Below are 48419 nucleotides of genomic sequence, written 5' to 3' on the forward strand. Positions count from 1 at the left end.
GTTGGGATCGACGAGCACCACCACCCGGGCCTCGCCGAGGGCGTCGACGCCCGCGACCTCCGCCACCGCGTGCCCGGCCCGCGCCCAGGCGGCGGCGTGCTCGGCGTAGGTCGGCCCGACCACCGCGACCTCGGTCGGGGCCAGGAGCCGGGGCAGGGTCTCGATCAGGATCTGGGTGCCGGGCGCGGGCACGACGTGGTCGGCATCCGGCGCGCCGTAGGCCGCGGCGGCGGCCTCCCGGAGGGCGCGGACCTCGGCGGCCTCGGGCAGGCGCGTCCAGGCGCTGGCCTCCAGTGCGGGCACGCGATAGGGGACCGGGTTGATCCCCGTCGAGAGGTCGAGCCAGGGCTCCGGCGCGTCGGGAAAGGCTTGTCGGAGTCCGCCGAGATCGCCGCCATGCGCGATCGGGGCGACCTCACGCGCGGGAACGCTCCACACCGAATGGTCCATCTGCCCGGTACGTTTGCCGACACGCTCGCCGTCCTCGCCGTCGCCCTCGGGATCGAGGCGGCGGCCGGCTATCCCGACGCGCTCTACAGGGCGGCCGGTCACCCTGTCACCTGGATCGGCCGGCTGATCGCCGCCCTGGAGCGCGGTCTCAACCGCGGCTCGGCGCGCCGGCGGCGGGGCGCCGGCTGCCTCGCGCTGGCGCTGCTCCTCGCCGCGGTCGGCTCGGCCGCCCTCGCCGTCGCGGCGCTGGCGGGGCTCGCCGGCCCCCTCCCCGCCCTGCTCCTCCTCGGCCTGATCTGCGCCAGCCTGCCGGCGCAGCGCAGCCTGCACCAGCACGTCGCCGCCGTGGAGACGGCCCTGCGCGCGGGCGGCCTGGAGGCGGGGCGCCGGGCCGTGGCGATGATCGTCGGGCGCGACCCGGACCGCCTCGACGAGGCAGCGGTCTGCCGGGCCGCGATCGAGAGCCTGGCGGAGAACTTCTCCGACGGGATCGTGGCGCCGGCCTTCTGGATCGGCTGCCTCGGCCTGCCGGGCGGCGCCCTCTACAAGGCGATCAACACCGCCGACAGCATGATCGGCCACCGCAGCCCGCGCTACGAGGCCTTCGGCTGGGCGGCCGCGCGGCTCGACGACGGCGTGAACCTGCCGGCCTCCCGGCTCGCGGGCCTGCTGATCGCCGGGGCGGCGGCCCTGCGGGGCGCCGACGCCCGCGGGGCGCTCCGGGCGATGGCCCGGGACGCGCGCCGGCACCGCTCGCCGAATGCCGGCTGGCCCGAATCCGCCATGGCCGGCGCGCTGGGCCTGCGGCTCGCGGGGCCGCGGGTCTACGACGGCACCCTCGTCCCGGACGCCCATATGGGCGACGGCCGGGACGCGGCCGCGGCCGACGACATCGCCCGGGCCCTGACCCTCTACCGGACGGCCTGCTGGCTCCAGGGCGGGCTCGTGCTGGCGCTCCTCGGGCTCTGCCTGACCCTGGCGGGCTGAGCCGTCTTCGCTCCGCGCGCCGGGACGGCGGCATGCCCCGATCGGGCCTTGGCACGGCCCGCGCACCGGACGCATCGTGGCCGGACGGGGCCGGACGGGGCCGGATGAGGGAGACGCCGATGCGCGCTGTGTTCGTGGACGCCAGCGAGACCCTGGCGGCGGTGGCCCGGCGGCTGCTGCGCCCCGGCGACCCGCCCTTCGCGATCCACGCGGATCCCGGCATCGCGCCGCAGGACCTGCCCGCGATCCTCGACGGCGCCGAGACCGCGGTGATCGACCACACCGCCCTCCCCCTCGACGTGGCCCGGGCCTGCGCGGGCCTGAAGCACGTCGTGTTCCTCGGCACCGGCGCCCGCAGCTACATGGACCCGGAGGCGCTCCGGGACGCCCTCGGCGTCACCGTCCACACCATCAAGGGCTACGGCGACACGGCGGTCGCCGAGTGCGCCTTCGCGCTGATGTGGGCCGCCGCCCGCGGCCTGCCCGAGATGGACCGGGCGATGCGCGCCGGATCCTGGCTGCGCACGGAGGGGATCCAGCTCACCGGCAAGACCGTCGGCCTCGTCGGGTTCGGCGGGATCGCCGCCGAGATGGCGCGCCTCTGCCGGGGCGTGGGCATGCGGGTGCTCGCCTGGAACCGGACACCGAAGGCCCATCCCGGCGTCGACTTCGTCCCCCTCGACCGCCTGCTCGCTGAGAGCGACGTGGTCTCGCTCCACCTGCTCCTCACCGACGCGACGCGCGGCTTCCTGTCGGCCGCGCGGATCGCCGCGATGAAGCCCGGCGCGATGCTGATCAACACCGCCCGCGGGGCGGTGCTCGACGAGGCCGCCCTGGTCGAGGCCCTGCGCACCGGCCAGGTGGCGCGGGCCGGGCTCGACGTGTTCACGGTCGAGCCCCTGCCGGCGGATCACCCGCTGGCGAGCCTGCCGAACGTCACCCTGTCGGCGCACTCGGCGTTCCGCACGCCCGAGGCCAGCGACAACCTGATCGGCGCCGCCCTCGCGCATTGCCGGCGGATCGCCGCCGGCTGAGGGATCGGCCGCGCGATCCTCAGTGCTCGGTGCCCGGCATGTTCGGCCGCGGCGCGCCGCCGTGGTGGTGGATCAGGTTCGAGCGCTCCGGGCTGCCCTTGGCGTCGGCGACCTGCTTCCGGGCCGCGGCGGCCAGGAACCAGATGCCGCCGAGCGTGCCGAAGGCGAGGATCAGTAGCGGGAATCCCTGGCTCATCGCGGTGCCCTCCTCGACGATGGCCCGCGGACGCGCGGGTCGGCATCATCCTGCCGGACAATCCGGCCTGAGGAAGGATAACGCACGAACCCGGCCCGTGTTCAGGCCGGTCGCGCGCCGGCCGGGACCGACCGCCGCGCCGCGTCCCGCCGCAGGGCCGAGAGGACCACGAACATGAGGCCGGCGCCCAGGGCCAGGCAGGCGGCCAGGAACAGCATCGGCACGAGGTCGCTCTTGGTCTGGTCGCGGATGAAGGGCACGGCGTTCTGGGCCACGAAGCCGCCGAGATTGCCCACCGAGTTGATCGCCGCGATCCCGGCGGCCGCCGAGGCGCCGCGCAGGAACGTCCCGGGCATCGACCAGAAGACCGGCTGGGCCGCGAAGGTCCCGGCCGCGGCCACGCACAGGCAGGCGAACTTCACGGCGTTGCCCGGCAGGACGACGCTGAGCGCGAGGCCCGCCGCCCCGACCAGGGCCGGTCCGACCACGTGCCAGGTCAGCGCGTTGCCCTGCGCGCCCGTGCGGGCGGCGTGGCGCGGCACCCACCACAGGGCGAAGGCCGTCGCCATCCACGGGATGATGTTGAGGAAGCCGTTGGTCAGGTTCGAGACGCCGAAGCCCTTGACCACGGTCGGCAGCCAGTAGCCAAGGCCGTAGGCGGCGAGCGGCAGCGAGACGTAGACCCCGGCGAGCATCAGCACCCGCCGGTCGAGGAGCGCCGCGAACGGGTTGCCGTGGTCGACGTGGCCGCCGTCCTCGCGCTCGGCCCGGAGCGTGCGGGCGAGCCAGTCGCGCTGGGCCTGCGACAGCCAGGGCGCGGTCTCGGGGCCGTCCGGCAGGACGAACAGCACCACCGCGGCCATGAGGATTGCCGGCGCGCCGGTGGCCAGGAACACCCATTGCCAGCCCTGGAGGCCGAGCAGCCCGTCGAGGCCGAGCAGCGCCCCGCCGACCGCCGCGCCGACCGCGTTGGCGACGGCGCTCGCGATCATGAACCAGCCGATCATCCGCGCCCGGTGGGTCTGGGGGAACCAGAGCGTGAGGGCGAACAGCACGCCGGGGAAGAAGCCGGCCTCCGCGGCGCCGAGCAGGAAGCGCAGCACGTAGAACATCGCCGTGCCCTGGGTGAAGCCCAGCAGGACGGTGACGATCCCCCAGGTGATCATGATCCGGGCGAACCAGATCCGCGCGCCGACCCGCTCCAGGAAGACGTTGGCCGGCACCTCGAACAGGAAGTAGCCGAGGAAGAACAGCGAGGCCCCGAGGCCGTAGGCGGTCTCGGAGAGGCCGAGGCTGCCGACCATCTCCAGCTTGGCGTAGGAGACGTTCTGCCGGTCGATATAGGCGATCAGGTAGAGCAGGCCGAGGAGCGGCATCAGCCGCAGGGTCACGGTCCGGACGGTGCTCGCGGCGAGATCCTCCCCGGCGGGGGACGGCGTGGGCGGCATGGGGCGTTCCTCCGAGCGCGTGCGGCCCTTCGTGGCGGGGCCGGCATGACACGGAGTAATCCCTGGCTCAGGCCCCGGCTACCGGGCAAGCGCCAGGAGGCGGTCGCAGTCGACATGGGCCGCGATGTGTCGCGCGAGGCCGTCGAGGGCCGCCTCGACCCCGGCCTCGTAGCCGGCGCCCTCCGAGAGGGTGCCGAGGCGCGCGAGCCAGGCCGCCCGCTGGGCGTCGTCGGCGAACAGGCCGTGGACGTAGGTCCCGGCCACGCGCCCGTCCGCCGAGACCGCCCCGTCCCGGCGGCCGTCGGCGAGGCGCAGCAGCGGCCGGGCCGTGTCGGGGCCCGCGGTCGCGCCGATATGCATCTCGTAGCCGGAGAACGGCACGCCGTCGGGCAGGCTCGCGCCGGTGACGGCGGCGAGGCGCTTCTCCGGCGTCATCACGGTGTCGACGTCGAGGAGCCCGAGGCCCGGCACCGTGCGCGGCGCCCCCTCGATCCCGTGCGGGTCGGCGAGGCTCTTGCCCAGCATCTGGTAGCCGCCGCACAGGCCGAGCACCCGGCCGCCCCGGCGGACATGGGCGCGCAGGTCGACGTCCCAGCCCTCCTGGCGGAAGGCCTCCAGGTCGTCGATCGTGGTCTTCGAGCCCGGCAGCAGCACGAGGGCGGCCTCGGCGGGGATCGGCGTGCCGGGCCGGACCAGGACCACGGACACGCCCGGCTCCGCCCGCAGCGGGTCGAGATCGTCGAAATTGGCGATGCGCGGCAGCACCGGCACCGCCACCGTGACGGAGCCCGGTCCGCGCGCTTCCGAGCCGGCGAGGCCCAGCACGTCCTCGGCCGGCAGGCGCGCGGCGCCGGGAAAGTGCGGCACGAGGCCGAGCGCCGCCCAGCCGGTCTTCTCGGCGATCAGCCGCATGCCGTCGGCGAACAGGCTCGGATCGCCCCGGAACCGGTTGACGAGGAAGCCGGCGATCAGCGCGGCGTCCTCGGGGTCGATCACCGCCTTCGTGCCGACGAGGCTCGCGATCACCCCGCCCCGGTCGATGTCGCCGACCAGCACCACCGGCGTGTCGGTGGCCCGGGCGAAGCCCATATTGGCGATGTCGCCCGCGCGCAGGTTGACCTCGGAGGCGGAGCCCGCGCCCTCGACGAGGACGAGGTCGGCGTCTTCCGCGAGGCGCGCGAAGCTGTCCAGGACGGCGGACAGGAGCCGGGGTTTCCAGGCCTGGTAGTCGCGCGCCTTCACGGTGGCGACCATCCGGCCCTGCACCACCACCTGGGAGCCGACCTCGCTCTGCGGCTTCAGCAGGACCGGGTTCATGTGCACGGAGGGCGCCACCCGGGCGGCGCGGGCCTGGAGCGCCTGCGCCCGGCCGATCTCGCCGCCGTCGGCGGTGACGGCGGCGTTGTTCGACATGTTCTGCGGCTTGAACGGCCGGACCCTCAGGCCCCGCTCGGTGAAGGCGCGCGCCAGCCCCGCCACGATCAGCGACTTGCCGACATCGGAGCCGGTGCCCTGGATCATCAGGGCCTTCGCGCGCGGCGGGCTCAGAACTCGATCCCTTCCTGCGCCTTCACGCCGGCGGCGAAGTGGTGCTTGACGCTGCCCATCTCGGTGACGAGGTCGGCGGCCTCGATCAGGGCCGGCTTGGCGTTGCGGCCGGTGACCACGACGTGCAGGTCCGGCCGGCGCGCGCGCAGGGCGGCCAGCACCGCGTCGAGGTCGAGATAGTCGTAGCGCAGCGCGATGTTCAGCTCGTCGAGGACGAGCAGGCGGATCGTGGGATCGGCCATCAGCCCCGCGGCGACGTCCCAGGCGTGGCGGCAGGCGGCGATGTCCCGGTCCTTGTCCTGGGTCTCCCAGGTGAACCCCTCCCCGAGGGTGTGCCACGCGACCCGGTCGCCGAAGGCCGCCACGGCGTGGCGCTCGCCCGTGTCCCAGCCGCCCTTGATGAACTGCACCATGCCGACCCGCCAGCCGCGGCCGAGCGCCCGCAGCATCAGCCCCAGAGCCGCCGTGCTCTTGCCCTTGCCGGGGCCGGTATGGACCAGGAGGAGGCCCTTCTCGAGGGTCTTGGCGGCCACCTCGGCGTCCTGGACGGCCTTGCGCTTCTCCATCTTCTCCCGGTGGCGCGCGGCGTCGTCGCTCATGCGGAGGCTCCTGTCGGGCGGACTTGTGTCTGAGGGGGCTGCGGCTTCACGAGCAGCGGCAGGCCGGCCACGGTGAGCACGACCCGGTCGGCCCGCGCGGCGAGCTGCTGGTGGAGGCGGCCGGCGGCGTCGCGGAAGCGCCGGGCGAGGGCGTTGTCGGGGACGATCCCGAGCCCGACCTCGTTGCCGACCAGCACGAGCGGGCCCGGGGCGTCGGCGCAGGCGGCGAGGAGCCGCGCCGTCGCCTGCGCCACGTCGGCCTCCGCCAGGATCAGGTTGGTGAGCCAGAGCGTGAGGCAGTCCACCAGGACCGGTCCCTCGGCCTCGGCGATCGCCTCCGGCAGGGCGAGCGGCACGTCGCGGGTGCGCCAGGCGCCGCCGCGCCGCGCGCGGTGCTGGGCGATGCGGTCGACCATCTCGTCGTCGAAGGCCTGGGCGGTGGCGAGGTAGAGCCACGGGCCGGGACAGGCTTCGATCAGCCCTTCCGCGTAGGCGCTCTTGCCGGACCGCGCCCCGCCGAGGACGAGGGTCATGCGAGGGGTGGGCTGGGGCATGGCTCTCCATCGCCCCAACCCGGCGCGCGGTCAAACTCGGGACCTGTGGCACCTGTGCCGCGCCTGGACGGTTGCCGGGCGTCTCCGGTCCGACTATAGAACCCCGGCCCAGCCAGAGCGCCCTTCGTCTAGCGGTCCAGGACGTCGCCCTTTCACGGCGAAAACACGGGTTCGATTCCCGTAGGGCGCGCCAGCAATATCAAGCACTTAGCATCGAATTGGCTGGCGTGTCGGCAGGGCGTACGGAAAATCTGCCGACATCCGTGACGGTTCGCAGAGATCCGTGGCTGTCCGAGCCTCGGCCTGTCGGCCGTCGACAATCCACGGTGCTCTAACCTCGCCCACGCCCAGCCATCGCTGATCGCCCGGGTTGCTGCCGGCCGCCTGCTGCCCCTGCTGAAGCCGACGTCCTCCTCTCGGCCGGACTTTGATACCGAGTGGCGCAACCTGTCGAAGTCCGGCTCACACCGCCTCGGTCCAACCTCGCGGCACCAAACGACGAGGTTCTCTGTGCCTGCGCACGCTGGGTAAGAGGCAAAGCTGGCATCGGTCGATGTTCGCGTTCTAGCCCTACCGCCACGCGAGCACAGCTGAGATACCGCCCAGCCGCCGTTGGGTCTTCGCCGCCGCTGCGGCGTCGCCGTTCAAGGCGGTCTTCGCGAAGCGTGCGTCGGTCCGCCGCGCCAGAATCACCGTGCAGCTGTAAATTTTCGCGCCCGTCGCGGGAAACCCTTCTATCGGCTCTGCGTGAGCCTCTGAGACCGAGTTCCATGCTCACCGCGATCGCCATCGACGCCATCCCGACGTCAGCTTGGTCCGACCATGGACTGGGCGCGCCATGACCACGGGCGGCACCGCCGGCCCGAGCCGTCAGCATCCGCAAACCGCAAAGCCTCTGCCGAGCGTCGGCATCTTCTGGAGCGTGTCGGAGGGTGACCGCACCGTGCTGGTCACGGACCGCACGGTCTTGGCGGAGGCGGAGCTCTACGGCGACTGCCTCACCCATCCACGTGGCCACCACGAGGTCTGGGAGGCCTGGCGCAGGATCGGCGCCACTGCGTTGCGCCGCCGCGGCCTGCCGCCGGCGATCGCGGGTCACGAGTATGAGACGTTCCCACGCGGGCGAGTGGTCTACATGCGTGGGCCCGCGCTGTTCACGCTCTACGCCGACCGGCGCCTGCAGAGGCCGGAGACGATCACTGAACTCGTGCAGTTGTTCGGCCTCGCCGGGGAGCGCCACGCGGTGCGCTCGGACGCGCATTACCGCAGCCTCATCTGATCCGGAGGTTCCACAGCATGGGCGGCAGCTCGGCCGATATCGAGGCGCTCCTGGTCGACGTCAACGACCTCGCCAACCCGACCCCGGGGATGCTGCCGGCGATCTTCCGCGACATCGTCGGAGGGCTCGAGGCAGAGGGCTATACCTACGCCGTCGTCGGGCCCATCGCGCTGACCCTGCATGAACAGGCGCGGTACGTCGGCGCAATCGAGATCGTCGCCGACCTCAGCGCGGACGGGCGCAGGTGTGCCGCGGGCCTCGTGAAGGCGACGCGCGCGCGGTTCGCGGCGCACATGAACCCGAAGCTGTGTCCGCGGCCCATCGAACTGACGCTGAGGCCCTGCATCTGCGCGACCGAGGCGGGACTTCTGGCGGAGGCGATCACCCGCCCCTGGTTCGATGTGCCAACACGACTGGCCAGCGCGGAGCACCTGCTCTGGCTCTGGTGCCACTCGGACGGCGTCGGTCATCCAGCTGACGCGTGCGCGCTGATCGCGGGGGGGACCGTCGATCTCTATCGCGTGCAAGACCTTCTGCGGGAGACGGACGACGTCGAAGAGGCGGGGCAGAGGCGGCTGCGGCTGGCGATTGGCGATGCAGTCCTGTCAACGACGTCCTCGTTTAGCCGGTACATGGCGGAGCGGCGCGCCCGGCTTGATTCATCATACCTGCCGATTTGGCGTCGAGTCCGCGATCACAACGCCGAGGTGGAGCGGGACTGACCGGGCGGAGAGATCCGGCGGACTCGCGGCGGAGGCCGAGCGACCCGCCGCCTGCGCGCAGCAGGGTCAACCGACTACATTCATCTAAACAGACCCCGGGGGGCGGCAGGACCCATAGGCCTTCCAGTTCCGGCGGTGCTGCGGCCCGTGTCCACCCCAGGGGGAACGGCGCCCGACCCAGCGATAGCGAAGGGCCCCCTCTGGGGCCGCCGGTGACCTCCGGCCGGGCTTGAGCGCGCGCGGCCCCTATCGAGGTCCTTCGTTTGCCCCGTCGTGGCAGTGCCGCGGACCACCTACGCTCACCCGGCGCCCTCCAGGACCGGCTGCGGACCTGGCTGTGGATCGACCCGGTGCCGACCGTCGATCGGCTGATGCGACCGAACGGGGTGACATGACAAGAAGCAGGCGCCGCCTACGGCCGATCCCCGAACCGCTGGCCGGTCCTCGCCGCCGACTGTCTCCGAGGGCCGGGCGATCGCGGTTGCCGTCCGTGCAATGAATGCTCGACCGTTCGTGGCATGCGGCGGCTAAGGCTAACCGGCCTCTGTTAGCCCCGAGGATGTCCGCACGGGTTCGGCCAAACCGCGCTCAACTGCCCCTGGCGTCAAAGCGCGGGCCGCCTTGCGCACGTTGTCGGGCGTCCAAGTCGCACCACCCCCCAACGTCGGCACCTTGCGCGCGTTCAGCAGCTCCGCCACGGCCTTCCAGCGGCCGCGCCCCTCTGGCGTTTCCGCGAGCGCTGCGGTCAACGCCGCCGGCACGCCCTGCCGCCTGCGAGCCCGCTCCTCGGCATCTCGCATCCGCCACATCGAGAAGTGCTCGGCCGGGTCGAAGCGCTGTCCGTCCAACACGATCTCCTCGGCGTCGAGACCTATGGTCGGCACGCCCGACCGCCGCAGCGTCACCAGCGCCTCCGCGAGGATTGCGTGAGGACGCCAGCCGCCGTTCCGGTGGAAATCGACGTGCGCGAGTGTGGCTCCCGTTTCGTGGCAAAGCTGGCCGGCCCGCGCGACGTCGCCCGCGATAGCCGCCGTGCCCCGGTCCGGGCTGACCTCCATCGCCACCACTTCGTGCGCGAGCCTGCCGTTCTCCCAATCGACGAACCGCCGAACCAGCGTGCGCTGATAGGCCACCGTGCGGCTCGCCTGTGCCGCCCGGGCTACGTCGCCCGGCAAGTCGAGGAAGCCCGCCCAGCGCACCGGGAACGTCCAGTAGAAGCCGACGAACGCACCCATACCGCTTCCCTGTCCACCCTACCCGGAAAATTCCGACGCGGTCCGTCCGGCCGCCCGGGCGAGAGTACCGTGACCTCGTCATCAGCCAAACAGGAGCGCGTCATGACGAGCCACCTTGAAACCGCCGCCATCCGTATTGCCGAACTGCCCGCCGGGCCCCTCGGCGGCCTAGTCGGCGTCACCTTCGCCCCCGGCAAGCAGCAGGCGGATGCATTGACGGGACGCCACGACCGCGACCTCGCTGTCGACCTCGACGCCATAGCGGCCTGGGGCGCCGCCGCGGTCGTCACCCTGATGGAGGCCGACGAGCTCGACCGCTACTGCATCCCCGAGATCGGCGCCGAGATACGCGCCCGCTTCATGGAGTGGCACCACCTGCCCGTCCGCGACGTCGATGTCCCGGACGCCGCGTTCGAGGCAACTTGGCCCCATCACTCAGCCCGTCTGCGTTCGCTGGTGATCGCCGGCAATCGCGTCCTCATCCACTGCCGAGGCGGCCTGGGCCGGTCCGGCATGGTCGCTGCTCGGCTCCTCGTCGAGATGGGCGCCGCTCCAGCCGAGACCATCGCCGCTGTCCGCCGCACCCGCGACCCTCGGGCTATCGAGACCCGCGCTCAGGAAGATTGGGTTCGCAAGGGACGCTCGCAGCCGGTCGTCCGTCCCGAGGCGGCCGGCGCCCGCGACCGGGCCGTCGGTGCCATGCTCGGCCTCGCCGTCGGCGACGCCGTCGGCACCACCATCGAGTTTTCGGCCAAGCCCTGCAGGACGGTCCTGTCCGACATGGTCGGCGGCGGCCCGTTTCGCTTGAAGCCGGGACAGTGGACCGACGACACCGCCATGGCGGTCGCTCTCGCCGACAGCCTGCTCGCTCACCCCGACCTGAATTTCGACGATCTCGCCCACCGGTTCGTCTCCTGGTACCGGGAGGGGATCTATTCCTGCACTGGCGCCTGCTTCGACATCGGCACGACCACCGCGGTGGCTCTGCGCCGGTATGAGCGGACCGGCGACCCGGTTGCTGGATCGACCGACCCGGGCACGGCCGGCAACGGCTCGATCATGCGGCTCGCACCGGTCGCTGTCCGGCACTGGCGGGATCGGACGATGATGCGGCGCGTCGCTCGAGACCAGTCCCGCGTCACCCACGCTGCCCCTGAGGCTGTCGAGGGCTGCGAAGTCCTTGCCGACCTCCTCGCGGCGGCTATCGGTGGTGCCACTTTGCCAGATCTCGTCGTCTCGGACGCCGCGCGCCGGATCCGGGGTTTCCGGCCCGGCCAGTCCCGCGGCGAGGTGCGCGGTTCCGGTTACGTCGTCGCCTCGCTCCACGCCGCGCTCTGGGCGGTCTCGCGCACCTCGACCTTCCGGGACGCCGTGCTGCTGGCCGCCAATCTCGGCGAGGACGCCGATACGACTGCGGCAGTCGCTGGACAGATCGCCGGCGCCCTGTACGGCGCTGCAAGTATCCCCGCCGAGTGGCTCGACCGGCTTGCTTGGCGCGGACGGATCGAACGGTTGGGCGGCAACCTGTTCGACGCCGCGCGCTTCGCCGCCTGACACTGACCCGGGTACCGAACGGCGCTTTGACGCACGGCTGCGCGTGTCGAGCGCGTGTCACACCGGCTACATTGCATCCAACCCCGCTCTCGCTGCGCTTGCCCCAGGCGCACCCACCGACCACGCCAGCGCCCCCGCGTCCCTGTCGTCCCCCGTACGCCAGCCACCGCCGTACGATAGCCGGTGCGCTCATGACGGCCTCCGTGGCCGTTCACCCCTCAGTCTGTCTTGAGTGGTCTCGGCCGCACCCCCGCGGTCGCCACGAGGAATCCCGGCCTGATGGACGCCGCCAGCCCCCGTTCCGCTGGCAGGCGCCAGCGACCTTACCTGCGGGATCCCTATCTCGCTTAGGCCTGCTGCCCGCGCATCCTCAACCCCATCGGATTCGGTGCGTCGCCGAACCAGCCTATAACCTGAATTTGACTACTGCCGCCGGTAAGGGTTCGTCTCGGGGCAAGCTCAGGCCGCCGGCCCAAGCTGCGTCTCCTGTTCATCTGCGCGGCCACGCCCGCGCCCAAGACGCCGCCGCACCCACGACCCACCATCGAGCAGTTCTGCCTACTCCGAGCCTATCCCAAGTATTTGAAAATATGAAATTCTTTCAACGGGAGTCCTGCCAACAAGCGGGCTACGGTCAGGCCCGCGAGCTGTAGATCGCCCCCGGCACCACAGCCGCCCTTACAAAGGCAGTTCAACCCGCAGCGGCATCCACACCGCTCGTTCATTCCGGCCTCTTTACGCATCCAGACCTCGCAACGAACGACCGGGTCTGGCCAGAAACGGAACGGCGGCTTTTGGATAGGCAAAAGAAGAACATTCGTAGGACGTTTTCAGGACAAAAGGGCCCGGATCGAGCTCACGTCGTATTGGACCAGAGCAGGACATCCTGCCCGGCCTACGTCCTGTAACTATTCATCGTCTGGAGACCTGCGGACCTGGCCGGTGATATCTGGGGCTCGTCGTCCTGGACGGGGATGGCGCCCAGCCTCTCTGCCAGCTCACGGATCTCGGCGAGGCGGTCTCGTGGGAGCATGCTAAAGGCCATGAGCTCCTCGACTGTCATATCGAGGGCCTCGGCGATCCGTCGGAATTGGTCTCTGCGTTTGGGCACGGGTTGGTCCGGGAGAGCTAACATGGGTTAGCCACTCTGGACCATGTGCACGTTCCAGTTGTGTCCAGAGTCTACCTACACGTATTGGGCTTTAGTCCAACCCGGCCTACACGGCGCCTGCCAGATCCTTGATCAGCCTGATGCAGCGGCGACGAGCTTCGGGATCTTCCACTTGCTCGAAGGCCTTCATCATCTCCACGACCTGATGGCTGCGGGTGAGCCGGTCCTCTGTGGCTTGCTGGTCGAGCAGGAACTCATCGACAGTGGTTCCCAGGGTCTGCGCCACACGAGCGAGGGTCGCGGCCGTGGTCGAGGTCGTGTCCGTCATGCCGTACCGGTAGCAGAACTTGGCCGTGGAATCGCCTTCTGCGCGTGGGAATAGACGCTACCGGGTGCGGAGCCACACGATCCTGGTGTTGAGGTCCTCGGCGTCGGGCGGCCCGTTCACGAGGGCTGGAATCGCGTAGCGGCCCTTAGGGTGCGGTTGGAGCTTCTACTTCTCCAGCTGCTCGGCTGAGCTCCGATCGCTTCGCAACGGCGCTTGGTGTTGACCGGTGGAAACGCGCCGGAACATTCGGGGCGAGCACCCGCGGGCCCAGCGCGGCGGCCAGATCTGCGAGTGACTCCAGCGCCCTAAAGACGCCCAGCTACTGCACCCTGGATGACGACGGCGACATGCGCGCCAAGCAGCGGTCCTTCTTCGTCCAGCCTCGCTTCACCACCGGGCTGATGCGCGAGCACGTCAGAGCGGCGATCACGATACTGACCAGCATCGCTGACCATCACTCAAATCTGTGGCCCTCGATGCTGTGCGAGGACGAGCCCATAGCGATCGCACCCTAGGCGGCGACCGGTGCTGTGGTCCGACGAGCCAACAGGGATTGTCGGGCCTCCTGCGAGACCGTCGCCGCTCTCACGACCACCATGTCCATCAGGGCTATGAGATCGACATCTCCCAGCTCGAAGACGCCGTCGCGCAGCTCCATGGCGCGTAGCAGAATGGCTTCGGCCTTCATCGGAAACACGGCGACTTTCCTGCCGCCCTTGAGAGACTGCTTCGGCACGCGACCCTCCCCAGTCGGTTGCGGATACAACTTCCGGTGAGGTTGTTAACAAAAAGTAAACAGACAAGCTGTGTGGATCTACCGAGTGACCACAGCCGATAGCAGCGCGTCCCCTTTAGACCATGCCCGCTGTGGAACCGGACCCTCGCGATGAAAGCGATGTCACGACCGCGTGCCGAAATCGCTGCTCGTGTTAATTGGCTTTGATGACAAAGGCCTTTCGATCAAACGCGGGTTGCGGAGCGAGAGAATAGCCATTCCGCCGGCAGCAAGGACGAAAGCGACGAGACCCGTCGAGACGGCGAGACCGCCGGTCAGGCTCACGAAAAATCCGAACGCGATTGGCGCCGTCAGGCTTCCGACCTGCCCCATGCTGCTGATGAAAGCGAGACTTCCCACGGCTTCCGCTTCGGTCAGGAAGCGCACCGGTATGGTCCAGAAGAGGGCGGTCGCCGACAGATAGCCGATGGCGAGCAGGGCAAGGCAGGCGATGGCCGCCGCAACGTTCTGTGCGACGATCGAAATGGCGAGGGCGGCCGTCGCGGCCAGCAAGGCGGACAGGGCGAAATGCCATCGCCGCTCGAGCCGCCGGTCCGAACTGCGGCACATCAGGAGCATGCCGACGGCGCCCAGGGAATACGGGATCGCCGACAGAAGCCCGACGCTGAACACGTCGGCCACGCCCGATCGCTGAATGATCGTCGGCGCCCAGAAGTTCAGAACGGTCCCAGCCCAGGTGATGGAGAAATATCCGAAGGTCGCGATCCATAGCTTCGGATTTCGCAGGGCCGACAGGAAGGCCCTGGCGGGCGTGTGTCCCTGTTCAACGGTTTCGGATGAGAGATCGGCCGCCACGATCGCCTTCTCCCGTGGCGTCAGCCAGGCGGCATCCGCGGGTCGATCACTCAGCACAAAGAACGCGCCGAATCCGACGAGTACCGGCAGCGCCCCCTCTACGAGGAACAGCCATTGCCAGCCCTTGAAGCCGGCCGCCCCGGCGAGGTTCTGGATGATCCAACCGGAGGCTGGGCCGCCTACGATGCCCGACACCGCGATGGCGAGGACGAATAGCGACATCACCCGTCCGCGCAGGCGATGGGGGAACCAGAATGTGAGGTAGAGGACGATGCCCGGGAAGAAGCCAGCTTCGGCCGCACCGAGGAGGACCCTGGCCAGGTAGAAGGTCGCCGGGCTCGTCACGAACGCCATCGAGCAGGACACGAGGCCCCACAGACACATGATACGTGTCAGCGTCTTCCGCGCGCCAATGCGGCCAAGGAGAAGATTGCTCGGCACCTCGAAGAGAATATATCCAACGTAGAAGATGCCGACGCCGAAGCCGTAACTCGCGTCAGACAGGCCGATGTCGCTCTGGAACGTCAACTTGGCGAAGCTGACGTTTACACGGTCGATGTAGTTCAAGACATAGCAGAGGAAGATCATCGGGATCAGCCGGAGGCCGATCTTCCGATAAATCCTGGCTCGTTCGTTTTCAGACGCTTGCTCGATAGCAACGCGCGTCTTGGACGCATCGGCCATTCCAAATCCCCCATCGCGAGCTTGGCTTCCGCGGCGCGATCTTGTTCGAATAATTCGCGCCGTCCCGACCGAGCCAAGTCTCGCTACGAAGCATAGCAGGCCATTTTGCAGTGTTGCGATGATATATTTGCATCGTTTCAATCGATGCCATCGATCGATGCTGCCGGCAGATCCGTCGCACGCCTTGCGGGTGTGTGCCGATCAATCGGCCATGAAGTCCGGAGACATCGACACGGTCCGTCCCGCTTCGGTCAAAATCACCGACCTCGGAATCGCCTGCTCGAAGGTCGCTCCAAGATCCGTCAGACGTTGAAGCAGCTCAGGCAACCGGACGAGGCATCCAGCCTCGATGTCATGAATGACCATGACACTCCAGTCCTGCTCCCGCACCTGGGCCATCGCGGTCTCGACCCAGCCGTCCGCGTCCTTCCAGTCACCGGGGACGCTGTTCCAGGTGATCGTCGTGTAGCGTTCGGCGAGGAGGTGATCGAGCGCCGCCCGACTCAACAGATGCCGGCCGATCAGTCCGTCGTTCCCGTAGGGGCGGAAGAGCTTCTCCGGTCGCGTCAGCGAACCGATCCTTTGCTGCGTCTCCTCGATCTCTCGAAGCGCGTAGTCCCGGTCCGTCCGGTCCCCGAGTGCCACCGAATGCGTAAAGGTGTGATTTCCGATCCAATGCCCCGCTGTATGAGCAGCCCGCATGAGATCGGCTGCAGCGGGGTCGTCGAGCCTCTGCCCGATCACGAAGAAGGTGGTCTTGATTCCGGCCCGGTCTAGGATCCCCAGGATCTGATCCGTCACATGTGGTGTGGGGCCGTTGTCGAAGGTCAGGGTGACCTGCTTGGCTGCCATATCTGACTCCAATTCGGGCTCGTTCGCCGTAGCGTTCGCGGACACACTGGCGAGCTCCCGCGACGCCATCCCCGCTACAACCGACGCGTCGAATGAGAAGTCTTATCGCAGGCTCGACGGAGCGTGTGCAGGAAGGATGCGACGTGCGGAGGCAGGACCTCGTTCCGGCGCAGTAGCACGCCAGGGCTCCGCATGGGCGTGGGGGTTTCCAGAGGAACCGACAAAAGCGTCCCATCCTCTGGGACAGCCTGTCTCGACAGGATCGCGACGATGTTCATACGCCGAACCAGACCGAGGATGGGACCGATCGTGTTCATCTCTGCGACGAGGTGCGGGACGGCGCCGCATTGCCGGAAGCAGTCATCCAGCAGCCTGCGGGTGGTGAATTCCGGTGAGAGCAACACGACCGGCTGATGGTGGAGTTCCGCCATCCGGACCCATTTCCGGGCTGCCCACCGGTGTTCAGGCGAAAGCACGAGATCCAGAGGCTCGTCATAGAGGGGTTCGAAGGCGAGATCCTGCTGGTGGTCCGGCCTGTAGGAGATACCGAGATCGAGGGCACCGGCCAGGAGCCGCTCCTCGATCACGCTAGCGGCGAGTTCCTCCACGACGACGCGCATCGAAGGATTGCGGGTGAGGAACTCGGTCAGACAGGCGGGGACGAGATTGACGTTGAAGGTGTGCGTCGCGGCGATCCTGAGCCAACCGGTCAGGACCTGATCCTGGGGGGAGAGCGCCCGAAGGCCCTCATCCAGTTCGCCGAGGGCCCGTAGGACACGGGGCAGCAGGTTCTGCCCGGCTTCAGTGAGGAACACGCGCTTGCCGACGCGGTCGAACAGGCGTTGCCCGACCTGATCCTCCAGTTGCCGGATCTGGTGAGACAGGGTCGATTGGGTGATGTGCGTCTGCCGCGCGGCCCGGGTGAAGCTCAGGTGCTCAGCCAGAGCCACGAAGTAACGCAGGTGACGGAGTTCCATCGGTCTGCCCGTTCGATCGACGGCATCGATCAATTGAATGCATCGATATCATTATATCGATGCAACCCGGCGCGCTATACGATGCTGACGCTGGGCTGACGGCCTCTTGCTTCACGGTCCGCCACTCCGCGCAAACGCCCTGATTGGGAGCTCGAAGTGCCGAGGATTGGGAACGCGAGCCGGGACAGCGTCGGACCAGATCACCAGGGATTGTTCGACCGCCTAGAAGCGTTGCGGGGAAAGCCGGTCGAGAACGTCTTTCTCGCCGTCGCCAACGCGCCTGCGCTGTGTGACGGGGTTCTCGCGATGGCGATGTCGCTGCGCCAGAGCACTCTGCTCGACCGGCAACTTCGCGAACTAGCCGTCCTGACGGTCGGGCTTGAGATGCGGGCTGACTACGAGGTCGCGCATCACTGGAACTCGGCGGTGAAGGCCGGGCTGTCCCAAGCCAAGCTGGAGCGGCTTGCGCAGTTCGAGACGGATGACCGGTTCACCGCTTCCGAACGCGCCGTCATGCGCTTCGCTCGCGACGTGACGCGGACCGGCCGTGTCGATGACGGCCTCTGGGCCGAATTGTGCGGGTTCCTGGACGAGCAGGAGCGACTAGAATTGGTCCTGACGACGGCTTGGTACAACTGCGTCGTTCGCATCCTCCTCCCCCTCAATATCGAACTTGAGGACTGGTTCTCGCGCCTCTGAGGGCGAGCGCGAGAGAACTTGCGCCCGGCGTGCCTTCGAACCGGACGGAAGTTCCGGAACAGAATAGGGAGATCATGAAAATGGACGTGACGCCCGGAGGTGATCCGCCCGTGCTTGGCCTGCCGCCGGCTAAGTCATTCGCGACGGATGATGTGGATAGCGCCGCACTCTATCGAAAATTGCAGTGGCGGCTGCTGCCGTTCCTCTTCGCATGCTACGTGGCTGCCTATCTCGACCGGGTGAACATCGGCTACGCGCAGTTGCACATGCGCGCGGAGCTGGGCTTCAACGACGCGGTCTACGGCCTCGCCGCCGGACTGTTCTTTGTCAGCTACTTTCTGTGCGAAGTCCCGAGCAACTTCGTCCTTCAGCGCGTCGGCGCCCGGCGAACGCTGGCGCGCATCCTAATCCTGTGGGGGCTCGCCTCCTCGGCGACGATGTTCATCACCGGGCCCCATTCGTTCTACGCGCTGAGGCTGATCCTGGGCGCGTTCGAGGCGGGCCTCGCCCCCGGCGTGATGTACTACCTGACGCTCTGGTATCCGAACCGGCGCCGGGCGGAGATGACCGCGATCTTCCTGAGCGGCAGCATGCTCGCCGGTGTGATCGGCGCACCTGTCTCAGGTTTCATCCTCGAAGGCATGCAGGGCGTCCTCGGACTCAGGGGCTGGCAGTGGATGTTCCTTCTGGAGGGCATGCCGGCCGTGCTTCTCGGGCTCGTCGCGCTTCGGATCCTCGTCGACAAGCCTCAGGATGCTCCCTGGCTGACATCATCCGAGAAGGAGCTCCTCCGGGCGGAGATCGACAGGGACGCGAACTTGGCTGCCGGCGGCCATGCATTCGGTGCGGCGTTCCGCGATCCACGAATCTACGTCCTCGCGCTGGCATACTTCACCCTCGTCTGCGGGCTCTATGCGATCACGTTCTGGATGCCCGTGATGATGCAGGCCGCCGGTGTCCAGGGAGCCGCCGCGATCGGCCTATGGTCCGTAATTCCCTATGCGGTCGGCGGCATCGGCATGGTGTGGCTGTCCCGACGCTCGGACCGACGGCAAGAGCGGCGGTGGCATTACGCCGTCTGTGTCGGTGTCGGTGCCTGCGCGCTGATTGGGGCGTCCCTCGCCGGCGCGAACCTTCCAGTCGTCCTGGCACTGCTCTCCGTCGCGACCGCCACGCTCTTCGGCGCGATGCCGATCTTCTACGGCATCCCGATGGCCTATCTCCCCGAGCGTTCGGCCGCGGGCGGGTTGGCGCTGATCAATTGCCTTGGCCTTACGGGTGGCTTCGTGAGCCCCTTCCTGCTCGGCTGGATCCGGAACGCGACGGGGAGCCTGACGCCCGGCCTGTGGTTCATGACAGGCCTGATGCTGACGGGCATCGTGGTGCTACTCCTGGCGACACGCCGCCCGTTCACGCGAGTCACGCCCCACCCCGCCACCTCCGGGCTCGCTTTCAGGTCGGAGGCAGGCCGGTGAGCCTCGATAGCTTGGCCCACCGCTGGTATGCGTCGGAAGGGAGCCGGTCGCCGCTCCTCCTCCTGCACGGCACCGGAGGTGACGAAGACGAGCTTGTGCCCTTTGCCCAGGCAGCGGCCCCCGGCGCGCCGATGCTGGCCGTCCGCGGAGCCGTATCGGAAGGTGGCAAGCTGCGCCACTTCGCCCGCCATCCGGACGGTCGTTTCGATTCATCCGAGGTCGTCCGCCGAGCCGATGAGCTGGCGGCCTTCGTCGCGGCCGCCCGCGACCGTTACGGTTTCGGGCCCCCGCTCGCCCTCGGCTTCTCGAACGGAGCCAACATCGCGGCCGCACTCATGCTTCTGCATCCTGCTCTTCTGACAGGCGCGATCCTGTTGCGCGCCGTTCCACCGCTGACTGGTACCGCCCACGCTGCCCTCGTCGGGCGGCGTGCCGTCGTCGTCTCGGGCGAGACGGATACGATCGCGCCGCCGGCACTCGGGGCCGATCTGGCACTTTGCCTGACCGAGCTGGGCGCCGAAGCGACCCACCATGTCCTACCCTGCGGCCACGACCTGACATCGGCCGATGTGACCCTCGCCCGCAACTGGCTCAGCTCTCTCGCCGAAGGGGCACCCGCTGGACCGGCTTCCTCCCACTTGATTCGCCCTTGATCCGGAGATGATCGATGAAGCTCTGTCGTTACGGTGAGGTTGGGTCCGAGCGGCCTGCTCTGGTCGATGCTGCAGGCGTCCTCCGCGACCTCTCGTCGGTGTGCCGTGATCTTGGTCCGTCCGAACTCGCGCCCGACGGTCTCGCCAGGATCGCACAGACGGATCCGACGCGCCTGCCTCGGGTAGAAGGAAGCCCCCGCCTCGGCGTTCCGTTCACAGGACTCTCGAAGTTCATCTGCATCGGGCTCAACTACTCGGACCACGCGGCCGAGGCCGGCATGGCGATCCCGAGCGAGCCGATTATCTTCCTCAAGGCTCCGAGCGCCGTCTGCGGGCCGAACGACGACACGATCCAGCCCCGCGACTCCACCAAGCTCGACTGGGAAGTGGAGCTCGGTATCGTGATCGGATCGACGGCTCGGTACGTCACCGAGGAGCACGCCCTCGATCATGTCGCCGGGTACTGCGTCGTGAACGACGTCTCCGAGCGGGCCTTCCAGCTTCAGTCCAGCCAATGGGACAAGGGCAAGGGTTGCGACACGTTCGGTCCAATTGGCCCCTGGCTCGTGACGAAGGACGAGATACACGATCCGCAGCGGCTCGACATGTGGCTCGACGTGAATGGAACCCGCCGTCAAACGGGCAATACGCGCACGATGATCTTCGGTGTTCGCGAGATCATCGCTTATTGCAGCCGATACATGACGCTCCTGCCCGGCGACATCATTGCGACGGGCACGCCGCCGGGCGTCGGCATGGGTATCAAGCCCGAGCCCGTCTGGTTGCAGCCGGGCGACACGGTCTCGCTGGGGATAGAGGGCCTCGGGCAGCAAGGCCAGCGCATCCGGCGGGCCGATCACGGCTAGGGCGCGGTCGACCGGATCAGGCTCGGGGAGAATAACCCGTCCTAATCCTCGCCGCCCTTCGATCGGGTTCGGATAGCCGCACGGCCGCACGTGAACGGCTGCGTTTGGCCGAAAGCGGAACAACCGCTTCGGAGAAGGCCGACCAGAGATGCGGACGACCTTCAATCGATCCGGATCGGAAAGGAACCGAGCGAAACGCGTCACTCATAAGCAGACGTCCCGGCCTTGACCGAGAGCCTCCAGTTCCATCCCCGCGGCTCAAGCGGCAAACCGGCATCAAACAAGCGTTAACCCTTAAGACAGATGTGGCGGACCATACCTCAGGTCACTGTCGCGGTGTCTTGCCAGACTGCGCCAAGGAGCCTTCGCGCGCTTGCATAAGCCACCTGCAATCTCCAGCTTGGGCGCGATCAAATGGCCGAGATGTCCGTCGATGAAGCTCTGAACAGAGCCAACGTCGATATCCAAGCGGGACGGCACCAAGAAGCCAGAAATCTCCTGGAGGCGATACTCAAAGTAGAAGACAAGCATCCGCGAGCCTTGATCGGACTTTCGGTCGTCAGCTTTCAACAAGGCGACCTGCCGAACGCGGTCAACTACATTTCGGGAATAGTCCTGGAGAATCCATTCGACAGCGACCTCCTCGGCACGTGCTCGGCCCTTCTGCGGAGCTTTTCCGTCGAGGAATTCGCCGATCGTGTCGAAGCGATAAGGGATGACGCCAAGAAGGATGCGCGGACAATAAGGGCGTGCCTCGACGGCTTCCTCAACATGGCTGATTTCGGATCGTCGGGCGAGGCGATCGTGCGGGTTCCATCCGAGATCGCGAGCGCGATCCACTTCATATCGCTCGACGCTCTGTCTGTAGGCTCCAACAGATCGAAGTTCGGTCGGTACTCCCCTATCAACTGTGTCATCGCTCCTACCGCGGGAGACTATGAATTCCGCGAGAAGCACTTCATCTACGCGTCCTCACTGCTGGAGGACAAGCAGGAGGTCCTCGAGGCGTTCGGCCTCCGGGATCTGGCACGGGTCAAAGCGGTTCACAAGGTCAAAGCCAAGCGCATGTCGGATGCCCTCGATGAAATCGGGGTCTCAGGTCTCGACTATTTCAAGAGCGATCTGGAGGGCATAGACGGCTTGGTCCTGCGCGACGCCCGGCAGCACATCGCCGGGGCCGCCGTCGTACAGGCCGAACTCCGTTTCATGCCGGCCTACGAGGGGGAGCCGCACTTCGACGAGACCGTCGCCTACATGCGCGGACAAGATTTCGAGGTGCTGCATCTGACCAATGAGAATTGGCGGTACGCGACCCGGCACAGGGATCACATGGCCAGAGGTCGGACGGTGTTTGCGGATACCGTGTTCGTGAAGAATATCGACACGTATCTATCGCTTCAAGGACGCTCGACCGAGGCCGTGGTTCGATATTGCCTCGCCTGCGGCGTGTCCGGCAACGCAAACTATGCCGAATTCATACTCGAGAAGCACAAGGAACTCGTCCCTTGTGATCTCGTCGCCGCTCTCGTCAACTACCTGATACCGAAGGCCCGCTTCGGTCAGCCTCAGTTCGCCAAGACCCGGCTCGGTCATGTCGCCATGTCGTGACCGGAATTTCCAGCCTCACGCCCTGGAAGGCTGCGGCGGCGGGCCATCCAGGGCGATCAGATCGACGTTCCGCGCCTTGAGGACGCTGAACAGGCCTTCCAGTTCTCTATCGCAGGGATCGTCCACGATCGCGGCTTCCGGCGTGTCCTCCTCCAGCCACGCCTCCGCATCCTTGTTGGAGGAGAACCCGAGCGGGTCGTAGCCGAGTCTCTCGAGCAAACGGCACGCCCGTCGCCGCCGTGCGGCGCTACGGGAGAGGGCCAGGGCCGGAGGCCGGAGCGGACGAGCGGCCATCACGCGGCCTTCCGCGACTTCGAGGACGTCGCCTTGCCCGCGCCGCGGTTCGAATTTAGCCGCGACCGCTTCGAACCCGCCTTCTTCCGGGCAGCGGCCGGCTGAGCGGAGGATCCACCCTTCTCGGAGTCGATGCTGCGCCTGAGGGCCTCCATCAGGTTCACGACGTTGCTGGAGCTCGGTGCCGCCACCTTCGATCGACCCTTGCCCTTCTCGGGCTTCTTCGCCTTGCCCTTGACCAGCGCGATCAGCGCTTCCTCGTAGCGGTCCTCGAACTTCGACGGATCGAACTTCCTCGTCGACCGGGCGATCAGCTCCTCAGCCAGGGACCGCATCTCGTCGGTCGGATTGCCGTCCGGCATGTCCTCGAAGTAGGCGGTGGGCGACCGGATCTCGTCCTGGTACCGCAGCAGGGTCGCCAGCAGGCCTTTGCCGTAGGGCTCGATCAGGACGATGCGCTCCCGCTTGTAGATGACGATCCGGCCCAGGCCCGCCATCCCCTTCTTCCTCATCGCATCCCGGATGACGGCGAACGCCTCGCGCGAGACCTTGTCCTCGGCCGCGAGGTAGTAGGGCTTGTCGAGGTAGCGCTCGTCGACCTCCTCGCGCTTGCAGAACGCCTCGATGTTGATCGTATGCGTGCTTTCCAGCGCGATCTCGCTGAGCTCCTCGTCCTCGACGGGGACGAGGTCGTCCTTGGCGACCTCGCAGCCCTTCACTTGGTCATCGCGGTTGACACTCTCCCCGGTCACCGAGTCGACCAGCAGCTGCTTCACGCGGTTGCCGGTCTCACGGTTGATCGTGTGGCACTTCAGGTCCCGCGACGAGCTGATCGCCGGATACAGCCCGACGGAGCAGGAGACGAGTGAAAGTCGCAGGTGCCCCTTCCAATTGGCGCGAGATGCCACCGCAGCCTCCAGAATTCGCACAAGTATTCGTCGCCGGCGATGAGTCGATGCGATGCCGACCACGAATTCGGCGACTCAACGAGAGTCGCTCTCGACTCGTTCCTGCACAGTTTGTCCTGTGGATAACTTGCGAGATCTTGCCTGCCCCCGCAGTCGAAGCGGCATCCCGGAACCGGCGATCGGCCGCGCGGTTTGCCGGAAGTCATGTCCGAACTCCTCAAGCCGTACCGCGAGAAGCGGGACTTCGAGTCCTCGCCCGAGCCTCGTGGGCACCGTGGCCGGAAGACCGCCAAGGCGCGCTTCGTCGTCCAGAAGCACGACGCCCGACGCCTGCACTACGATCTGCGGCTGGAGATGGACGGGGTGCTCAAGAGCTGGGCCGTCACCCGCGGGCCGAGCCTATCGCCGGCCGAGAAGCGGCTCTCCGTCCGCACCGAGGACCACCCCCTCGACTACCTGCGCTGGGAAGGGGCGATCCCCAAGGGCCAGTACGGCGGCGGAACCATGATCGTCTGGGACATCGGCTCCTGGGAACCGGTCGGCGATGCGGCCGCCGGTCTCGAGAAGGGCCACCTCGAGTTCGTTCTGCGGGGAGAGCGGCTCGGCGGCCGTTGGCATCTCGTGCGCATGAAGGGTCGCGGCGGCGAGAAGAGGCAGCCGTGGCTGCTGATGAAGGCCGAGGACGAGCATGCCCGCCGCGAGGGCGACATCCTCGGCGAGCACGATGCGTCGGTCCTGTCGGGCCGGACCAACCGCGATCTCGCCGCCGGCGGCGAGATCAGACCCGACCACGCGGCACGTGCGAAAGTTGCCTTGACGCGCGTGACGAAGACCGCCTCGGCCCGGTCCCCGCGCGCCCGCAAGGCCGTGCTGCCGCCCTTCGTCGAGCCGGCCTTGGCGACCCTCGTCGACGCGGCGCCGACCGGAGAGGGCTGGCTGTACGAGATTAAGCACGACGGCTACCGCATGCAGGCGCGCATCGACGGAGGTGCCGTGAAGCTGTCGACGCGATCCGGCCTCGACTGGACGGCGAAGTTCGAGCCGATCGCGAAGGCCCTCCAGAAGCTGAAGCTGCCCTCCGCCCTGATCGACGGCGAGATCGTCGTCGAGAACGCGAGCGGCATCTCGAGCTTCGCGGCGCTTCAGCAGGCCCTCGCTGACGGCGACACGGGCGCGGCGCTCTTCTACGCCTTCGACTTGCTCTACATCGACGGCAAGGACATCCGCGCCCTCCCCCTGACCGAGCGCAAGGCTCTGCTGCTGCAGAGCCTGGACGATGCGGGGTCCGCCGACCGGATCCGGTTCAGCGAGCATCTCATCGACGACGGTGCGGCCATGGCCCGCCATGCCTGCCGCCTCGGGCTCGAAGGCATCGTCGCCAAGCGGGCCGACGCGGCCTACCGCTCCGGACGAAGCGATCTCTGGCGCAAGGTGAAATGCACCGGCTCCCAGGATTTCGTCGTCGCGGGCTTCATGCCCTCAGGCACGGCCCCTAAATCCGTCGGCTCGTTGATCCTGGGAACACACCAGGATGGCACCCTCGTCCACGTGGGACGGGTGGGTACGGGGTTAGGCGACGCGGTCGCGCGCGAGCTCTGGGTGAAGCTGGAGTCCCTGCGGATCCCAGCGCCGCCGTTCGACGCCGAACTGCCGCCCCTGGCGCGCCGCAATGCACGATGGGTGGAGCCTCGTCTCGTCTGCGAGGTGACGTTCCGCGGATGGACCGCCGACGGTCAACTGCGGCATGCGTCTTTCAAGACCATCCGGACCGGCGTGGCGCCCGACGAGGTCGTCCGGAAGGCGGCGCCGGCGCGCTCACGGGCGCCGAAGCGGAGAACCGCGGAGTCGACCGTGACGCTCACGCATCCAGATCGCGTGCTCTGGCCGGACGTCGGCCTGACGAAGGAGGGCTTGGCCGGGTACTATGCCCAGATCGCCGACCGCATCCTGCCGCACGTGATCGACCGGCCTCTGTCGCTCGTCCGGTGCCCGGCTGGCCTCGGCTCGTGCTTCTACCAGAAGCACGGCTGGTCCGGGATCGACGAACGCCTTCTCCGCGTCCTCGAAGGCGGGACCGGGAAGGCGGTCGTGATCGGCGACCCGGATGGCCTGCGCGCCCTGGTCCAGGCGAGCGTCCTGGAGATCCATCCCTGGGGCGCGACGGCCGCGGACCCGGATCGGCCGGACCGCTTGGTCTTCGATCTGGATCCCGGGGACGGCGTGGGCTGGACCGACCTCGTCGCCGGCGCGCTCGAGGTCCGCGAGCGTCTGCGGATCTCGGGGTTCGGCGCCTTCGTCAAGACGACCGGAGGTAAGGGACTGCACGTCGTCGTCCCGGTCGAACCGAAGGCTGGGTGGGATGAGGCGAAGGCGTTCTCGAAGGGGCTCGCCTCCGAGATGGCCAAGAACGCGCCCGACCGCTACGTCGCGACCGTGTCCAAGAAGTCCAGGGACGGCCGCATCTATATCGACTATCTGCGCAACCAGCGTGGTGCGACCGCGGTCGCGACCTTCTCGACCCGCGCCCGCGCGAGAGCGCCGGTCTCGGTGCCGGTCGGCTGGGACGAACTCCCGTTCCTCGGTTCCGGATCGCGCTTCGACGTCGCCACCCTGCCCGGTCGCTTGGCGGCGCTCGGCAAGGATCCCTGGGCCGGCTTCGAGCGTGCCGCGCGGCCTCTGGAGGCGGCCGGCAAGCGCGGGCGTCGACGAATCTGACTGGCCTGTCTGTATGGACTTGCCGTCGGCTCGTGCAAGGTCAGCGTGGGCCGGGCAGGCGAAGAGCGAGATAGCGGACGGTCTTGGCCCCGCCGTGAATGGTGGCTGCGCCGACCTCCTCGAAGCCGAGCCGGGCGTGGATGGCGTCCGAGCTCGGGTTGGGCGGCATCGAGTTGACTTCGCACACGATCAGGTCGTGACCGGCCTCGCGGCCATTCCGAAAGAGATCCTCGTAGAGCCGCCGCGCATGCCCGAGGCCGCGGGCACTCCCGGCGACCACGACCCGATCGACGTACACGAAGCGCAGGTAGCGACTGCGGAACCAGAGGTAGTTCGGGCCCGCATAGGTCGGATGCCGCTCGTCGAGGGCGATCAGGAATGCGTCATCGCGGCCGATCCGAAGCGCGCGGAAGCTCCATGCCACGAGCTTGGAGAGCCCTACCTCGTCGAGCAGGGAGAGTTCGGCCGCGTGCGCGTTGTTGAGGGCCAGGAGCGGACCGGTGTCGGCCGGTGTGATCTCCGGCACGCCATCAGGACCATGCTTGCACCTCGACAGCGGCATTTTTAGCATCTCGATGGCCGATAGCAGCCACAAACTCCTTATTGTCTTCGCGCTTGATATAATCCAAGTGTTGTTTTGCGGCCTCGACAGCGCCGCAGGCTATCTGCACAAATTTGTCAATCTGCCCCTTGTCATGTCGGGCCATCATTTGGATACGCCAACGGCAGGCATTCTTTCTGACCGCGGGATATTCGACGAGATTTGTGATAGCACCTTCGTTATAGGCATAATGATTGGCAAGGCGCGATAAGGCGCTGTCGCCTAGAAGAACGGGGATGATTGCGCTGGGCTGACCAAGAACTGTAAAGTTGGTTTCAGCCATGCGCTGCCGCATGTGCAGCGAATTGCTCATGAGCTTCTCGCGTAAATCCCTCCCCTCATCAGCCTCGATCACATCGAGACAACTCCCAATGATGGCGCATTGAACTGGCGAGATCGCGTTGGTGAATGTGAGCGGGCCGCAGTTGTATCGCAGGGCAAGCTTCAGGCTTGCTGAATTGCTTGCTACGAAGCCGCCGTTCGTCGCAAAAGTCTTAGAGAAGGATCCCATTAGAATGTCGGGGAATCCGATGCAGTCCTGAAGCTCCAGGTACCCCTTACCTTTGTCTCCGATCGCACCTAGATCATGTGCTACGTCGACCAAGAGCGTGGCATCGTACTGATTGCATGCATCTTGCAGTTCTCGAATCTGCGGGACATCGCTGTCCATAGAAAAGACCGTCTCGGTGACGAGAAGGATTCCATCGGCGGGATAAGCGCTCCGAATTTTGGCAAGTAGGGCACAGGCGCGCCTATAGGACAGATGTGGAAAGAAATGAACGTTCTTGGTCGCTCCATAAGCGCCTTCAACTAGACACGCATGTGCGAGGCGATCGATTACGACATGGTCGGTGGGCCTAACCAATGTCTTTATCACTCCATATCCGGCACCCCAGCCGGTAGGGAACAGAGTGCAGTCCGAGTACCCTAAAAATTCGGCTAGACGTCGCTCCAGCTCAACAGAAAGAGATGTATTCCCCATTAAAGCTGCCGAACCAGCGCTATGAAGACCCGCGTTGTCGATGGCAGCCTTTGCTGCAGCTTTCACAGCCGGATGAGAAGATAGGTTGAGATAGTCCTGCGACCCAAAATTCACTCCTTGAGTGCCCCGCCCGTCGCGGGTGTTGACGTGGCATTCCGGCTCGATGCGGGACGAGGTCTGTTTCGAGTATGGATCCAAACCCATAGCAAGTCGTCGATCCAGCCAGCTCTGATGCTCATCCCAGCGAGTTAGAAGGTCGGTCGAGGTCATCGAGCTGTAGTGCGTTACGTTTTTGTACAGGACGTCATCGGCAATGGTTCGGTACATATCAGCCCCGCAGTTTATTCAAGCCACGATTGTCGCTCATGACTGGACCATCAACTCGATCGTGCCTCGCGCTTGAAACCAGATATATAAGCTTGACCAACGGAGCTATTTATCCAAGTCGTCGCATCAGCGTGGGAGCTGAAGCACTCGACCACAATATGAGGGCTCAGTTTTCCATACAGTGGGACAACGACCCGCCATCGGCCGCGCAAAACCATGGCATACGGTGGGGATGATCTGCGACTTGTCATCTCACACCCCAGGAGCCCCGCCCTACTTCCGAACGCCGGTCGGTCGTGCGTGAGTCCCTGCTAAATTCTGTGCCACGGACGTTCATACCTTGAATGTGGTATGGGCGATCGCTTAGACTGAATTCCCGATCGGTACAGGCCTATTCCGTGAGCGATCCGTACTCGTTTATTGATCAATGCTACGCCGCGGTTCTCGAGCCCGACCGATGGCCGGCCGTTCTCAATGCGCTTTCTGAGATCACGGGCGCTTACGGCTGTGGACTGGTATCTCACGACGCGAGTAGAACAGGTTCGACGCTCCACTCGGACAGCCTAAAGGTCGCAGACAACGATTTCAAAACCTACTGGTGGCAGCACGACACAAGGATTCATAGGTCCAAGAAGCTCGTCTTTCAAAACGGTGATATCGCGACAGACTTTGGGGTAGTGTCCGAACGGGACAAAAGCCTGGATCCATTCTTCCAGGAGTTCTGCAAGCCGTATAAAATGGAGGAGATCGCCGCCTATTTCGCCAAGGATCCGCTTGGCGGCATGATGACGGTCAGCATATTCCGCGGCAGCAATAAATCAGCGTTCGATAGCGAGGAGTTGCGCGCGCTTAAAAATTGTCGCTCCGCATGTCGCGCGCGCATACCAACTCACAGTTGCCATGAAAATTGCCAGCATGGCCACCTCCGACGTCCTGGAGGGACTCAGCAGCACCAATGTCGGGGCGATACTACTAGACGACCGAGGATACGTTAGGCAGGCCAACGAGGCCGCGTTGCGCATGTCGAAGGGTCTCTTCGCCATGATCTTGGGCGCTCCGATCAGATTGAATGTAATCGCCGGGGGAAAGCAGCTGGACAACGCAATACGAGAGGCATTGCCCTATAGCTATCAGCCACGCAGTGGCTCGGCCGTAGTGTCGGCATCCCTTGGCGAGCCAACCCATATCTTCACGACGCTTCCGGTGAAGTCAGCGGACAGCTTCCTGCAGCGAATCGGAGTTCGTACAGGTGGTGTCCTCGTGTCATTCAGAGAACTCAAGGCCGAGACGGGTAGATCCGTCAAAGCCAATCTTCGGGATATAGGACTAACCCCGGCGGAAGCAAATGTCGCTGAACTGGTTGGAATGGGACATTCCCCCAGAGAAGTAGCGGAACTCGGCGGTGTGAGCGAGGCAACGGTCCGAGTACAATTAAGATCTATCTATCACAAGCTGTCTATAAGACGCCAAAGCGAGCTAGCTCTGTATATCTCAAGATTACGCATTAACCTATGACAGCCCATATAATGACCAAATAAAGCAGGGCCGGGCAATTCAACGTGAAGATCGTATGCCGGCTTGGTGCATTATCGACCCGATTGATTCAGGGCGGCCTGGATCGCGCTCCTCGTCCGCGGCTGCGCCACGTGCCTGACGGCCGCGAGCAGGGCGGCACGGGAAGCGGCGTCCGAGGCGGCGACCTCGAGAAGCGCGTTCTCCATGGCAGCGCAAAGGCCGTCGTCCGATGCATGCTCCAGGACCTGGACGAGCGTGACGACCGCCGGCGCCCCGAAGCCCGCGAGGACGCCGCCGAGACGCCACCAGACCGGCCGGAACGACGATCGGACGAGCACGTCCACGAGGGTGGTCATGTGCCTTTCGTCGGGCTGGCCCATGCGGACTAGGTCGTCGACGAGCTGCAGACGGAGCCGATCGTTGTCCGCCTTCGACAAGGCGATCACGACGTCGTCGACGGCGGCCTGCGCCGGTTCACCGATCAAACCCAGCGCGTAGAAGATTACGGTCCGGGTGTCCTGGTCCTGTACGTGGTCGAGCGCGCTCAGAAGCGGCTCGGCCGCGGGCTTGCCGATCGAGCCGAGCATCCTGGCGATCTGACGTTTGACCCTCGTGTCCCAGTGCTTGACGAGCGCGGCGACGAGGTCCCGGATCTGGTGTTCGGGCAGCCGCAGGCCCGCATCGAGCGCCTTCTGCATCCCGATGAGACCATCGCTTACCCAGGAGCCTCTCGGCGCATGCTTGAGCGCCGTCACCCTTGCGGTGAAGAGCACGTCTGCGGGGGTGCCGATCTCCGCGAGGGCTTGTACGAGAGTGTCGAGCTCCTCGCGGTCGGTCGAGCCCTCCGCCGCCCGGCCGAGGGTGTCGACGGCAGCTCCCGCCTCCGTACCGAGATCGCCGATCACCTTCGCGATCGGGATCTTGCAGGCAGGGGAACCCGCTTCGAACTCCTCAATGAGGAAGTCCAGGGCGCCTGTTCTGAGGGTGCCGGCTGCAGCGGCCGCGGCTCGTAGAACGCGCTCGTTGCTCGAAGCGCGAAAGACCGTGCGGAGGGCATCGAGGTCGGACGGTGACCGCAGGCCGATCTCGGTCAAGGCATCGATCATCGTAGCCCGTGCGTCGTCGTCGGCGACCTGCCGCAGCCTGTCCAGAAGCAGGTCCAACGCCATGCCGGCATCCGGACCGATCCTGCCGAGAGCGCGGGCATACGCCGATCTCTGCCCATCGTTGGAGGCGGCTGCGAAGGCCGCGTAGAGCGGGAGGACGGTGGCGAGGCCCATCCGGCCGAGGGCGAAGGCGATGTCGTGCGCGAGCTTGGTGCCCTCGGCCGCGGGCAGGCCGGAAATCAGCACGTCGATCATCTGCGGGCCGGCAGGCTCGAGATTGTCCACGAACAGCTCGAGCTGCCGATCCGCCTGCCTGCCGCATCGCGCCAGGACGAGCGGTATCACCGACGGGAAGACGGCTGCAGCGGCCGGTCCGATCCCGGCGATCGCGTACGCCATGGCCCTCGCGACTTCCGCGTCTTCGGTCGAGGCCAGCACATGCATGAGATCGGGGATCGCGGACGCGGCGTCGGGTCCGATCCTGTTCAGCGCGTAGCCGATCCATCGCAGGACGTCGGGGTCCTGGACCGAGGTCAGGGCCGTGATCAGGGTCCCCAGATCGGCCGCGCTCGCATGCCAGAGCAGGCCGGCGAGATGTCGACTGGCGACCGCCCCAACGGGATCGTGCAGAGCCTCCGCGAGCCCTTCCAAGGGCCCGGGCGCGGCCTCCGGCGCGAGCGCGCCACCGCCTTCGATGAACCGATCCAGCAGGGCGGTCGCGGCGTCGAAATCCTCGTCCACCTCCTCGCCAGTGTTCGGAACCGTCGTGTGTGCGACGACCCTCCCGCGCGCGATCCTGAACAGGAGGAATTCCGCAGGGGTGAAATAATCCCAATCGGTGCCGGGGGCGTTGCCTGACGGACAGTAGAGATCGCCGGAGAACCATGTGGCAGGGACCGGGGTGTCGACCTCATGGACGTCGAGCATGCCGATGTGTCGCTCAGGCTGCTCGCTGCAGTCGTCCTTATCGAGATCCTCTCTCGCTACGCCCCAAAATTCTTGAAGGTAGAGATGTCCTCCCGCGATGGCCCACTTGGCCGTATAGCCCCTGTAGTTCGCGGTGCTGGTCCTATAGCTGAATTCGCAGAGATCCCAACGCGGGTGCCCATCCGGCAGCAGAGGAACCATAGGATATAGAAAAAACGGTCCCGACTCCAAGATTATATTGTCAGCGACCTGCCGAGTCATGATCGATGTAGCCGCCTGGCCGTAATCTGAATTGCAGGAGCTTATGTCCTCGGCTGTTTCGGTTGACAATCCCCGAGATACCCGGAACCGAGCTGGCATCGCGCGATCGCTCCCGAATATCGGTGTGCATTCCGCATTCCTACGCACTCCCGCTTCATCTGCCCGTGCTGCGGTAGGCCAGCCCCGCCGGCGAGGTGCTGCCGGCTTCATTCGAAGCCGCCGGTGCCGTATGCCGACGAGCGGAGGCATTCCTCCGAAAGCGGAAGGTTGGGATGATCGGCAGGCGGCTCATCTTCGCGACGCACTCGCTCCTGGCCGTCGGCCTTCCGGTCGCAGCCGACCTCTCCAGGCCGACCTCAGCCTCCGCCGCTCCCTCGGCCACGTACATAGGCGGATGGACCGAGGACGCGCAGGGCTGCAGCCACCCCCTCGCGGAAGGACGTCTTCAGCCCGGCGAATACGTCTTCGGCAAGGATGCGCGGCATCACTTCGAGGGCCGCTGCAGGATCACGCACGCGGAGCAGTCCGGCAGTTTCGGATGGAAGCTCGACGAGGTCTGCGGCAGCGGTCCCTCGACCAGGAAGGCTCGATGGACGCTCTCGGTCGCGGGCGACACGATGATCGCATCGATCACGCGCGGCCCCGCCAAGGCTGGCGAGCCGTTCACCCTCAAGCGATGCGCGACCAGGTAGACCCCGCGCATTGGCGAACCGCACGTCATAGGGAGGGCTGCCCTGACGCTCGAGCTGTCGAACTCGGAGGCGCGCCGCATTGCCCTGACGGCCCAGGGCTTCAGTTCGCGACGACGTCTGCAGTTGGTCGAGTCCGCCTCCATGCGCCGCGAGATCGGCCGGCTGGGCCTGCTTCAGATCGACAGCGTGAACGTCCTCGTCCGCGCCCACTACATGCCGCTGTTCTCGCGCCTGGGGCCCTACGATTGCGGCTCCCTCGACGCCCTGGCTGTCGCCGGCTCGAAGCGCTTCTTCGAGTACTGGGGTCACGAGGCGTCCCTCCTACCGATCGACCTCCAGCCTCTGCTGCGCTGGCGCATGGACCGCGCCCGCCATGGCCACGGCGTATGGAACCAACTCAAGGCGTTCGCGGGCGAGCGGCGCGCGGAGGCGGACGCCATGCTCGCCCGGATCGGGCAGGAGGGCCCGCTGGCTGCCTCCGACGTCTTGGGCCCGAAGGCGTCCAAGGGCATGTGGGTCTGGAGCGATGCCAAGCACGCGCTCGAATGGCTATTCTGGGCGGGCCTGATCGCGTCGACGCATCGACGGGGCAGCTTCGAGCGCGTTTATGACCTGCCCGAGCGGGTGCTGCCCCGGGCCGCCCTCGCACGACCGACCCCGGATCCGGTGGACGCCCGGCGCGAGCTCGTCGCACGGTCCGCGGCGGCGCTCGGCGTGGCGACCGCGAACGACCTGCGCGACTACTACCGCCTCTCGCCGGCCGATGCCCGCCTGCCCATCGAGCAGCTCGTCGAGGCCGGCGTCCTCGTCCCGGTGCACGTCCGCGGCTGGCAGCAGCAGGCCTACCTGCATAAGGATGCCCGGCCCGGACGCCGGCATGCTGGCGCGGCGCTCCTCTCGCCGTTCGACCCGGTCGTCTGGCACCGCCCGAGGACGGAGCGGCTCTTCAGCTTCCGGTATCGATTGGAGATCTACACGCCGGCGCACAAGCGCGAGCATGGCTACTACGTGCTGCCGTTCCTCTTGGACGGCGCGCTCGTCGCCAGGGTCGACCTGAAGGCGGACCGACGGGCCGGGGCGCTGATCGTCCTGCGCGCATCGAGAGCCGGGTGCGCCGGCGGCTACGATGGAGCGGATGCTCGCGGAATTGCGGTTGATGGCCTCGTGGCTCGGCCTGTCCGACGTCGTGATCTCGTCGTCAGCCGGGCTGGAGAGCCGTGATTGCCGGGTCAGTTCCTAGACGAGCGACCGGGCGGCGATGGAATAGCCGGCGGACTCCAGGCTACGCGCCACGCCGGGCCCCGGACACCGCCTCGGCCAATGCCGGGAAGCCGCCGCGCAGATCGGCCGCCGTCATCCAGTACCCGGACCGCCCGAAGACCCGGTTCAGTTTGGCCTTGCGGCGCGCCCCCTTCGTCCAGGGCAGATGCGCGTCGGCCGCCGGGTCGATCTCCAGCACCAGCATGCGCTGCCGCTGGATCTGCATCGGCGTGACGCTGCGGATCGTTTTCCAGGGGATCCAGTCGGTCGACAGCCTGCGATCGTAGATCCCACGCGGCCCGACGGACACCACCGGTTTCGACTGGAACAGCTTGGGGAAGATCAGCACCGTGCAGAGGCCGAAGAACGCGACGCCGGCATAGGCCTCGGACTCGGCGAAGCTTCCGGGCGTCACGGCCGTGCGCCCGATTGTCGGGTGCGCATAGATCAGCCAGCCGGCGAAGGCCGTGAAGCCGACGGAGGCCAGGAAGAGGCCGATGGCCCGCCACGGCGAGCGATGGATCTCGACGACATCCACGTAGGCAAACTCCGCAATGCGATGGGCTGACCTGCGCCACGTTGCCCCTCGGGAGAGCGACTATCGCCCGCCCGAAGGCGATACCGTAGCCGATGGTAGGCGACTTCCTGCATGATCCAGTCCCAGAACGCCTCGGCGCGAACACGTTCAAGGTGGTTTTCTACCTTGTTCAGGCAGGCTCGGACGAAGAAGCCTTCGCCTCGACGGCCTCAGCGCGGATCAGCGGGGCGACATTCCTGACCTGAATCTTCTCGACAATCGAGAGCAGGTGCGCGCGATCCTCGATCTTACGCACGGAGCTGCCGGAGCGTCCGCTTCGGAGAGCACGGCAGTGTGCACCGAATGACCGGGTTGGGCGCACAGCCGAACGTCCGGTTCTGCGCGCGATGGCGATCCGGCGCGGCGTAGTCTGGCCGCTTCGAGACTCGGAATATCGTTAAGCGGACGTCCGGCGCGGTTTAGGAAGGCCTTGAGGTGACCCTAAACGATCATTGGCTCGAATGAATACGAAGGCCTGCTTAACGTGGCGCAGCGAAGCTTCGGGTGACAAAAGACGGACAAGCCGTACTCAAGCTCGCTACGCCCCAGATTTTTCTTATGGTTCGCAACGGTTGGCTAAGGCAGGCCTCGTCATTCAGGCGCGAGAGCGCAAAGGGGCCGGACGCTCCGACGGCTTGAGGCGGGCGCGCCAAACTGACCGCTCGACGAGTTCTCCGATTACTCCCGCTAAGACTTCGGCAACGGCTTCGCTGCCGCGTGCATTCAGGGTTCGTTGGGAGACCACCACCGAGAGCCTCCAGGATGGCGTTGGATCGGCGATCGGTATCGCGACCATCTCGCCGCTCTCGATTTCCGCAGCCAATGCGAAATGCGGCATGACGGTCGCGAAGGCCTGAGCGCGCACGAGCTCCGCGATCGCGGGCAGGCTTTCGCAATCCGTTGCCGTCGGTGTGACATCGTGGCGGGCCGCGAGCTGTTCGATCACGGTGCGCAGCACGTTTGGTCGGCCCGGAAGCACAACCGGGAGCGCTTGGCTAAAGACCTGCCGGAACGAAATCTCGCGGTGGGCGGCGAGCGGATGAGCTGCCGGCACGATGAACATGAGCTCTTCGACCATCATCTCGGTCCAGGCCACGTGCTCGAACGCCTTGTGGTCGTAGAGCAGGGCGACATCGAGTCGCCCCGACTGGATCCACTCGTCGAGCGTGCCGCTCATGGCTTCGACTATGTGCAGGCTGATATTTGGCAGTGCCTCGGAGATTGCCCGGTACAGCGGCAGCGACAGGCCCCGGCAGGCCGAGGTTGGCAACCCGACCGAGATGCGCCCGCTCGGGCTTGTCGCCTGAGAGCGCACGACCTCCTTCGCACGTTCGACCTCCTGCAGGATGCGTCGCGCATGGTCGTAGAATTTCAGTCCGAGCTCGGTCGGAGTCACCCCGCGCGCGTGGCGGAACAGTAGCTCCACTCCCAGCTCGTCTTCGAGGTTGCGCAGCTGCTGGCTGAGGGAAGGCTGGGCGATTCGCAGCACCTCGGCGGCGCGCGACACGTTCCCGCTCTCAGCGATCTGCGCGAAGTAGCGAAGCTGGCGGAGATCCATGGCGATCCTAATGAAGTCTCGCGTGAAGGATCCTCGAAGCTGCACCGCGATGTCAAACTGCTCTGACGCCGAGCAATCTGCGCAAGCTATGTGCACTGCATCGTAAGAAATCTCATCTCTACAGATACTTAACTGCAATGCAGCGAGATCCCGATCGCCTATGATGTATACTCATAGGTTTTTCCAATAGCTCATATCGGAAATTGGTCTTTGATGCCGTCTGTATTCGTTGCGTAGCTTCAAGCCGGCTGAACGAGCATCGGGCAGCAACCGGCGCCGCCATCAGGAAATCGGAGACCATCCCATGGATGCGCAGAAGTATTTGCGCGGCCTCTTCCTGGCCGCGCCCGTGGCTCTAGCGGTTCCCGGCACCGCACTGGCGCAGCAGGAGCCCTGCATCGGCAACTCCGCGGCGATCACGGGGCCGGCGGCGTTCGGCGGGCAGGCGATCAAGATGGGAGCCGAAATCGCCATCGACGAGATCAACGCAAAGGGTGGCGTGCTCGGCAAGCCGCTGCGCTTCGTCCAGTACGACGATGCCGGAGCACCGCCGCGCGGCGTCGACAATACCCGGCGCATCGCGCTGGCCGACAAGTGCGTAGTCATCCTGGGTGGATACCACTCCACCGTTTCCGTAGCGCAAGTGGAGCCGGTACACGCCATCGGTATTCCTTTCGTCGGCGTGCTCGCCGCAAACACGCAAGCGATCGAGAATGGACGTAACCCGAACTACATGTTCCGGGTGTCGGCCAAAGACAAATGGGTCGCCCGGTTCTTGGTCGAGCAGGCCGCGAAGGCCTCGAAGACCGGCAAGATCGCATTCTTCTACGAGAACACAGGTTGGGGTAACGGTGCCGTTCCGGATGTCAAGGCAGCGATAGCCAAGGCCGGCAAGGAGCTGGTCGCTACCGAAACCTTCAACTGGAACGACCAGGACATGACCGCCCAGGCGATCCGGGCTCGGGATTCCGGTGCCGACGTGGCGCTGTTCTGGGCTCTCGACCGCGAAGGCAACCAACTCGTCCGCTCGATGGACAAGGTCGGCTACAAGCCCACGATCATCGGCGCCTGGGGCATCGCCGGCAATCTCGGAGAACTCGCCGGCCCGCTCGCCAACGGCGTCGAGGTCGTGCAGACCTACAGTTTCATGGGCGACCTCGATCCCAAGGGCCAGGCGCTCTGGCATAAGATCCAGGCCAAGTACGGCCTGAAGGACCCGTCGCAGATCAAGATGGGCTCCGGTATCGCCAATACCTACGACGCCGTCCACATCGTGGCGCAGGCGATCGAGAAGGCTGGCGCCTACGACTGGAAGAAGGTCCGCGAGGCGCTCTACCAGGTCAAGTACGACGGCCTCGTCGCCAAGTACGACCCCGCCTTCGACGCCTCCGATCCCGAGCGCCAGGATGCAATCCTGCCGAGCTACTATAAGCTGACCGTCTGGTCCGACGGCAAGCTGCTGCCGATCGCTCAGACCCCATACGGCAAGACGAACTGAAGGCGCGCGCGCCTCTCGCTCCTTCCCCAGCGGGAGGGGCCGGGGCGGTTCGTCCGGAGCCCCCTCACCGGGCCGGACCGCCTCCACTCCGCTGAACGACCCGTCCGCCTCGCATCGGGAGCCTCCGCGGCAGCCATGACGACCGCCCTGCAATACACTCTCTCGGGCCTCGCGATCGGAGGCATCTATGCCCTGGTCGCGCTCGGCTTCCACATCATGTGGTCGGCCGCAAAGGCCGTGAACTTCGCCCATGGCGACACCCTGATGATCGGCGCCGTGCTCGCAGTGATGGGCGTCGATGCCGGCCTGCCGCTGCCGCTCGCCTGCCTGCTGGCAATCCTGGGCGGGGCCCTGTTCGGCGTCGTGCTGGAGCGTTTCGCGGTGCGGCCCTTCATCGGCGCGAACGCCTCGATCGGCTGGATGCTGACCACGATCGCGGTCGGCATCATGGCGGAGTCGCTGGCCACCATGCAGTTCGGCGGCTTCTCCCGCCCGTTGCCTTCACCCGGGGTCGCCAGGGCGATCTCGATCTTCGGCGCAGGCGTCTATCCCCAGGAACTCGTCATCCCGGCGGTCGCCGTGCTGACGATGATTGCGTTGCACGTGATGCAGCGGCACACCCTCGTCGGGCGCGCGATGCAGGCGGTGGCCCACAACCGGCAGGCGGCGGCCCTGATGGGCATCGATGTCGATCGGATCGTGATGTTCTCCTTCGGCCTCGCCGCCCTGTTGGGTGCGGGCGCGGGCGTTCTCGTCGCACCCGTGATCCAGGCTTCTGCCAGCATGGGAGTCCTGCTCGGGCTCAAGGGCTTTGCGGTCGCGATCATCGGCGGCATCACCAGCGGACCCGGCGTCGTGCTGGCTGGGCTCGCCTTCGGCGTCATGGAGAAGTTCGTCGAGGGCTACATCTCGACGGCGGCGCGCGAGATCGTCGGATTCAGCGCGATGATCCTCGTGCTCCTCGCCTTCCCGCAGGGACTGTTCGGCCGCCGGGAGATCTTCAAGGTATGAAGACCCTCCACATCCTCGGCTTCGCACTGCTCGCGGCCATCCTCGTCGCCGTCCCGCTCACCTCCGGCAACGAGTATGAACTGCGCCTGTTCATGCTGTTCCTAATCTACGGCGTGATCGCGGTCGGCCTGAATGTCCTCGTCGGCCTCACCGGCCTTGTCTCTCTGGGCCAGGCGGGTCTGTTCGCGCTCGGCGCCTATACCGGCGCGATCCTGGCGATCCGGTTCGGCCTAGATCTCGTCGTCGCGAGCGTCGGTGCTGCTCTGGTCGCCGGCCTCTTCGGCGCGGCGCTCGCCTATCCGAGCGTGCGGGTGCGGGGCGTCTATCTCGCGGTGGTGACGATCGCCTTCGGCCTCATCGTCGAGAACGTCGCCATCGAGTGGCAGAGCCTTACCGGCGGGACCACGGGGCTAACGGGTATCCCGGGCCCAAACCTCTTCGGGTATCCGCTCTCCGGCTACGCCTTCTACGCGGTGCTCGCGGTCACGCTCTTCTTCGCCACGCTGGCGACGCACAACCTGAAGCACTCGGGCTACGGCCGCGCCATGCTGGCGGTCGCTCAGAGCGAGACGGCCGCACGCAGCCTCGGCATCGGCGCAACGGGGATCCGCACGCTCGCCTTTGCGGTCGCGGCGGTCACGGCGGGGATCGCCGGCAGCTTCTACGCCTTCCTCAACGCCTACATCTCGCCCGACATCTTCACCTTCTCCGATTCTGTCCGCTTCCTGCTGATGGTGATCTTAGGTGGGGCGGCCTCGACCTTCGGGCCGGTGCTTGGGGCCTTCATCCTCACCTACCTGCCGGAGGTGCTGCAGCGCTTCGCCGAGTGGCAAAAGTTCGCCTATGGCGCCCTGCTCCTCGCGGTGATGTTCGGCCTGCCGGGCGGCATCCTCGGCACGCTGGGCCAGCTCTACGCCCGCCTGCGCCCCGGCCCCCGCGGCGTCGATCCAGCCGAGGGGATCCCCGCCGCCGAGACCCTGGCGGGCCGCGAGCCCGCGAGCCTCGAGACCGTCGGCCTCACCGTTCGCTTCGGCGGCCTCACGGCGCTGAGCGCCGCGAGCGTCCGAGTCGCCCCGGGCGAGATCCACGCCCTGATCGGTCCGAACGGGGCTGGCAAGTCGACCTTCGTCAACACGATCTCGGGCTTCTACCGGCCGAGCGAGGGAGGCGTGCAACTCGACGGCACCGATCTCGCCGGCCGCAAGGTCCACGGCATCGCTCGCCTCGGTCTCGCCCGCACGTTCCAGAACACCGAGCTCTTCGGGCAGATGACGGTGCTGGAGAACGTCTTGGTGGGCGGCTTCAGCCACCACAGCTACGGCCTTCCGGGCGCGATCCTGCGTACGCCCGGCTTCCGCCGCGAGGAGGCCGCCTGCCGCGCGGCTGCGATCGGCCTGCTCGACTTCGTCGGCTTGAGCGAGGCGGCCAACGAGCAGGCGCGCTTCCTGCCCTTCGGCCACCAGCGCCGCTTGGAGATCGCTCGGGCTCTCGCCACGCGGCCACGCCTGCTGCTCCTCGACGAACCCGCCGCCGGCCTGACCACCCAGGAGATCGACGAGCTGGAAGGCATGATCCGGAAGATCGCGGGTCTCGGCGTCTCGGTGCTCCTCATTGAACATCACGTCGACCTCATCATGGCGGTCGCCGACACCGTGACGGTACTCGACTACGGCCAGATCATCGCGAGCGACCGCCCGGAGGCGGTGCAGTCCGATCCGCGGGTGATCGAAGCCTATTTCGGCGGCCCGTCCGCCATCCTCGACGAGGAGGCAGCCTGATGGTCGACGAGCCACTTCTCGTGGTCGAGAACCTGGAAGTCCGCTACGGCGCGGCAACAGCCCTCCGCGGTGCAAGCCTGACCGTACGGCGCGGTCAACTGGTCGCCGTGATCGGCAACAACGGGGCTGGGAAGACCTCGCTCATGCGTGGCCTCACCGGGCTCGTGCGCCCGAGTGGAGGTCGCGTCCTGTTCAAGGGTGAGGAGGTCACGCGGCTATCCGCCCATACCAAAGTTGCGCGTGGCCTCGCCATGGTTCCCGAGGGACGCCTGATCTTCCCGGACCAGACGGTCGAGGACAACCTGATCCTCGGTGCCTACAGCCACGGCGGCCTCAGGACCGCGCAGGCGAAGCAGACGCTCGAGCGAGCATTGGCCCTCTTTCCACGTCTGCGCGAGCGGTTGCGTCAGCCCGCCGGCAGCATGTCGGGCGGCGAGCAGCAGATGCTCGCCATCGCCCGGGGTCTGATGGCCGAGCCCGAGCTCCTCGTCATCGACGAACTCTCGCTCGGCCTCGCGCCGCGGGTCGTGGACCAACTGATCGGCGTCCTGCGCGACCTCAACCGCCAGGGCCTCACCATTCTTCTCGTCGAGCAACTCGCATCCTACGCGCTCGCCATCGCCGCCCACGCCTACGTGGTGGCGCAGGGGCGCGTGGTGCGGGACGGCCCGAGCGGGCTTCTCGCCCGCGATCCGGAGGTCATGGAGACCTTTCTCGGCAAGAAGAAAGCCGCCTGAAGGCGGCATCTCCGGAAACCCGATCCGACGCGGCATCCACCGATCCCGCGAACGATCCCCCACGACCTGTAAGGACCCGCCATGCCCCAGCGCGTCGTCGATCTGAGCCTCCTGATTGAAGACAACATGCCGGCCCACAAGCTCTTCCAGCGGCCGGTGCTCACCACCCATCTCAGCCATGAGAGCTCGGCAGCCCTCGGACTCGGCGTCCCGGGCGACGCGATGACCTTCCAGACCAACTTCATCGCGATGCTCGACCACGTCGGCACCCACGTGGACGCGTTCCTACACGTGAACCCGAACGGACAGCCCGTCGACGAGATGCCGCTGGAGATGTTCATGGGCAAGGCGGTCTGCTTCGACCTGCGCCATATCCCCGACCTCGGCGACATCACCGTCGCCGACATGGAGGCGGCGGAGGCCAAGAGTGGCGTGAAGGTCGACGGTCACATCGTCCTGCTCTGCACGGGCTTCCACGCCCGCAACTATCCGAGCATCGACTCGGTGTGGAAGAACCCCCTGCTCACAGCCGAAGCGACGAAGTGGCTGTATGAGCGCGGCTCGAAGATGCAGGGCGTCGAAGGTCCCTCGACCGACAAGCCGAGCGACAACATCTTCGCCCAGCACCGCCTCTGCCGCGACCTCGGCATGAGCCATTGGGAGTGGCTGGTGAACCTGGAAGAGCTTCTGGGTAAGGGCGAGGTGCAGTTCTTCGGCGTTCCGCTCAAGTTCAAAGGCGGCTCTGGCTCGCCGGTCCGCGCCTTCGCCATCGTCAACGACTGACGCACCTGCGGCACCCTGCGGGGTGCCGCACCTCGACTGCGGAGAGCGGAGCGATGACGAACGACCTCGACTTCATGACCGCGCTTGAGTTGAAGCGACTGATCGCGACCCGCGCGGTGTCGCCGGTGGAACTCACGGAGCGGGCCCTTACGCGGGCGGAGGCCAGCCAAAGCACGCTGAACGCCTTTTGCCACCTGATGCCGGAAGAGGCCCGTGCCGCGGCCAAGCGCTCCGAAGAGGCGGTGATGCGCGGCGCCCCACTCGGGCTCCTCCACGGCCTGCCAATCTCGGTGAAGGACCTGATTGCCGTCGCGAACGCACCGTACGCCTTGGGCTCGCGTGCCATGGCGGGGAACATCGCCGCAGCCGACGCCCCTTCGGTCGAAAGACTCCGTGCGGCAGGCGCGATCATCATCGGCAAGACCACGACGAGCGAATTCGGAGCCAAGCCCGTGGGCGACTCGCCGCTCACCGGCATAACCCGGCATCCCTGGGACCTGACGAAGACGCCGGGTGGATCGAGCGCCGGAGCGGCCGCATCGGTGGCGGCCGGAATCACGCCCCTCGCGCTAGGCACCGACGGCGGCGGCTCCCTACGGATCCCAGCCGCGCTCACAGGCCTCGTCGGGCTCAAGGCGCAGTTCGGACGCGTGCCGGTCTGGCCGACCTCTGCGACGCCAACCCTGGCCCATGTCGGCTCTCTCGCGCGCAACGTGGCCGATGCCGCCCTGCTGACGAGTGCGGTCGCCGGCCATGACCCGCGCGATCCGTTCGCGGTGGCCGGGCCCGTCCCCGACCTTCTGGGCGCGGCGAAAGCTTCCGTGGCCGGTCTACGGGTTGCCTGGAGTGCGACCCTCGGCTACGCGCGGCCAAGCCCCGAAGTCGCCGCCATCGCCGGCACCGCGGCGATGGCGCTAGCTGACCAGGGCGCGATCGTAGATGAGGTCGAAGCCGTCTTCGAGTCCGACCCGGCAGATCTTTGGACTGCCGAGTTCTACGCCGGCATCGGCACACGGCTGCGCGGTGTTCTCGAATCCCGCCGCGATCTCTTGGACCCGGCCGTGGCCGACGTGCTCGACGCCGCACTCGCGCAGGAGATGCGCAGCTATTACGAAACCGTATTCGCACGTTATGCGCTACGAGATCGGATGGTCAGCTTTTTCGTCGATTACGATGTGCTTCTGTCGCCAACACTGCCTATTTCGTCCTTGGAAGCAGAGCGGAACATACCGGACGAACTGGAAGATCGAAGCCTCGTTTCCTGGGCCTTCTATACTTATCCCTTCAACCTCACAGGCCAGCCCGCAGCATCAGTTTGCGCAGGGATTGCCTCGGACGGGATGCCCGTCGGCATCCAGATCGCGGGCCCGAGTCTCGGCGAGTTCGACGTGGTTCGGGCGGCTGCGGCGATCGAGCGAACGAGGCCACAGGGCTATAATCTTCGGCCGATTACAAGACCGTGAAAATGCCTCCGTTGGAAATGGCCAGAGGTAGGCCTCGGCTGCAGCTCCGGCGAAATTGTTTTAGGCGGCCTCGCTGTTCCTCCTTCAGACAACGAGAATTTAATCTCCAGCGGCTGGGGTGCATCCTAATCCAGCCAACGCCGAAAGCTAGTCGCGGCACAAGTTGGACCCGTGATTCGGTTCGTAGCAATTTCCACTATGAAGATGGCGGCAATGGCCTACAAAGAACCGAGAGGGGCGCAAAACCGAATGTCAGCCTTCTGACAATCTGGTTCGATCCGGTCGATTACCCGCAGCAGATTGGAACTCCCCGATCTACTGGCGGATTGGCTGGGCGGCAGGCGCGGCGGCGGCATCAGCGCACATTGAGGAGTTCGGTCACCGAGTCGACTGGCCCTGGGACATGGGTTTCCTACGCTCAGGTTGAGGTTGCGAGCCTGAGCATAAACGGTCTTCAGGCCATGGAACTCAAGATCCGCAGGTGAGGTGGCCGCTTCGGCGGATCTCGTCGTCAGCGGGCACAGGTAAAAAAGGACATGCACGACTGGAGCTGAGCGAGGGGCGCTGATGCAAATGAGAAATCTTCCAAAAGAGAGGTCGATATCCGCCATATTCTCGCAGAAAGTCGCGAATATCTCTTGACTATCGTTCGCATTGGCCTCGTTCGTGGCGCCTCCATCGAGGAGTTGCAAATGAACCAGAGCCCTTCAATTTCTGCGCCGGAACAGGCCGATTTTATCGAGCTTACCACCGACATCGTAGCGGCTTATGTGTCGAAGAACTCGGTTCGACCGGCCGACCTTCCGACTCTCCTGGCCGAGGTCCATGGAGCTCTATCCGGGCTCAAGGGTGCCGCTGCTTCCACCGAGTCTAAGGCGGAGAAGGCGACCCCCTCGCAGATCCGGAAATCCATCACACCCGACGCCTTGATCAGCTTCATCGACGGCAAGCCGTACAAAACGCTCAAGCGTCACCTGACCGGCGCCGGCCTGACGTTTGAGGAGTACCGGGAGCGCTTTGGCCTACCGCGGGACTACCCGACCACGGCGGCCAACTACTCAGCTATGCGAGCCGAGTTCGCTCGCAACGCGGGGCTGGGGACTCAGCGCCGGAACGCGGTCCCGAAGGCTGCTGCCGCCGATGAGACCGTTGCGGAGGCTCCCAAGACGCGTGGTCGGAAGAAGGTGGCTGAGCCCGCGCCTGCGCCGGCTGAGAAGCCTGCCCGCGCTCGCAAGAAGGCTGCTGCGGCGTAGCCAAACCGGTAACCCGCTCGCTATTCGTTCATGGCCGGCGTGAGCCCCTTCAGCTCAGGCGCTCGTCTCAACAGCTAACGCCGAGCCAGACGTTCCGGGTTGAAACTTTAGTCTCTGGTGAGAAGCCCGCTCGGTTCGCCGGCGCGGGCTTTTTGCGCTGCCGCGGCACTTAGTTCACGCGGCGCTTAGTTCACCGCCTCGGGCTGATAACCTACGAAGGGACCGATCCCGGCGGCCTCTACTGCCGCGAGGAAGGCTGCATGTGCATCCGCGTCCGATGCGAACGTGTCCTGCCAGCGGGAACAGCCGGACAGGTGCACCACCTCCATCCGCCATCGATCCTGCGTCCCGGCAAGGCGGTAGATCTCGACCTCGACTTCGTGTCCGTCGCGCGTGAAGAGGCCCGACAGCGGGGAGTGCTCGAAGTCGTGTTCCTCGTCATCCATGGCTGCCGTCTCGAGTTACTGAGCCATACGCGGCCGATTGGATCACCAAAACCAGACCAGCCGGCCCGCCTGCATGTAGATCGGCACCCAGATGGCGATCGCGGCGGCGACAGATGCGATGACCAGCGGCAGCGGCGGGCGATCTGTCGTTCTCTCCTGAAAACCCGCAGGACCAATCGTTTTAATCACTTCAGCAAATCCACATTAAAATTCGCGGCAATCCACGGCAGCGGCAAATCTATTGTCCGTCAATCAAAAAATAATGCGGCAGTTGCATTCGCGCCGCACAATTCTGACATTTCTTAAACGATAAATTTGACGTCTATCCTTGCCAATCAGATATTTACGATAATCGAAATCGTCCAATCAATGTAGGTTCTGCTTCAGGCTGATCACGTATCTGTGAGTCGATGCCGGCGTAAAGATTTAGGCACGTAGGTCTGAAAGGTGCGCAAAGCCGTAGGTCAGCTTCCCAGTTGAAGCCAAGGTTCGGTAGTCGCGCATGCCAAACCCAGGAAACCGAACGGCGCTTTGACGCACGGCTGCGCGTGTCGAGCGCGTGTCTCACCGGCTACATTGCATCCAACCCCGCTCTACCTGCGCCTGGACCCCGGACAGGCCCACCGCCGCTCCCGCAGCACCCCCGCTGCCACCGCTGAGCCTCGCTTGCCGTGCAGCTGGCGCCGCTCTCCGCCCAGCCTATCCTACGTCGCTGTCGGTGCCGCGCGGTGGCGGCTGTTCATCCCTCTACCCATCCCGGGAACCCGGTCTCGGCCGCACCCCCGCGGTCACCACGAGGCCACCGACCATGCACGTAACCATCCCCCTGCCACAGCTCGCTGATACCAGCGAGTTCTATGACGCGCGCAGAATCCCGATCGCACTTGCCGACACCGCCCGCGCCGTCCTCGACCCTTCCGGGCTCGGAGCGGTCTCGCCTCACCTGCCGCTCATCCCCGAGGCTGCCCGCCGCCGTCTCCATGTGTTCGTCCCCGCCGACCACCGCTTCAAGGCCGCTGCCCGCTTCCTCCAAGCGCTCTGGCGCGAGGACCGAGACCTGCCGATCGGCACCGATCTAGATCGCGCCAAACCGCACCGGGTCCGCCGCCTCGGCTCGCGCATCTCGATCGCCGCCGGCCGCACGGGCGCCAACTTCATGACCCCCGCCATCGCCGCCGTAGCCACCCGGGCACTTGCCTACCGCGAGCCGGGCGCCGCCTATGACATCAGCCGCCTACGCACCAACCTGCTGTCCTCACAGCCGCTGGTCTTCAACCTGTTCGGCCCACTCGCCAGCGACCCCGCGCTCGCCACCCGCTTCATGGCGGAACTGTTCCCCGGCGCGCTGGCGGATGTCACAGATATCCTGTTCGAGCACAGCCCCGGCCGCGGCGACCCGCGCTTCACTGCCGATCGCACCGCCTTCGACATCATCATTCGTGGCACCGCCCCGACCGGCGCCCGCGCCATCTTCTGCATCGAGATGAAGTACAGTGAAGCCGGCCACGACCCCGCGCCGCCGCCTCATCCGCGGCACCAAGAAATCGGACGCACGACGCCCGGCCTATTCATCGCCCCCGAGGATCCCATGGCTAGCCGGCCCCGCCTGCCAGCAGCTCTACCGCCAACATTGCCTCGCCAGCGCCATGCTCGCCGCCGGCCTCGCGGACACCGCCACGCTGGTCTTCATCGCCCCAGCGCACAACCAACTCGCGCACGCCGCAGCCGCGACTTACAGCCGTCAACTATCGGACCCACACACCGGCCCGATCCCGTTCATCTCGTTGACGCTGGAGCATGCATTTGCTGGGCTAGCCGCCGCCGGCCTGCCTGCACACGCCGCTGCGCTTCACGTACGTTACACCGACTGGTGGCTCCTCGACGGCGAACTCGAACTCGCGATGACGAGCGCAACGGCAGATGCGCCAGTGCCGGACATCGTACCAGTGTCGCACGCGCCGACTGCCGCTCCGTTCGTCACAAGATCCGCCACGCGCAGACGACAGCAGTGCGCCCGACCCCCGGTCCGCACTGGCGCGGCCGCCTGACGCAACTCGCGACGATCGACACGTGACAACTCGGTCCGGCGGCAGGGTACTGCCGCCGGACCGAGCCAATTTTTGGTCCACATCCGCACGGCCGCAGACTCACCCGCGGCACCGACCCACCGGCACCCGCCCATACCAGGGTTCTGCCCGTTTCACGCACCCCGCAAGTGTTTGAAACTAGAGCGTTTTCGGTTTGGGCTGAGTCGGCTTGGTGGGGTTCACGCGGCGCTGGGAGACTGATTCACTCGGCCGGTCGACAGCCGGAGTGAAGCATGGGCCGCCCCTACAGCTTGGACCTGCGCGAGCGGGTGGTGACCGCGGCTGCGGCGACCTCGCGCCGTCAGGCGGCCGCCCGCTTCGGGGTCGGCCAAGCAACCGCAATCCGCTGGATGGCGGCGCTCGCCGCGACTGGGACGGTGGCCGCCCGGCCGCAGGGGCGTGCCCGCCGCTCCAAGCTCGACCCGTACGAGACGTTCCTGCGTACGCTGATCGACGAGAAAGTTGATATCACCCTGGAGGAGATGCGCGCCCGGTTGCAGGACGAGCATGGCCTCACCGTCGGGCTCGGCACGCTGTGGGCCTTCCTCGACGCGCGCGACCTGACGTACAAAAAAAGACGGCCCACGCCGCAGAGCAGGATCGGCCGGACGTGAAGGCCGCCCGGGAAGCGTGGTTCGAGAGCCAGCCCGATCTCGACCCGGACCGGCTGGTGTTCCTCGACGAGACGTGGACCGCCACCAACATGGCCCGCACCCGCGGGCGCTGTCCCCGCGGCCAGCGGCTGCGCTCCCCCGTCCCGCACGGTCATTGGAAGACCACGACCCTGGTGGCGGGCCTGCGCCTGTCCGGGATCGCCGCGCCGTTCGTGCTCGACGGGCCGATCAACCGCGACGCCTTCCAAGTCTACGTCGATCAGGTCCTGGTGCCCGAACTCGCACCCGGGGACATCGTGATCATGGACAATCTCGGCAGCCACAAAGGCCCGGCCGTGCGCGCGGCGATCGAGGCGGCGGGCGCGCGGCTCCTGTTCCTCCCGCCCTACTCGCCGGACTTCAATCCGATCGAGATGGCGTTCTCGAAGTTGAAGGCGGGGCTGCGCAAGGCCGCCGAGCGCACGCGCGAAGGGCTCTGGACCACAATCGGGCGGCTCGTCGATGCCGTCACGCCCGACGAGGCTGCAAACTTCTTCGTCGCGGCAGGATACGACCCCAATTAAACCGAAACCGCTC

45 protein-coding genes, 1 tRNA gene and 2 pseudogenes are annotated in these 48419 nt (G+C 66.4%); 26 read left to right on the top strand and 22 right to left on the bottom strand.

Annotated features, from left to right (window positions below):
• Positions 1 to 450, bottom strand: a 450-nt coding sequence (locus tag ME121_RS21700; protein WP_491892857.1) for an aminotransferase class I/II-fold pyridoxal phosphate-dependent enzyme, incomplete at its 3' end; no start/stop codon positions are given.
• On the opposite strand from ME121_RS21700, the gene cbiB reads away from it, so the two are divergent.
• Positions 442 to 1437 (top strand): adenosylcobinamide-phosphate synthase CbiB, encoded by a 996-nt coding sequence (cbiB, locus tag ME121_RS21705; protein WP_053621573.1) that lies wholly within the window; start codon positions 442 to 444, stop codon positions 1435 to 1437. The genes ME121_RS21700 and cbiB overlap by 9 nt on opposite strands.
• Positions 1438 to 1556: 119 nt before the next feature.
• Complete coding sequence (locus ME121_RS21710) at positions 1557 to 2471, top strand: NAD(P)-dependent oxidoreductase (RefSeq protein WP_059409585.1); 915 nt, start codon at positions 1557 to 1559, stop codon at positions 2469 to 2471.
• A gap of 19 nt (positions 2472 to 2490) precedes the next feature.
• Here ME121_RS21710 and ME121_RS33995 read toward each other — a convergent pair whose 3' ends face one another.
• The 5 genes from ME121_RS33995 to cobU all read right to left on the bottom strand — a co-directional run bounded on the left by ME121_RS33995 (position 2491) and on the right by cobU (position 6816).
• On the bottom strand, positions 2491 to 2667 hold the full coding sequence (locus ME121_RS33995) for a hypothetical protein (protein ID WP_012318457.1): 177 nt from the start codon (positions 2665 to 2667) through the stop codon (positions 2491 to 2493).
• 101 nt (positions 2668 to 2768) lie between these two features.
• Positions 2769 to 4115, bottom strand: a complete 1347-nt coding sequence (locus ME121_RS21715; RefSeq protein ID WP_012318456.1) for an MFS transporter — start codon at positions 4113 to 4115, stop codon at positions 2769 to 2771.
• 78 nt (positions 4116 to 4193) lie between these two features.
• Positions 4194 to 5636, bottom strand: coding sequence for a cobyric acid synthase (locus ME121_RS21720; protein WP_058607393.1), 1443 nt, complete (start codon positions 5634 to 5636; stop codon positions 4194 to 4196).
• Positions 5637 to 5659: 23 nt separating this feature from the next.
• A complete protein-coding gene (cobO, locus tag ME121_RS21725; protein WP_043073493.1) occupies positions 5660 to 6262 on the bottom strand; it encodes a cob(I)yrinic acid a,c-diamide adenosyltransferase in 603 nt (200 codons plus the stop codon).
• The gene (gene cobU, locus ME121_RS21730) at positions 6259 to 6816 is read right to left on the bottom strand and encodes a bifunctional adenosylcobinamide kinase/adenosylcobinamide-phosphate guanylyltransferase (RefSeq protein WP_179240055.1); all 558 of its coding nucleotides are present in this window, start codon (positions 6814 to 6816) and stop codon (positions 6259 to 6261) included. The genes cobO and cobU overlap by 4 nt, the downstream gene beginning before the upstream one ends.
• Positions 6817 to 6933: 117 nt before the next feature.
• Here cobU and ME121_RS21735 point away from each other — a divergent pair.
• From ME121_RS21735 to ME121_RS21745, 3 genes are all read left to right on the top strand, one after another.
• Positions 6934 to 7009, top strand: a tRNA-Glu gene (locus ME121_RS21735).
• Between the two features lie 645 nt (positions 7010 to 7654).
• Positions 7655 to 8095 carry a hypothetical protein gene (locus ME121_RS21740; RefSeq protein ID WP_029359429.1) on the top strand — a complete coding sequence of 147 codons (441 nt, stop codon included), beginning with the start codon at positions 7655 to 7657 and terminating at the stop codon, positions 8093 to 8095.
• A gap of 17 nt (positions 8096 to 8112) precedes the next feature.
• Positions 8113 to 8817 (top strand): hypothetical protein, encoded by a 705-nt coding sequence (locus tag ME121_RS21745; protein ID WP_029359430.1) that lies wholly within the window; start codon positions 8113 to 8115, stop codon positions 8815 to 8817.
• Positions 8818 to 9350: 533 nt separating this feature from the next.
• Here ME121_RS21745 and ME121_RS21750 read toward each other — a convergent pair.
• A complete protein-coding gene (locus tag ME121_RS21750) occupies positions 9351 to 10052 on the bottom strand; it encodes a hypothetical protein (protein WP_029359432.1) in 702 nt (233 codons plus the stop codon).
• A gap of 102 nt (positions 10053 to 10154) precedes the next feature.
• Here ME121_RS21750 and ME121_RS21755 point away from each other — a divergent pair, with 102 nt between their 5' ends.
• The gene (locus tag ME121_RS21755; protein ID WP_029359434.1) at positions 10155 to 11606 is read left to right on the top strand and encodes an ADP-ribosylglycohydrolase family protein; all 1452 of its coding nucleotides are present in this window, start codon (positions 10155 to 10157) and stop codon (positions 11604 to 11606) included.
• Between the two features lie 1217 nt (positions 11607 to 12823).
• Here the strand turns inward: ME121_RS21755 and ME121_RS21760 are convergent.
• Positions 12824 to 13045, bottom strand: a complete 222-nt coding sequence (locus tag ME121_RS21760; protein ID WP_029359435.1) for a hypothetical protein — start codon at positions 13043 to 13045, stop codon at positions 12824 to 12826.
• 347 nt (positions 13046 to 13392) lie between these two features.
• On the opposite strand from ME121_RS21760, the gene ME121_RS34000 reads away from it, so the two are divergent.
• Positions 13393 to 13560: a hypothetical protein gene (locus tag ME121_RS34000; protein ID WP_179240054.1), complete on the top strand. Its 168-nt coding sequence runs from the start codon at positions 13393 to 13395 to the stop codon at positions 13558 to 13560.
• Here ME121_RS34000 and ME121_RS34005 read toward each other — a convergent pair.
• The 4 genes from ME121_RS34005 to ME121_RS21775 all read right to left on the bottom strand — a co-directional run bounded on the left by ME121_RS34005 (position 13557) and on the right by ME121_RS21775 (position 17182).
• Positions 13557 to 13781 carry a hypothetical protein gene (locus tag ME121_RS34005; RefSeq protein WP_143739321.1) on the bottom strand — a complete coding sequence of 75 codons (225 nt, stop codon included), beginning with the start codon at positions 13779 to 13781 and terminating at the stop codon, positions 13557 to 13559. The two genes, ME121_RS34000 and ME121_RS34005, sit on opposite strands and share 4 nt — an antisense overlap.
• Positions 13782 to 13943: 162 nt before the next feature.
• On the bottom strand, positions 13944 to 15320 hold the full coding sequence (locus ME121_RS21765; RefSeq protein WP_059409587.1) for an MFS transporter: 1377 nt from the start codon (positions 15318 to 15320) through the stop codon (positions 13944 to 13946).
• A 201-nt stretch (positions 15321 to 15521) separates the two neighbouring features.
• Entirely contained in the window at positions 15522 to 16172 is a 651-nt protein-coding gene (locus ME121_RS21770; protein ID WP_029359437.1) for a polysaccharide deacetylase family protein, read from the bottom strand.
• Between the two features lie 74 nt (positions 16173 to 16246).
• Positions 16247 to 17182, bottom strand: coding sequence for a LysR substrate-binding domain-containing protein (locus ME121_RS21775; protein WP_128083379.1), 936 nt, complete (start codon positions 17180 to 17182; stop codon positions 16247 to 16249).
• 177 nt (positions 17183 to 17359) lie between these two features.
• On the opposite strand from ME121_RS21775, the gene ME121_RS21780 reads away from it, so the two are divergent.
• The 5 genes from ME121_RS21780 to ME121_RS21800 all read left to right on the top strand — a co-directional run bounded on the left by ME121_RS21780 (position 17360) and on the right by ME121_RS21800 (position 22450).
• Complete coding sequence (locus ME121_RS21780) at positions 17360 to 17848, top strand: carboxymuconolactone decarboxylase family protein (protein ID WP_051252315.1); 489 nt, start codon at positions 17360 to 17362, stop codon at positions 17846 to 17848.
• 80 nt (positions 17849 to 17928) lie between these two features.
• Positions 17929 to 19323: an MFS transporter gene (locus ME121_RS21785; protein ID WP_245337891.1), complete on the top strand. Its 1395-nt coding sequence runs from the start codon at positions 17929 to 17931 to the stop codon at positions 19321 to 19323.
• On the top strand, positions 19320 to 19976 hold the full coding sequence (locus ME121_RS21790) for an alpha/beta hydrolase (protein ID WP_059409588.1): 657 nt from the start codon (positions 19320 to 19322) through the stop codon (positions 19974 to 19976). The genes ME121_RS21785 and ME121_RS21790 overlap by 4 nt, the downstream gene beginning before the upstream one ends.
• A gap of 14 nt (positions 19977 to 19990) precedes the next feature.
• Positions 19991 to 20842 carry a fumarylacetoacetate hydrolase family protein gene (locus ME121_RS21795; RefSeq protein WP_029359442.1) on the top strand — a complete coding sequence of 284 codons (852 nt, stop codon included), beginning with the start codon at positions 19991 to 19993 and terminating at the stop codon, positions 20840 to 20842.
• A 414-nt stretch (positions 20843 to 21256) separates the two neighbouring features.
• Positions 21257 to 22450: a tetratricopeptide repeat protein gene (locus ME121_RS21800; protein WP_107645644.1), complete on the top strand. Its 1194-nt coding sequence runs from the start codon at positions 21257 to 21259 to the stop codon at positions 22448 to 22450.
• A 15-nt stretch (positions 22451 to 22465) separates the two neighbouring features.
• Here the strand turns inward: ME121_RS21800 and ME121_RS21805 are convergent, their stop codons facing one another.
• Both ME121_RS21805 and ku read right to left on the bottom strand, forming a co-directional pair.
• Positions 22466 to 22669, bottom strand: coding sequence for a hypothetical protein (locus tag ME121_RS21805; protein ID WP_020096268.1), 204 nt, complete (start codon positions 22667 to 22669; stop codon positions 22466 to 22468).
• Positions 22670 to 22743: 74 nt separating this feature from the next.
• Complete coding sequence (ku, locus tag ME121_RS21810) at positions 22744 to 23652, bottom strand: non-homologous end joining protein Ku (RefSeq protein WP_029359445.1); 909 nt, start codon at positions 23650 to 23652, stop codon at positions 22744 to 22746.
• Between the two features lie 204 nt (positions 23653 to 23856).
• Between ku and ligD the strand changes: the two genes are divergently transcribed.
• The gene (gene ligD, locus ME121_RS21815) at positions 23857 to 26367 is read left to right on the top strand and encodes a DNA ligase D (protein ID WP_059409589.1); all 2511 of its coding nucleotides are present in this window, start codon (positions 23857 to 23859) and stop codon (positions 26365 to 26367) included.
• 40 nt (positions 26368 to 26407) lie between these two features.
• Here the strand turns inward: ligD and ME121_RS21820 are convergent, their stop codons facing one another.
• Both ME121_RS21820 and ME121_RS34010 read right to left on the bottom strand, forming a co-directional pair.
• Positions 26408 to 26929 carry a GNAT family N-acetyltransferase gene (locus tag ME121_RS21820; protein WP_059409590.1) on the bottom strand — a complete coding sequence of 174 codons (522 nt, stop codon included), beginning with the start codon at positions 26927 to 26929 and terminating at the stop codon, positions 26408 to 26410.
• On the bottom strand, positions 26898 to 28220 hold the full coding sequence (locus tag ME121_RS34010; protein ID WP_179240053.1) for an aminotransferase class I/II-fold pyridoxal phosphate-dependent enzyme: 1323 nt from the start codon (positions 28218 to 28220) through the stop codon (positions 26898 to 26900). Before ME121_RS34010 ends, ME121_RS21820 begins: the two co-directional genes overlap by 32 nt.
• A 972-nt stretch (positions 28221 to 29192) precedes the next feature.
• Here ME121_RS34010 and ME121_RS34015 point away from each other — a divergent pair.
• A complete protein-coding gene (locus tag ME121_RS34015) occupies positions 29193 to 29792 on the top strand; it encodes a helix-turn-helix transcriptional regulator (RefSeq protein WP_491892858.1) in 600 nt (199 codons plus the stop codon).
• 71 nt (positions 29793 to 29863) lie between these two features.
• Here the strand turns inward: ME121_RS34015 and ME121_RS21825 are convergent, their stop codons facing one another.
• On the bottom strand, positions 29864 to 31825 hold the full coding sequence (locus tag ME121_RS21825; protein WP_179240051.1) for a HEAT repeat domain-containing protein: 1962 nt from the start codon (positions 31823 to 31825) through the stop codon (positions 29864 to 29866).
• Between the two features lie 533 nt (positions 31826 to 32358).
• On the opposite strand from ME121_RS21825, the gene ME121_RS21830 reads away from it, so the two are divergent.
• Positions 32359 to 32778 (top strand): hypothetical protein, encoded by a 420-nt coding sequence (locus ME121_RS21830; protein WP_029359451.1) that lies wholly within the window; start codon positions 32359 to 32361, stop codon positions 32776 to 32778.
• Between the two features lie 42 nt (positions 32779 to 32820).
• Positions 32821 to 34018 (top strand): annotated as a pseudogene (locus ME121_RS21835) (winged helix-turn-helix domain-containing protein).
• Between the two features lie 42 nt (positions 34019 to 34060).
• Here the strand turns inward: ME121_RS21835 and ME121_RS21840 are convergent.
• The 3 genes from ME121_RS21840 to ME121_RS21845 form a co-directional block, all read right to left on the bottom strand.
• A complete protein-coding gene (locus ME121_RS21840) occupies positions 34061 to 34576 on the bottom strand; it encodes an STM3941 family protein (protein ID WP_029359453.1) in 516 nt (171 codons plus the stop codon).
• Positions 34577 to 34745: 169 nt separating this feature from the next.
• Positions 34746 to 34871, bottom strand: coding sequence for a hypothetical protein (locus ME121_RS34020; RefSeq protein WP_280951389.1), 126 nt, complete (start codon positions 34869 to 34871; stop codon positions 34746 to 34748).
• Between the two features lie 339 nt (positions 34872 to 35210).
• A complete protein-coding gene (locus ME121_RS21845; protein WP_029359454.1) occupies positions 35211 to 36173 on the bottom strand; it encodes a LysR family transcriptional regulator in 963 nt (320 codons plus the stop codon).
• A gap of 304 nt (positions 36174 to 36477) precedes the next feature.
• Here ME121_RS21845 and ME121_RS21850 point away from each other — a divergent pair, with 304 nt between their 5' ends.
• The 7 genes from ME121_RS21850 (at position 36478) to ME121_RS21880 (ending at position 44696) form a co-directional block, all read left to right on the top strand.
• Positions 36478 to 37671, top strand: coding sequence for an ABC transporter substrate-binding protein (locus ME121_RS21850; RefSeq protein ID WP_029359455.1), 1194 nt, complete (start codon positions 36478 to 36480; stop codon positions 37669 to 37671).
• A gap of 135 nt (positions 37672 to 37806) precedes the next feature.
• Complete coding sequence (locus tag ME121_RS21855) at positions 37807 to 38682, top strand: branched-chain amino acid ABC transporter permease (protein ID WP_029359456.1); 876 nt, start codon at positions 37807 to 37809, stop codon at positions 38680 to 38682.
• Positions 38679 to 40460: a branched-chain amino acid ABC transporter ATP-binding protein/permease gene (locus tag ME121_RS21860; protein WP_029359458.1), complete on the top strand. Its 1782-nt coding sequence runs from the start codon at positions 38679 to 38681 to the stop codon at positions 40458 to 40460. The genes ME121_RS21855 and ME121_RS21860 overlap by 4 nt, the downstream gene beginning before the upstream one ends.
• Positions 40460 to 41197 carry an ABC transporter ATP-binding protein gene (locus tag ME121_RS21865; RefSeq protein ID WP_029359459.1) on the top strand — a complete coding sequence of 246 codons (738 nt, stop codon included), beginning with the start codon at positions 40460 to 40462 and terminating at the stop codon, positions 41195 to 41197. Before ME121_RS21860 ends, ME121_RS21865 begins: the two co-directional genes overlap by 1 nt.
• 81 nt (positions 41198 to 41278) lie before the next feature.
• On the top strand, positions 41279 to 41980 hold the full coding sequence (locus ME121_RS21870; protein ID WP_029359460.1) for a cyclase family protein: 702 nt from the start codon (positions 41279 to 41281) through the stop codon (positions 41978 to 41980).
• A gap of 53 nt (positions 41981 to 42033) precedes the next feature.
• A complete protein-coding gene (locus ME121_RS21875) occupies positions 42034 to 43443 on the top strand; it encodes an amidase family protein (RefSeq protein ID WP_029359461.1) in 1410 nt (469 codons plus the stop codon).
• A gap of 692 nt (positions 43444 to 44135) precedes the next feature.
• Positions 44136 to 44696, top strand: coding sequence for a Ros/MucR family transcriptional regulator (locus ME121_RS21880; RefSeq protein WP_059409592.1), 561 nt, complete (start codon positions 44136 to 44138; stop codon positions 44694 to 44696).
• 185 nt (positions 44697 to 44881) lie between these two features.
• On the opposite strand, the gene ME121_RS21885 is transcribed toward ME121_RS21880, so the two are convergent.
• Positions 44882 to 45142, bottom strand: coding sequence for a hypothetical protein (locus ME121_RS21885; RefSeq protein ID WP_029359464.1), 261 nt, complete (start codon positions 45140 to 45142; stop codon positions 44882 to 44884).
• A 42-nt stretch (positions 45143 to 45184) separates the two neighbouring features.
• Positions 45185 to 45331: a hypothetical protein gene (locus tag ME121_RS34025; protein WP_206406861.1), complete on the bottom strand. Its 147-nt coding sequence runs from the start codon at positions 45329 to 45331 to the stop codon at positions 45185 to 45187.
• A 619-nt stretch (positions 45332 to 45950) separates the two neighbouring features.
• Here ME121_RS34025 and ME121_RS34030 point away from each other — a divergent pair.
• From ME121_RS34030 to ME121_RS34040, 3 genes and pseudogenes are all read left to right on the top strand, one after another.
• A pseudogene (locus ME121_RS34030) lies at positions 45951 to 46655 on the top strand (PGN_0703 family putative restriction endonuclease); the annotation flags it as partial.
• On the top strand, positions 46636 to 47190 hold the full coding sequence (locus ME121_RS34035) for a hypothetical protein (protein ID WP_348648827.1): 555 nt from the start codon (positions 46636 to 46638) through the stop codon (positions 47188 to 47190). The pseudogene ME121_RS34030 and the gene ME121_RS34035, both read left to right, overlap by 20 nt.
• 272 nt (positions 47191 to 47462) lie before the next feature.
• Positions 47463 to 48406 (top strand): IS630 family transposase gene (locus tag ME121_RS34040; RefSeq protein ID WP_206406857.1). Its coding sequence is split into 2 segments (ribosomal slippage): positions 47463 to 47799 and positions 47799 to 48406, totalling 945 coding nucleotides; the frame shifts between segments, so codons are not numbered across the junction.
• Positions 48407 to 48419 lie beyond the last annotated feature (13 nt).

The sequence above is a fragment of the Methylobacterium sp. ME121 genome, assembly GCF_000974725.1.
GTDB classification, from domain to species: Bacteria; Pseudomonadota; Alphaproteobacteria; order Rhizobiales; family Beijerinckiaceae; genus Methylobacterium; species Methylobacterium radiotolerans.

What these genes read in the sequence shown, in the direction of transcription:
- cbiB (WP_053621573.1), top strand. Translation starts at nt 442, where the DNA reads ATGGTCCATCTGCCCGGTACGTTTGCCGACACGCTCGCCGTCCTCGCC.
- ME121_RS21710 (WP_059409585.1), top strand. Translation starts at nt 1,557, where the DNA reads ATGCGCGCTGTGTTCGTGGACGCCAGCGAGACCCTGGCGGCGGTGGCC.
- ME121_RS33995 (WP_012318457.1), bottom strand. Translation starts at nt 2,667, where the DNA reads ATGAGCCAGGGATTCCCGCTACTGATCCTCGCCTTCGGCACGCTCGGC.
- ME121_RS21715 (WP_012318456.1), bottom strand. Translation starts at nt 4,115, where the DNA reads ATGCCGCCCACGCCGTCCCCCGCCGGGGAGGATCTCGCCGCGAGCACC.
- ME121_RS21720 (WP_058607393.1), bottom strand. Translation starts at nt 5,636, where the DNA reads ATGATCCAGGGCACCGGCTCCGATGTCGGCAAGTCGCTGATCGTGGCG.
- cobO (WP_043073493.1), bottom strand. Translation starts at nt 6,262, where the DNA reads ATGAGCGACGACGCCGCGCGCCACCGGGAGAAGATGGAGAAGCGCAAG.
- cobU (WP_179240055.1), bottom strand. Translation starts at nt 6,816, where the DNA reads ATGCCCCAGCCCACCCCTCGCATGACCCTCGTCCTCGGCGGGGCGCGG.
- ME121_RS21740 (WP_029359429.1), top strand. Translation starts at nt 7,655, where the DNA reads ATGACCACGGGCGGCACCGCCGGCCCGAGCCGTCAGCATCCGCAAACC.
- ME121_RS21745 (WP_029359430.1), top strand. Translation starts at nt 8,113, where the DNA reads ATGGGCGGCAGCTCGGCCGATATCGAGGCGCTCCTGGTCGACGTCAAC.
- ME121_RS21750 (WP_029359432.1), bottom strand. Translation starts at nt 10,052, where the DNA reads ATGGGTGCGTTCGTCGGCTTCTACTGGACGTTCCCGGTGCGCTGGGCG.
- ME121_RS21755 (WP_029359434.1), top strand. Translation starts at nt 10,155, where the DNA reads ATGACGAGCCACCTTGAAACCGCCGCCATCCGTATTGCCGAACTGCCC.
- ME121_RS21760 (WP_029359435.1), bottom strand. Translation starts at nt 13,045, where the DNA reads ATGACGGACACGACCTCGACCACGGCCGCGACCCTCGCTCGTGTGGCG.
- ME121_RS34000 (WP_179240054.1), top strand. Translation starts at nt 13,393, where the DNA reads ATGCGCGCCAAGCAGCGGTCCTTCTTCGTCCAGCCTCGCTTCACCACC.
- ME121_RS21765 (WP_059409587.1), bottom strand. Translation starts at nt 15,320, where the DNA reads ATGGCCGATGCGTCCAAGACGCGCGTTGCTATCGAGCAAGCGTCTGAA.
- ME121_RS21770 (WP_029359437.1), bottom strand. Translation starts at nt 16,172, where the DNA reads ATGGCAGCCAAGCAGGTCACCCTGACCTTCGACAACGGCCCCACACCA.
- ME121_RS21785 (WP_245337891.1), top strand. Translation starts at nt 17,929, where the DNA reads ATGGACGTGACGCCCGGAGGTGATCCGCCCGTGCTTGGCCTGCCGCCG.
- ME121_RS21795 (WP_029359442.1), top strand. Translation starts at nt 19,991, where the DNA reads ATGAAGCTCTGTCGTTACGGTGAGGTTGGGTCCGAGCGGCCTGCTCTG.
- ME121_RS21800 (WP_107645644.1), top strand. Translation starts at nt 21,257, where the DNA reads ATGGCCGAGATGTCCGTCGATGAAGCTCTGAACAGAGCCAACGTCGAT.
- ligD (WP_059409589.1), top strand. Translation starts at nt 23,857, where the DNA reads ATGTCCGAACTCCTCAAGCCGTACCGCGAGAAGCGGGACTTCGAGTCC.
- ME121_RS21820 (WP_059409590.1), bottom strand. Translation starts at nt 26,929, where the DNA reads ATGCCGCTGTCGAGGTGCAAGCATGGTCCTGATGGCGTGCCGGAGATC.
- ME121_RS34010 (WP_179240053.1), bottom strand. Translation starts at nt 28,220, where the DNA reads ATGACCTCGACCGACCTTCTAACTCGCTGGGATGAGCATCAGAGCTGG.
- ME121_RS34015 (WP_491892858.1), top strand. Translation starts at nt 29,193, where the DNA reads ATGGCCACCTCCGACGTCCTGGAGGGACTCAGCAGCACCAATGTCGGG.
- ME121_RS21825 (WP_179240051.1), bottom strand. Translation starts at nt 31,825, where the DNA reads ATGCTCGACGTCCATGAGGTCGACACCCCGGTCCCTGCCACATGGTTC.
- ME121_RS21830 (WP_029359451.1), top strand. Translation starts at nt 32,359, where the DNA reads ATGATCGGCAGGCGGCTCATCTTCGCGACGCACTCGCTCCTGGCCGTC.
- ME121_RS21845 (WP_029359454.1), bottom strand. Translation starts at nt 36,173, where the DNA reads ATGGATCTCCGCCAGCTTCGCTACTTCGCGCAGATCGCTGAGAGCGGG.
- ME121_RS21850 (WP_029359455.1), top strand. Translation starts at nt 36,478, where the DNA reads ATGGATGCGCAGAAGTATTTGCGCGGCCTCTTCCTGGCCGCGCCCGTG.
- ME121_RS21855 (WP_029359456.1), top strand. Translation starts at nt 37,807, where the DNA reads ATGACGACCGCCCTGCAATACACTCTCTCGGGCCTCGCGATCGGAGGC.
- ME121_RS21860 (WP_029359458.1), top strand. Translation starts at nt 38,679, where the DNA reads ATGAAGACCCTCCACATCCTCGGCTTCGCACTGCTCGCGGCCATCCTC.
- ME121_RS21865 (WP_029359459.1), top strand. Translation starts at nt 40,460, where the DNA reads ATGGTCGACGAGCCACTTCTCGTGGTCGAGAACCTGGAAGTCCGCTAC.
- ME121_RS21870 (WP_029359460.1), top strand. Translation starts at nt 41,279, where the DNA reads ATGCCCCAGCGCGTCGTCGATCTGAGCCTCCTGATTGAAGACAACATG.
- ME121_RS21875 (WP_029359461.1), top strand. Translation starts at nt 42,034, where the DNA reads ATGACGAACGACCTCGACTTCATGACCGCGCTTGAGTTGAAGCGACTG.
- ME121_RS21880 (WP_059409592.1), top strand. Translation starts at nt 44,136, where the DNA reads ATGAACCAGAGCCCTTCAATTTCTGCGCCGGAACAGGCCGATTTTATC.
- ME121_RS21885 (WP_029359464.1), bottom strand. Translation starts at nt 45,142, where the DNA reads ATGGATGACGAGGAACACGACTTCGAGCACTCCCCGCTGTCGGGCCTC.